Genomic DNA, 57,671 nt, shown 5'->3' on the forward strand with positions numbered 1-57,671 from the left:
CCTGGTGGAACTGTTAAAAAAGGTCAAGTTATTAAAGCTGTTATTGTTAGAACTGTAAGAGGTTTAAGAAGAGCTGATGGTACATACATTAAGTTTTCCGAAAATGCTGCAGTAATCATCAAAGATGATAAAACACCAAGAGGTACTCGTATCTTTGGTCCAATCGCACGTGAAGTAAAGGATGCTGGATTTGCAAAAATTGCCTCTCTAGCTCCCGAAGTGCTATAGAAGGAGAACTTTTATGAATAAATCAAAAATCTTAAGAGGAGATGTTGTAAAAGTTATCGCCGGAAATCACAAAGGAAAAATTGGACCAGTAGTTAAAGTATCAAAAGATAAAAAAAGAGTTTATGTTGAAGGAATTGTTGCAATTAAACATGCTAAGCCTTCACAAACAGATCAAGAGGGTGGAATGAAAGAAATACCTGCATCAGTAGATATTTCAAATGTTTCATTGGTTGATCCAAAAAATAAAAGTGGCTTTACAAAAATTGGATACAAAATTGCAGATGGAAAAAAAGTTAGAATTGCTAAAAAATCTGGCGTAGAAGTTAAATAGGGAAGGGATAAGTTAATATGGCAAAAGCAAATGTTAATAGATTAGAACAAAAATATAAAGAAAAAATCGTCCCAGAATTATTTAAAGAAAAGCAATACAAATCAATCATGCAAGTTCCAAAAATAGCAAAAGTAGTTATCAACATGGGTATTGGAGATGCTGTACAAGACACTAAGAAATTAGATGATGCAGTAATCGAATTACAACAAATTACAGGACAAAAACCTCTTGTAACTAAGGCTAAAAAATCTTTAGCTGTATTCAAATTGCGTGAAGGTATGCCAATTGGAGCAAAAGTTACTTTAAGAGGAAAAAGAATGTATGAATTTTTAGATAAATTAATCTCAGTTGCGTTACCACGTGTGCGTGACTTTAGAGGGGTACCAAAAACTAGTTTTGATAAACAAGGAAACTACACAATGGGTATCAAAGAGCAAATCATCTTTCCCGAAATAGACTATGATAAAGTTAAAAAAGTTCGTGGAATGGATATCACAATAGTTACAACAGCAAACCAAAAGGACGATGCATTCTCATTATTACAAAAAATAGGAATGCCCTTCGTTAAGTAATTGAGGAGAATAGGATAAAATGGCAAAAAAATCATTAAAAGTAAAACAAGCAAAAGTCCAAAAATTCAAAGTTAGAGAATACACACGTTGTGGAAATTGTGGTAGACCACATTCAGTTTTGAAAAAATTTAATCTATGCCGTGTATGCTTCAGAGATTTAGCATACAAAGGTCAAATCCCTGGTATTAAGAAAGCTTCATGATAGTGAAAGGAAAAAGAAATTATGACAACAGATGTAATCGCAGATATGCTTACTAGAATTAGAAATGCAAACCAACGTTTTCACAAAGACGTTCTAATTCCAGGAAGCAAAGTAAAATTAGAAATAGCAAACATTCTTAAAAAAGAAGGTTTCATCGAAGACTTCAAAGTTGCAGATGACTTTAAGAAAGACATTACTATAAGTTTAAAATACAAGGGAAAAATTAGAGTTATTAAAGGATTAAAAAGAATTTCAAAACCAGGATTAAGAGTTTACTCAAATTCTCATGACTTACCTCAAGTATTAAACGGTTTGGGTATTGCAATAGTTTCAACTTCAAACGGAATTATGACAGATAAGGAAGCTCGTCACCAAAACATTGGTGGAGAGGTTCTAGCATTTGTTTGATAAGGAGAGGAATTAATATATGTCACGTATAGGAAACAGAGTATTAAGTATTCCCGCCGGAGTAGAGGTTAAAGTTGAAACAAATAACGTTGTAACTATAAAAGGATCAAAAGGTGAATTAATTCAAACTTTCAGCCCTTTAATTGAAATTAAAGTTGAAGGTAGTGAATTACAAACTCTTAGAAAAAACGAACAAAAACACACAAAACAATTACATGGAACTACAAACTCATTAATTAAAGGAATGTTAACTGGAGTTAGTGAAGGATTTGTAAAAGAACTTGAAATTGTTGGGGTTGGTTATCGTGCAGCATTAGCTGGCAATAAAATCAACTTATCATTAGGGTTTTCACACCCTGTAGAATACGAAGTTCCAAAGGGAATTTTAGTAGAAATCCCAAAACCAACAGAAATTAAAATATCAGGAATTGATAAACAATTAGTTGGAGAAGTAGCAGCAAATATTAGAGCATATAGAAGACCAGAACCTTATAAAGGTAAGGGTGTTAAATACAAAAATGAAAAAATCATTAGAAAAGAAGGTAAAGCAGCTGGTAAGTAGGCTGTTGCTAAGGAGAAGTAAATATGAAATACACTAAAGCAGAAGCTAGAAAAAGAAGACACTATCGAGTAAGAAATAAAGTGTCTGGAACTAGTGCTAAACCAAGATTAAATGTATTTAAATCAAACTCATACTTCTATGCTCAAATAATTGATGATGCAAGTGGTGTTACATTAGTATCATCATCTTCAATAAAAATGGGATTTAAAAACGGACGTAACGTTGATGCAGCTAAAGCTGTGGGAAAAGATATTGCTGAAAAAGCAAAAAGTAAAAAAATAACTAATGTAGTATTTGATAGAGGTGGATATTTATTCCATGGTAAAGTAAAAGCTTTTGCAGAATCTGCAAAAGAAAATGGTATGAAATTCTAGAAGGAGATTAAGAAAAAATGACAGAAGAAACAAAAGTTGTTAAAACTGAATCAACTCCAAAAGTAGATTCAAGCAACCAAGACAAAAGAGAAACTAGACCAAACAATAACAATAACAATAGACCTAACGGACAAAGAAGAGATCCAAAATTCAACAGAAACAGAGAAGACAACCCTTATGAAGAAAGAGTTGTTACTATCAACCGTGTTACAAAAGTTACAAAAGGTGGACGTAGATTCAGATTTGCAGCAGTTGTAGTTATTGGTGATAAAAAAGGTAGAGTTGGGTTAGGAACAGGAAAAGCTAACGAAGTACCAGATGCAATTAAGAAAGCTATTAAAGAAGCAAGAAAATCTTTAATTAGAATTCCATTAGCAGGTTCTACAGTACCTCATGATGTTATGGGACATTATGGTGCTGGAAAAGTTATGATTAAGCCTGCAAGAAAAGGTACAGGAGTTATTGCTGGTGGTCCAGTTCGTGCTGTTGTTGAATTAGCTGGAATTTCAGATATCTATACAAAATCATTGGGATCAAATACACCTATCAATATGATAAGAGCTACATTAGAAGGTTTACAACAAATGCAAACACCAGAACAAATTGCAAGATTACGTGGAACTCAAGTTGAAGTTAAAAAAGAAACTAAAGAAGCTACAATAGCTTAAGAAGGAGTAATTATTTATGAAATTACATGAATTAAAATCTACACCAGGAAGTAAAAAAGACTCAACACGTGTTGGTCGTGGTATGGCTTCTGGTAAAGGTAAAACATCAACTAGAGGACATAAAGGTCAAAATTCACGTTCTGGTGGAGGGGTAAGACCTGGATTTGAAGGTGGACAAACTCCTTTATTCAGAAGATTACCTAAAATAGGTTTTACAAGCTTAAACAGAAAAGAGTTTGTATTAATTAATTTAGATAAATTAGAAACATTAGGGTTAACTGAGGTAAATCACAAAACTTTAATGGAGAAAAAAATTATTAAAAATGAAAAAACATTAGTAAAAGTACTAGGAAATGGTAAAATTACTAAGTCAATAAAAGTTAAAGTAAATAAAGTATCAAAAAGCGCTGAAGAGTTAATCAAAGCTGCTGGTGGTACTATAGAGGTGATTTAGGTGGCTGCTAAAGTTAATAAAACTAAAAAGGCTAAAAAAACTAAATATAAAAACGAATTCGCTAAAGGTGGCTTCTTTGTTAGAAACAAAGACCTTGTTAAACGAATCGTTTTTACTTTAATAGTATTAATAATAATTAGAATGGGAACTTTATTAACAGTTCCTGGAGTTCAAGTTTCAGCAAACTTTAAAGAATCAGTTGGAAATCAAGACTTTTTCCAATTGCTATCAACTTTAGGGGGGGGAAGTATTGGACAATTCTCAATATTGGCTTTAGGTGTTTCACCTTATATTACTGCCTCAATTATTGTTCAATTGCTTTCAACTGATGTTATTCCTGTTTTAACAAGATGAAGTAAATCTGGTGAAAGAGGAAGAAGAAAATTAGATAGGTTAACCAAGTTATTAGCAATTCCGTTTGCATTAATGCAATCTGTAGCTACAATCTTTACGTTAACAAGTCAAGGGTTAATTGATGCTAAATGAGGTACAAATGCACAAGGCACTGGACCTGCATGATTTTATTACATATTAGTGCCAACAGTAATGCTTGGTGGAACATTCTTAATGTTATGAATTTCAGATCAAATAACAATTAAAGGTATTGGTAATGGGGTTTCAATTATTATTTTTACAGGTATTGTTTCACAAATGCCAAATAACTTTACAAACACATTTAAATTCTGAGTTGAAGTAAAAGGAGAATCAACAATTCTATTTGATGGATTATTGAAATTCCTAATATATATTATTTCGTTCTTATTAGTTATTTTTGTTGTTGTTTTAATGAATGAAGCTGAAAGAAAAATTCCAATTCAACAAACAGGTGCGGGATTAGTTGATACAAAAGATCACACGCCATATCTACCATTGAAATTAAATAATGCAGGGGTTATTCCAGTTATTTTTGCCTCAGCTATAATTTCAACACCAATGACAGTTGCTCAAATTATTGCAGCTACAAACCCAAATAATGGTTTTGTGTTGTTTACACAAAATTACTTATCATTTGGTACTTGGTGAGGAATTGCAATTTATGGAATATTAACAATTCTATTTACTTTCCTTTATGCACAAGTACAAATTAATCCTGAAAAAATTACAGAAAACTTTAAAAAATCTGGGACATTTATTCCAGGAATTAAACCTGGAAAAGAAACTGAAAAATTTTTATCAGGGGTAATTAATAGATTAAGTATTATTGGAGCATTATTCCTTGCAGGAATTGCAGTTCTTCCTTATGTAATTTCAAAAATTACAGCTTTACCATCTCACTTAGCTATTGGGGGAACCGGTTTAATAATTGTAATATCAGTTGCAATTCAAACTGTTCAGCAATTAAAAGGTAGATTGATTCAACAATCATTCTTGGATAAAAAACAAGATAAATTTAGTGAAAATGAATCTGCCTATAATTCACATATTTGATAATAAGGAGAAATAGCAATTATGAATATAATTTTACTTGGTGCTCCAGGTAGTGGCAAAGGAACTCTTTCAGAGTTTCTTTGTGAGAAAAAGGCTTTTACACAACTTTCAACTGGTGATTTATTTAGAGATAATATTTTAAATAAAACTGAATTAGGTTTAAAAGCTCAAGAGTTTATAAATAAGGGAAAGTTAGTTCCAGATTCAATAACAAACTCAATGGTTGAAAAATATCTTAAAGTTAAAAAACAGGATTTAATTTTTGATGGTTTTCCAAGAACAGATGATCAAGCTTTAGCTTTGGACAAAATGTTAGAAAAATTAGATGAAAAAATTGATCAAGTCGTTTACTTAGATATTGATGAAAGCACTTTAATGGGTCGTTTAACAGGAAGAATGATTTGTCAAATTTGCAAAAGAAGTTATCATAGAATAACTAGAAAACCTTTAAAAGAAGGAATTTGTGATTTTGATAATGGAGCTTTAATTGTGCGCCCTGATGATCAAGAAGATAAAATAAAAATAAGATTAGAAGCATATCATAATCAAACAGCTCCATTAATAAAATTTTATAAAGAGAAAATAATTAAAATTGATGCTGATAATTGTTCACCTGAAGAGCTTTATATTAGAGTAGAAAAAGTTCTGGGTTTTTAATAAAATGGCTATTACAATTAAAAATGCTGAACAAATTGAAAAAATGAGATATGCTGGAAAAGTTCTTGGAGAAGCCTTACAAGAGCTAAAAAAAATGATTAAGCCAGGCATTAATTGTTTGGAATTAGATAAATTTTTTATAGATTTTATTACACAAAAAGGTTGTACAAGTAATTTTAAAGGTTATGGTGGATTTCCCGCACATATATGTATATCAATTAATGAACAATTAATTCATGGAATACCTAGAAATAGAATATTAAAAGATGGAGATATTGTATCAATTGATGCAGGATGTGTTTTTGAAAAATATCATGCAGATGCAGCAATAACTGCAATTTGTGGTAACTCAAAAGATAAAAAGTATGATAAACTAATAGAGTTGACTGAAAAGTCACTATACTTGGCAATTGAGCAGGTAAGAGCTGGTGTACGCATCGGAACTATTTCTTCTACTGTTCAAAAATTTATTGAAGAAAATGGTTATCATTTGCCAACAGATTATTCAGGACATGGTATTGGATTGGAAATGCATGAAGATCCCTTTGTTCCTAATGTAGGAATAGAAAATACTGGAATGAGATTAGTTCCAGGAATGGCTATTTGTATTGAGCCCATGGTTCAAATAGGAACAGATAAAACTATTGTGGCTGATGATGATTGAACAGTGTCATCAAAAGATGGTAGCATGACTGCCCACTTTGAACATACTATTTTGATCACTGAAGGAGATCCAGAGGTATTAACTTTATTTAAAACCAAGGAGGAAACAGAATAATGGCAAAAGAAGATTATTTAGAAGTGGATGGTACCGTTTTAGAGGTACTACCGAATGCTACTTTTAAGGTGAAATTAGAAAATGAAATAGTTATAGACGCCCACGTGTCTGGTAAAATCCGAATGAATTACATTCGCATCTTACCAGGAGATAAAGTTACTGTTGCAATTTCACCATATGACCCAACACGTGGAAGAATTACATATCGTTTTAAAAATGGTAAATAAGTAATTTCAATCAACAATGTAAATATAAATTAAGTACACAAAATCAGGAGGTTAGAAAAGATGAAAGTAAGATCATCTGTCAAAAAAATTTGCGACAAGTGTCGTGTAATAAGACGTAAAGGCCGTGTAATGATTATTTGTGAACAACCAAAACATAAACAACGACAAGGTTAATTATTTTATTAATATTTATTAATAAAATAAAAAAGGTTAATCTTATTAGAAAGGAAATTAATAATGGCTCGTATAAATGGGGTAGAAATACCTAATGAAAAAAGAGTAGTTATTGCTCTAACTTATATTTATGGTATTGGTTTAACAACTTCACAAAAAATCCTTGAGGCTACAAAAGTAAGCGAAGATACAAGAGTTAAAGACTTATCAGAAGAGAATATTAAATCAATCTCTCAAGAAATTTCTAAAGTAAAAACTGAAGGAGATTTAAGAAGAGAAACAGCATTAAACATTAAACGTTTAATGGAAATTGGATGTTACAGAGGAATGAGACACAGAAAAGGACTTACTGTTCGTGGACAGTCAACTAAGACAAATGCACGTACGAGAAAAGGTCCTCGAAAAACTGTAGCTAATAAGAAAAAATAGTTAGAGAGGTATAAACTATGGCAAATAATAAACAAAACAATAAGAAAAAAGTTAAAAAGAATATTGCTAAAGGTATAGCTCACGTTCACTCAACATTCAACAATACAATCGTAACTGTTTCAGATGAAAAAGGTAATGTTATAGCTTGATCAAGTGCTGGAGTAATGGGATTTAGAGGAAGTAAAAAATCAACACCTTATGCTGCTCAGTTAATCGCTGAAGCTGCTGGTAAAGGGGCAATGGACAATGGAGTTAAATCTATTGCTGTTGAAGTAAAAGGTCCAGGCCCAGGAAGAGATGCTGCTGTTAGAAGTTTACAGGGTATCGGATTAGAAATAACTTCAATTAAAGATACAACACCAATTCCCCACAATGGAGTGCGTCCACGTAAACGCCCGAGAGGTTAATAAAAGAATATGAAACAATTTTCAAGACCAGAATTTAAATTATTAAAAGAAGAGAAAAACAGAAACTATGGGGAATTTAAAGTTGAACCTCTTGAAAGAGGATTTGGAACAACTCTTGGTAATGCAATTAGAAGAACATTAATTTCTTCAACACCAGGAGCTGCTGTTTATGCAATTAAAATTGTAGGTGCAGCCCATGAATTTACATCAATAAATGGAATTGTTGAAAATGTAAGTAGAATTATTTTAAATCTAAAAAAATTAGCTTTAAAAATAGATTCAAAAATATTTGAAGATGAAGAGTTTGTTGAATTAAAAGTTAGTTCTACAAGAGTTGGAAAAATAACTGCAGGAGATATTAGTTTACCTACTGGAGTTGAAGTTATGAATCCAGAATTACACATATGTACAATTGCAGATGGTGGAGTTTTAGATTTAACTTTATTTGCAAAAAACTCAAGAGGTTATAGATCATTTAAAGATAATAAAAAAGAAAAATTAGTTGCAGATGCAATTACAATCGATTCAAATTATTCTCCAATTGTTAAAGTTGCATATCATGTAGATGCAACAAAAATTGGAAAATCAGTAGATTTAGAAAAACTTGTTTTAGAAGTTGAAACTGATGGAACTGTTACTGCAAGTGATGCAGTTGCAACAGCTGCAAAAATATTAGTTGAACACTTACAATTCTTTGTAAATTTAAATGATGAAATTAACGAATTAAATGTAATTGGGGCAACAAATGAAGAAGATGAAAAAGAATTAGATCGTTTAATTGAAGATTTAGACTTTACACAAAGAAGTTTAAATTGTTTAAAAAGAGCAAGCATCAATTCATTACGTGACTTAGTTTCTCGTACTGAAGATGATATTCAAGAAATCAGAAACTTGGGTAGAAAATCATTAAAAGAAATTAAAGATAAAGTTGTTCAATTAGGATTAACTTTTAAACAAGACTAGAAGGAAGGTGTAGTTATATGTCATATATTCAAAAAAGAGGTAAAAACACTGCTTGAAGAGTTGCTTTAATGAGAAACTTAACTACAGAGCTAATAATTTCAGAAAGATTAGAAATTACTGAAACTAGAGCTAAAGAATTAAGACAACACTTTGACAAAATGGTTACACTTGGTAAAAGAGGTGACTTACATGCTCGTAGACAAGCTGCTGCTTGATTAAGACATGTTGATGCTTCTGAAAAGGAAACTGCATTACAAAAACTGTTTTCAACAATTGCAAAAAGGTTTAAAACAAGAGAAGGTGGTTATACAAGAATTCTTAAATTGGATAACCGTCGTGGTGATAATGCACCAATGTGTATCATAGAGTTAGTTTAATTATTTATAATAAAAAAAAGTTCCCAAAAGGATCTTTTTTTATTAATTTGTTTTTCTTTTAATACACTATTATAAAAAGATTTATAATATATGAGGAGGCAAGATTATGAACAATGTTTTATTTATTGGTTTAGGTCATATGGGGTCATCTTTGCTTAAAGGAGTGTTTAAAAATGAGCAAATTAAGGCAAAAATTTATGGTTATGATACATTTAAAAACTTAGAAGACAATGTAATAAAATCTGTAAAAGGTGCTAATTCATTAAATAATTTAGAAGAAATAGTATCAAAAAATATAAACTATATTATTTTTGCTGTTAGGCCAATGGATTTTGATAAATTATGTCAAAATTTAAATGGTTTAGACTTAAAAAATAAAACTATTATTTCAATGGTTAATGCTATAGAAATAGAAGAAATTAAGTTAAAATTTAAAAAGCAGAAAAATTTAAAAATTATAAGAATAATGCCAAATATGAATGCTTCAATACAGAAATCAGTGACAGCTATTGCATATAATAATGCTGCAAAAGAAGAATTAGACTTTGTTATTAAAATGTTTGAAAGTTGTGGTATTGTAGAGTTAATTGAAGAAAAAAACTTTGCTACTTTCACAGCAATTTCTGGTTGTCTGCCAGCTTATGTATTTACTTTTTTTAAGGCAATTACAGATTATGGCATTGAAAAGGGCATTGAAAAGGAAAAAGTCTTTAGAATTGTTGAACAGTCAATAATTGGAAGTATTAACAATGCTGCCAATTCACAGATGGAATTAAAAGAAATGATTGACAGTATTTGCGTTCCTAACGGCTCAACAATTGAAGGTCAAAAAGTTTTACAAGATTATAAGTTTGAAGAAATTATAAAAAAATGTCTTCAACAAGCAGACAAATATTCTAAACCAATTAAATAAAAATCTGTCTGCTTAAATATTACTAAATTATATTTTTTATAATCTAATAATGTTTAAATATTTATATTTGATATAATAATAAATGTATGAGAGGTAATACTATGTCAAGCAACAATTTAAATGCAACTGAAAAATTAAATGAATTCAGGCTTAAACTAAATGAACATAATGATAAGTTAATTCGAGCAAGTCAAAAAATGATTATTGCAAGAAGTAAGTTTTCTAGACGTGAAGTTGATATGGATTTTGTTAAGGCAACTGAAAATGAGTACAAAATAATAAAAAAAGAATTTAAGGAAGTTTCTGATAATAGCTTCTTTTTTGACAATGTAATAAAAGCAAAGCAAGAATTAAAAAAAGCCTCTAAAAACTCAAAAGAATATTGAAAATTATTTGAAGAGTATAAGTTAGCAGTCTTTTTATATAAAGAATCAAAAATAGCTATTAAAGACAGAGGTCATGGAGGATTACTTTCAAAGTTATCTGATACAGCTTTAAAACTTGAAAAAATTAAGTTTAGATATAGAGAAGGACATCCTTTTGCAGTTAATGGAGTTAGTGTTGAAATTAAGCATGGAGATTATGTCGCTATTATTGGGCATAATGGTAGTGGTAAATCTACACTTTCAAAAATTATTATTGGGGTTTTACAACCAACAGTAGGTTCTATTGAAGTATATGGAAATAAAGTTACAAGAAATAATATAAATATGATTCGTAAATTTTTAGGTATTGTCTTTCAAAATCCAGATAATCAATTTATTGGTTCTACTGTAAGAGATGACATTGCATTTGGATTAGAAAATAGAAGAATTGACCCTTCTAAAATGGCAGATATTATTATGAAATCTGCTAAAAAAGTAAGAATGGAAGAATTCTTAGATCACGAACCTTTAATGCTTAGTGGTGGTCAAAAACAAAGAGTTGCAATTGCGTCTGCTTTAGCTTTATCTCCGGATATATTAATTTTTGATGAAGCAACAAGTATGTTAGATCCAAAAGGAAAAAATGAAGTAAAAGAAATTATGGTAGAATTAAAAAACACAAGAGAAAAAACAATTTTTTCTATTACTCATGATATGGATGAAATTTTAAACGCTGATAAAGTTATGGTTATGAATAAAGGCGAATTAGTTAAATTTGGTTCACCAAAGGAAATACTATCTGAAAAAGAATTCTTGAGATCTATTCATTTAGATATTCCTTTTGTAGCTCAAATTGAAGAGGCTTTGCAAAACGAGGGGCTTAAAATCTCTGGAAGTGCAAATTTGGAAGAGTTGGTGAAAAATATATGTCTCAAATAAAAAGAATGTCACCAGAACAAAAAGCAAAGGCTTTAGCGGAGAAAAAAGAAAATAAAGTTGAATATAAAATTCATTTGAAAGAATTAAATGAGAAGCAAAAGCATGATAATAAAAGCAGAAAAAAAAGACACAAAGAAGTAAAAAAATTAATTAAAGAAGATAAAAAGAATCAAATCCAATATCAAAAAGAAATCAAAGCGGATATAAAAAAGGATAAAGAATTAATGCCTCAAAGAATTAAGGAAGTTAAGGAGTGATATCTAAGTCAACCAAAAAAAGACTCTTTAGTTAAGAAGGAATTTAAAAGAAAACTTAAGATGGTAAGTCAACCAAAATGAGATTTTAATGGAGAAATTAAATTTGAGTCAGTAGCTTATACATATAGTAAAAACTCTCCATTCGAATTTAGAGCTTTAAATGGAACTGATTTAATTATTGAAGAGAGAAAAATTACAGCAGTAATTGGTATGACAGGTAGTGGTAAATCTACTTTAATACAATTAACTAATGGATTATTAGTAACTGAAACGGGACGAACAAAAATTGGAGACTTTCAAATTCCTGCATCTACTAAAAAAATTAAACAGGTTAAGGAATTAAGAAGGGAAGTAGGATTGGTATTCCAATTCCCAGAGTATCAATTATTTCAAGATACAATAGAAAAAGATATTTCCTTTGGACCAATTAATCTAGGCGCAAATAAAAAAGAAAGTTTTGAAAAAGTTCCTGAATTATTAAAGATGGTAGATCTACCAGTAGATTATGCTAAAAGAAGTCCATTTGATTTAAGTGGTGGTCAAAAACGTAGGGTTGCTATTGCAGGAATTGTTGCAATGGATGGAAATACACTTGTTCTTGATGAACCAACAGGGGGTTTAGATCCTCAAGGTGAAGAAGACTTTATGAATTTATTTAATAAATTAAATAAAGAAAAAAATAAGAGAATTATTATTGTAACTCATAATATGGATCATGTTTTACAAATTGCAGATCAAGTAATTGTTATGCATAAAGGTAAAGTTATTTCAAAGGGAACTCCATTTGAAATTTTCTCTAATAATAAGTTATTAGAAGAAATTGAAATAGAGCCACCAAAATTATACAAACTTGCTCATAAATTAAAAAAAGCAGGTCTTGATGTTACAAAAACTGAGTTTAGATCAGTTGAAGAACTTGCAAAGGCAATAAAATTAGCTGTTAAAGCTAAAAGAAAATAGGTAAGGAGAAATTCAATAATGAGAATGGTATTTGGTAGGTATATGCCCTATAATTCAATAATTCATAAAATGGATCCAAGATTGAAACTATTTATGATTATTTCATTAATTGTTGTTGTATTTTTGCCTATTGGCTATACAGGTTTTGTATTTACAGCAGCTTTTATTTTTATGATGTATATTATAAGTAAATTAAGCTTCAAGATGTTAGTTAAGTTATTTTTTCCAATAATATTTATATTTTTGGTCTTAATTTTAATTAATATATTTATGTTAAAGCCAAAAGGTTTTGAAGATCTAGCAAATGGGGTACATGATACAGGTGCTTATGCTTATGGTTATATTTATAAATGAAAAGCAATTTGTCTTTCAGAAAAAGCTTTATATTCAGCTTTATATATGACAATTAGAATATTTTTAATGATTACTTTAACTACAATTTTAACAGGTACAACACAGCCTTTAGAATTAACATTAGCAATTGAAGATTTATTATGACCTTTAAAATTAGTTGGGATACCTGTATATATTTTTTCAACAATTATTTCAATCGCTTTAAGAATGATTCCAACTTTAATTGATGAAGCAGGAAGAATTATGAAAGCCCAATCTTCAAGGGGAATTGACTTTAAGAATGGAAAATTAATTGATAAGGCTAAATCAATGACCTCTTTAATTATTCCTTTATTGGTATCAGCTTTTCAAAAAGCTGAGGATTTAGCTTATGCAATGGACTCAAGAGGATATGATCCTCATGCCAAAAGAACAAGATATAGACAAGTAAAATTTAGATTTTTAGATGTTATTATCTTTACTGTTGGAATGGGTGTATTTGCAACTCTTATTTGTTATATAAATATCAGTTCATTTCAAAATATGGTACAAATTCCTAGAATTGATACAATTCTATTTTCTTAATAAGTAACAATGTATTATTATTTATTAACTATTGAGTACGATGGAACTGATTTTTGTGGTTGAGCTAAGCAAAATAGACAATTAACTATTCAAGGTGAAATTGAAAAATCTATAGCAAAAGTAGCTAAAAACTCTATATTTAGAATAGTTGGAGCTTCAAAGACTGATTCAGGAGTTCATGCAAATGATCAAAAGGCATGAGTAGAATTAAACTTTAGGCCAAATATTGATGGTTTTTTAAAGGCCTTAAACAGAAGTTTAACTTTGGGTATTCAAGTAAAAGATATGATTCCCATAAGTAAGGAATTTAGAGTTAGAAACTGTAAAGAAAAAATTTATGAATACAAAATAAACTTAGGAAAAAATAATGTTTTTGAAAATAGATATTATTTTTTACCGAAGAATTCATTAAATATTTTAAAATTAAAAGAGGCCTTGAATATTTTTGTAGGTAATCATGATTTTTTAAATTTCTCAGGTTTAAAGACTAATGAAATAGATTTAATTAAAACAAAAAGAAAAATTAACTCAATTGAATGTCATTTGAATAATGATTTATTTTTAATCACTTTTAAAGCAAAGGGCTTCATTAGATATCAAATTCGAATGATTATAGGGGCTTGCATAGCTTACAGTTTAAACAAAATTAGCTTAGAAAAAATTATAAATGTTTTAGAACTAAAAGAAGAAAAAATGCCATATATTGCAAATCCTGAAGGACTTATTTTAAAAAAGATTATTTATTAACTGCTTTTTAAGGTATTATTTATTTAGGTCGGTTATTGTGAACTTAAATACACCAAAAAATGAGTAATAGTTATTTATTAGTTTATCTTTTTTGAATAAGTTTTCTTAACAAGAAGGAAAAGGTATGTAATAAATTTCTTTTACAGTAAGCCGACTAAAATACGTTTTAAACGTATTTTTTTATTTTCTAATTAGATATATTTTTAAAAATTAACTATCAAAAAAATTATTTTTAAATAATTTACAATAATTGCTGAGCACCAAACGTTTGTTATTTTTGTTTAAAATGCTATTATATTTTAAAGAGCAAATTTTGTAGGGGAGTTTATATGAATAGTTGTAATAAAAAAAATGTAAAAAAACTATACCTGTTATTTGTTTTAACTCATTTAACTATTATTTTTGCATCAACTTTTTTTGAATATTCAAATGATAATTTTTATATTGCGATACAAATTACATGAATAATAAACACTGTGATAATTAGTTTAATATGTTTTTGAATAATTATCGAATCAATGGTTATAATTAATAAGCTTAAAAAAAGTTTTATCGGTTTTAAGACATTTAAATGTTTTAAAAGATTTACTTATCTAAATGAGTTTTTTAATTTAATATTAATTACAGTACCAATTTTTATTTCAACCGAATATCAAGCTGTAGAATATTTTTGAGACTCAAATCAAAGTATAATAAATTTAGAGTTCTTTTTAATAGTTTTATTTACTATAATAGTTTTATTTACTTGTGTAATTATTTCACTAAATATAGTTTATGAAAAAATAATAAATAAAATAAAATTAAAAATGACTGAGCAAGTATTTTTTAATTTTTCAAAAATAGTCAAAAAAGAGTCATTTTTTTCAGAATATTCAAATATTACAAAATCTCTATTACAAAAAATTGAGTTGGAATTTGAACCTATTTTCGAGAAAAGTTATTTTGTAGAAGAAGTTGTTAATTGGAAAAAGAGTTTTCATCTTAAAATTTTAAAAAAAGGAGTTACTCCCCCATTAAACACTTTTCAATAAAAAAATAATTATAAATTAATAGGAGGAAAATTAAATATGAAGGGAATTAGACTTTTACTAAAGAATGCTTTTAAGGCTGCTGGAAAAAATAAGCCACAAATTATAGGCTTATCACTTTTAGTTATGTTGGTATCTTTAGTTATATCTGTTTTAGGAGCAACTTCAACTAGAATAGTTGGAGCTTATAATTATTTAAATACACAATCTAATTTAAGAGATTATGTTTTAGATATTAATTTAGAAGATAAAATATTGGAACCTGATGAGAATGGTAAGGATATAAAGGAATGAGAAACTGATAAAAAACTTGTAAAAGATGATATGCTTTATCAACAATATATTATGAATCAAATTGCACTCAAATATGATTTGGATGTATCTTTTACTGAAGCAAGACTAATATCAGGTTTATATGGTAAAAAAGGTGATATTAGAATTAAAGCAATAGCGAAAATTAATTCTGATTTAAATAAGGGTGTAGATAAACTTGTAATTTCAAAAGGAAGATCTTTTAAGGAAAATGCTAAAGAAGTTGTTATTGGTGAATCTTATGCTAAACAAAATGGAATTAAAATTGGTGATATTGTTAGAATTAACTCTGATAAATATGGAAATGATTTATTAGTTAAAAATACACAAGGTAACTCAACTGAGGTAAAACAACTTAACGAAGATTTAAAAAATATGAAGGATGTTCAAACTTTTTTAAATAGTAATAGTTATAAAAACCAGGTTTGATTCGAAGTTGTTGGAATTGGAACATCAGCAGATTTTACAACTCCAATAATGGATGAAACAACAATAATGCCAAACATTAATAATGAGCTTTTAATGTACATGGATCCATCATGAATGGGATATGAAAGTACTGGATATAATTTTACAAAAGTAACAGAAGAAGAAACAACAAAAAGAGAAATTGTTCAAAAAAATATGGCCTCATATATTGTTTCAAATGCAAAAGTAGTTGTCACTTCTGAAAATGATAGAGAAGCCTACATTTCTGTAAAATCAAGTAATAAAAGTAATAATAAACTTTTAGATAATCTAGAAAAAGAATATAAAACTTGAGCAGATATCAAAATAGATAGTAAATATATATTTGCTTCAAATGATCCATTATATAAATTCTCAACGAGAATAACAACATTTAAATCTATTATGACAGGTTATAATTCAATGGCAACAGGATTAATAGTTGTTATAGTTGCTATTGCTGGATTCACAACAGTATTAACAACTAAAAAACAAGTAGAATTACAAAGTAGACAAATTGGATGTTTAAAATCATTAGGATATAAAAAGCGTGAGATTGTTAATAACTTCATTGCACTTCCCCTGATAGTTTCAATTCTTGGAGCTCTAATGGGATATATTATTTCAATATTCATTGAAACAATAATTGTAAATATATTTTCAAATTACTTTAATATTGCTTTCTTTGGATTTAAATTTAATATTGTTTCATTTTGTTCAAGTATTATTGGTTTATGAATAGGTTTAACATTATTGGCATTTATAATTGGTTATTGAACAATTAGATTGCCAGCTCTTACTTTATTAAAGGGTGGAGATGATAAAGTAATTAATAAATTCTCAATGTATATTAAGTCCTTATTTTCAAAAAGAAGTTTTAATCCAAGATTAAGAGCAGCTCTGTTAACGACTTCTTTAGGTAAATTGGTAGGGGTTAGTGCAACTATGCTTTTAAGTGCAACTCTTATTACAACAACAATTGTGGCACCAAAAGTTATGAAAGATAACATGATAGCTACCTTCAATGGAATGAATTATGAAAATATGGTTGAATATACTCAACCAATCGCAAATAACCCATGATCATTTCAAAGAACATATAACCCAAATTGAGATAGTGAAAAAGAGGGTTGAGGGCAATATGACGATGAGATATTAATAAGAAATAGTGGAAATGGAACAGATATTGGGGGACAAACTGGTCCAGCTGGATTTGCAAAAGGTTGAACTGCCTATCCAACTACTGATGGTTATGATCCTATTGCAAAAGAAAATGGAAAAATAATAAATTGAGAGAAAGTTTATTTAGAACTTTTAGAAGGTAAAATAAGTCCTTATTACTATACTTATGATATAGCTAAAAATGATAAATTTTTCTGAACTGAGTTTTCATATTTAAACTGAAAAAATATGTCAACTAAACTACTTCAAAATTTGGACAAAGCCAATGTATCTGGACTTGGAGCGGGTGAAGCACTAAAACAATTACAAGCACAGTGACCAGATTATACTAATTTAGTAAATAATGAATTTACTAAAATGATTAAGGAAAATCCTGATTTAAATGATCTAAAAAAATATGCAAATTTAATGATTAATTTTTATAGCAAATATACTAAAGGATTGAAGTTGAATTACAATAATATGATTGTAGGTGAAGGTGATAATGCATATATTGATCCAAATAAAGCAAAAAATAATATGAATGATATTATTAAAAATGATTATAAGGGTGGATTTTTAAAAGCAAAGGGTGTAAATGATTATTGATTTAAAGGTCAAGATTTAAGTTCTGATAAATTAACAAGTTATATGCAAATTGATGAAAGTGAAACAGCACAATTTACATTTAAATGAAAAGATGAAGATTTTATAAATCCAATAAATATTGATAAGCAAGATATTAATAATCTAGAAGAAAAAGATAAGCAAATGCTTAAAAATTTAAATACAGCTTTAACATTATGATTTGGTTCTGTTATTGATGGAAGAATGGGTTTAGCAGTATTACAAACAACTTATACTAGATCTCCTTATTTTGTTCAAGAATATATGAAAAATGCAATAGAAAATAATGAAAATTATAATATTACTTTTAATTTAATTCCATATGATAATACTAAAGATGAAATTGGAACTATGCTTAATACTGCTTTTTTAACTAAAACTGGAAAAACAGAAAATGCTAAAATATTTGGAATTAATAATAATTCAAAAATGGTCTCTTTAAAAAATAAAAAGGGTGCAGATTTAAATGAAGTAGTATTTTCTAAAAATTACAGTAATAAAATACCCTTAGTAATTAATGAAAGCTTTAATAAAAAAATTGGCAAAGAAGTAGGTCAAACTATTTCACTTAAAGTTTTAAGGGAAATGTTGACTAAAGAAAATAAAGTTTTAAATTTAGAAAAAGATATTAAATATGGTCATAATATAGTTAAAAATGAAAAACTTAATTTTAAAGAATTAAGAACTCAATCAACTTATGGATATTATACTAATGGGGGTATATATGCAAATAACTCAGCAGCTTTAGCTAGTACTGGTGGTGTTGACTCTTCATCTATAGGGGGAATTAACATAGCAGCCAAATATGCTGATAAAGCAACAAACCCTATTGATATTTATAAATCATATAAGAATGGAGAAGTTAAAATAAACTCAAAATATGATAATGTTGAATTTATAATAGCAGGAGTTCAAAACGGTTATGGTCAACCACAAGGGTGAATCTCAAATGAAAATGCAAATGAAATTATGCAATATGATCAGGTTAAAAAATACAACTTTGAAAATTGATTTGCAAGAGAATATCCACAAAAAAACCCACTATACAATTTTGAAAAATTCTCGAATGGTGATGAAGAAAAAATTCAAGGTGTTACATTAGAAGAATTCATACAAGAAGTTTATGATGGGAAAAGAACATATGAAGACTTTATAGCTAATGTACAAAGAAGTAAAGAAGGATCAAGTTGAAGAAATATGAATCAACTTTATGAAAATTTATATCCTGTATTTAATTATAAGTATAGTTATGATAACAATATTGTTGACTTAACTCAGGGATTCTCGGTATCATCAAAAATTGGTGACTTTAGTTCAGTTGGTTTAAATGGTAGTTTTGAAACAATTTCTGTACCTTGTCCAGAAGAAAATTCTACAAGAGATGATGAAAATCAATGTACAACAGTTGATCCTGAAAAATTTAATCAAGGTTATGGAATTGGGACACTTTCAACAATGTTACCAAAAGAACAAACTAGACAAATATTAGGTCAAGTTACTGACTTAATAAACTTAATTATTATTATGTTTATAACAATAGCAATTATTGTTTCTGCAACAATTATTCTTTTAACAACAAGTTTAATTATTTTTGAAAATAAACAATTTATTGCAACAATGAAAACACTAGGATATTCAAATTCATATGTTGTAAGACAAATTTTAGGAATGTATATACTGCCAATTTTAATTATGTATGTCATTGGTTTTATAGCAGGATGATATATCTTTGTAATAATAGCTGATTTCTTAGCTTTAAATACTGCATGGGTTTTACCAGTAAATTTCTCACTGTGATTGCCATTTACAGTATTTGCAGTTATTGCAACAATTTATATAGTAACTTTTGCAATTGGATGAAAAAATATTCAAAAAATTAATCCATTGGAAGCTTTGAAAGATAATGATTAAAAATTAATCTTATATATTTTTATATATAAGATTTTTTTTATTTTTTAGAGGACATAAATTATAGGTACTTATTTCTTAATAAAAACTATTGTGTAAATAAAAAATATTAAATTAATATTATTCTAGGTTAAAATTATTTTGAGGTGCTTTATGAAAAACCATAACAAGGCAGAACGTATTAATATTTATTTAGCAAATCTTAGTGATCGAATAAATCTTAATATGAAATCTTTTATTGAAATAGGACATAATTATAGTATTCCTGAAATAACTGTTAGAAGGGATATTAAATTTCTTGAAAAAATGGGATATATAAAAACTCATATGGGTTTAATTAATTTCTTTAGAAATAAGGACTATGAAATTACTAGAGCTGAAAAGTTGCAAACAAATAAAGAAAAGAAACAAAAAATTTCTATCAAAGCAAATGAAATAATTAACTCATCTGAAATATTTGTAGGTCCAGGAACAACTTGCGAAACTTTTGTAAGATCTATTACAAAAACTATTGAAGTTTTATATACCAATGGAATGGAAATAGCAAGGATAGCTAACAACTCACCAAATGTTAAAAATGTTGTTATAATTGGTGGTAGGTTAAGACCACAATCCACTGCAATGTGTGGTTCAATTGCTAATCGAACATTGGAGAGCTTAAAATTCTCTCAATCCTTTATAACTGTAACTAATCTTGATAAAAATTTATATCTCTACAATAATCATGAGGATGAAGCAGAATTTGTTAATAATTTGATTAACTTAACAAATGAAACCATTTGTTTGATAGATTCAACTAAAATTAGCAAAGTTGAAAAGGGAAATTTAATATGCAATATTGAAAGAATTAATACTTTAGTCTTAGATGAACCTTTAGAAAGAGACTTACTAAACAAAATTTCCAAAACTACAAAAGTTGTTTAAAATGATAAGAAATGATAATTTTTTATCATTTTTTATTTTCCTGTGTTAATCTTTAAGTGGAAAGGAAAGTATAAATGAACAAAATTATAGTATATATAAATAATAGAATAGATAAAGAGTATGAGAATTTTTTATTAGAAAATATTAAATCAAAAAACTTTGATATTACATTTCAAAAGGAGGTCAATATATTTAATGACTTAAATAAACTAAGCGATAATTTAAGTCAAAAAAAAATAGATAGAGTAATTGTTATTGATGATTTTGGAACTTTACCTTTTATGATTATGGCTCAAAAAAAAGCAGTTATAGTAGCTCAAATATCAGATTATCATTCTGGGAAAATGACAATTCAACATAATAATTCAAACGTCTTATCATTAGGCTTTTCTATAATAGGTAAAGAGAATATGTTAAATATAATTGATGCATATCTAAGTGCTACTTTTGAAGCTGGAAGACATATGGTAAGAATTAATATGTTAGAAAATATGTTGGAGGGACAATAAAATGAGAATTGCAATAGGATGTGATCACATTGTTACAGATATTAAAGATAAAATAATTGAAATGTTAAAAGATAGTAAAATTGAGGTAATTGATTGTGGAACTAATGATTTTAAAAGAACTCATTATCCAATATATGGTCATCAAGTTGCTGTAAATGTAGTAACAAAAAATGCTGACTTTGGAATTGTAATTTGTGGAACTGGAGTTGGAATTACAAATAGTGCTCAAAAAGTTAAAGGGGCAAGAGTAGTTCTTGCTAAAGATGTTTTGACAGCTATTGATGCTAGACAAAAATATGATGCAAATGTTGTTGGTTTTGGAGGTCGAATTATTGGTATTGGTTTAATGTATGAGATTATTGAAAGTTTTATCCAAGCTAAGTATCTAGGTAAAAATGATGCTTTAATTAATCAAATTAATTCAATTGTTGAAAAAGAAAATTACGATAGTAAAATTTTTGATGAAGAAAAACGCAAGTGAGATCAGGGATTTTATAATTAACTACTACTAGTAGGGGGTAGAAATAAATGATAAGTAGTTATGCTCTAGCAATTGACCTTGGGGGCACAACAGCTAAATGTGCCCTAATTTATAATGAGAAAATTATTGACAGAATTATTATAAAAACTAAAAAGAATGAGATTTTAGAAAATATTTATATTAATATTTTACCTCTTTTGGAAAAAAATAAATTGGAGCAAAGTGATCTCATTTTTATAGGCATTACAATTTGTGGATTAATTGATTACCAAAAAGGTATTTCTATTTGAGCAGGAAATTTGCAATGAAACAATTATAAAGTAATTGATAAATTAAGAGAGCTATTTAAAATAGAAAATATATATATTTTAAATGATTCAAAATCTGCTACTTATGGAGAGTATGTAAAAGGTATTAATAAAGAAAAGAGTAGTATGCTATTATATACAATTGGAACCGGACTTGGTGGAGGAGTAATTTTAAATCATGAGTTATATTTTGGCAATAATACAAGATTGGCAAGTGAACCAGGTCATAGTGGAGGATTCCAGAATAAATATCAATGTAATTGTAATTTATTAGGATGTATTGAAGGTTTAAGTAGTGCAACAGGAATTGAAAGAGAGTTAAATAATAATTATGCGTATTTTTCAAAAAGGTTGAATACTCAAAAAGATTGAATTGAAATTAAAGATATTTATAATTTATTTCAAATTAATGATAAAAAAACAATTAATATTTTGAAGTCTAGTTTAACACCTTTAGCTAAACATATTGCAGTTTCTTTACACTTAATGGATTTTGAAATTATTGTTATTGGTGGGGGACCTTCAGCATTAGGAAAAAATTTAATAACTATTATTAAAGATATATTAAAAGACTATTTACTTCCAAGTTTTTATAAAAAGTTAGATTTAAGAATAGCAAAATTAGGAAATGATGCTGGAATTTGAGGAAGATATTATTGATCAAAAGAAAAGTTTAAAAATGATTATCCAATATAAATTATTGTATTTTTAAATTGTTATTAAATATTATGGTTTTTTATAAGAAAGGATAAAGTTTAGTGGAGGAAAAAAATAAGAACAAAGTTGATAGTAATAAAGTGCTTGTTCTAAAAGATGTTACAAAAAAATTTGGGGACATCCTAGCTTTAAAGGGTGTAAGTTTAAATGCCTATAGAGGAAAGTGTATGGGAGTTCTTGGAGAAAATGGAGCTGGAAAATCTACATTAATGAACATAATATCAGGAGTCTATAAAAAAACTAGTGGTTATATGGAATATAACTTTAAGAAATATGAACCCAGAAATATTAAAGAAGCAGAAAATAATGGAGTTATCATAATTCATCAAGAGTTAAGTACTATTAATGAAATGACAGTAATGGATAATATTTTTTTAGGATCAGAAATTAAAAGTAGATTAGGTTTTATTAAATTTAAAGAGCAAGAAAAAATTATTAATAAAATATTTGAAGAACTAAAAATATATATTAGTCCATATCAAAAAATTGCTACATTATCCATTGCTGAACAGCAATTAATTGAAATTACAAAAGCAGTTATTAGAAATGCAAATGTAATTATTATGGATGAACCAACTTCCTCATTATCAAATAGTGAGACAATGAAGCTCTTTGAAATTATCAAAAAAATGAAAAAACAAAATAAGGCAATTATTTATATATCTCATAGATTGCAAGAAATTCCAATAGTATGCGAATATATGACAATAATTCGTGATGGTAAGTTTATTAATGAATATAAAGTTGGAGAGATTAGTGAGAATGAAATCATTGCTAAAATGGTTGGAAGAAATATAAAAGAAAAATTTCCTCAAAAAATATTTGCAAAAAAAACAAAAATCTGTTAAATAAAAAATGTTCAAAGTAAATTAGTTAAAAATATTAGTTTTGATATTTTTAAAAATGAAATCTTAGGCTTTGCTGGATTAGTAGGAGCTAAAAGAGCGGAGTTATTTAAAACAATAATTGGTCAATTTAAAAGCTCAAACTTAGAAATGACTTTTGATAATAAGAGTGTCAATTTTAAAAGCCCATCAGATGCAATCAAAGCAGGATTTTATTATGTCTCAGAGGATAGAAAAGTTGATGGATTGTTCTTAAATTTTAATATTAAATTTAATATGGCAATTTCATCACTAAATAAGTATAAAAATAAATTTACAAGACATATCTCTGGATGAAAACAGAATGAAGACTCCAATTATTTTTTAAAAAAGACTTTGCTAAAAACACCAGATATTTTTAGAAATGTATCCACACTCTCGGGAGGAAATCAACAGAAGGTTTTGATAGCAAAAGCACTTAGTGCAAACCCAAAAATAATAGTTTTTGATGAACCTACAAGAGGTGTTGATATAGGAGCTAGAAAAGAGATTTTATGATTTAATTTTGGAATTTAAGAAGCAGTCAAATGGAGCTGTTATTATAATTTCAAATGATCTACCTGAAATAATCGGCCTATGTGATTCTGTAATTATTATGAAAAATGGAGTTATTACAAAACAATTAAATAATAATTTATCTCAGGAAGAGATTCTAAAATATGCAATTTAGTAAAGGAGTGAAAATGTGATTGATCCTTTTAAAAACAATTTAATAGAAAATGCAAAAGTTACTATTGAACAAAATTATAATAAGGATATAAATTTTTTAGAGAATTATAAATTAAAAATTATTAATAAAAGGTTAGACAATATATTTAATATATCTTATATTGTTAATAATAATGTAATAGCTCAGGAAGAAAAAATAAAAAAATTTTATAAAGAATATAATCAAATAATTGAAGAGCTTGAAATACAGTTACAAGATAAAATAATTGAGCAAGTTGAATTTGAGAAACTATGTAAAGAAAGTTTAGAAAAGTTCAATAGCTATTATCATAATAAAATTGAAAAAATAAATGCTAAGATAAAAAAATATAGGGAGAAAAATGAGAATTTAATTAATCTTAAAAAAAAGAATTATAAATTAAAAAATAAGGTTTTTACTGAATTAATTGATAAAAAAATATTAAAGGTAAATATTAAAAAAAATAAAAAAATAGAAAAATTAATTTTACCTAATAATAAAATTATTGTAGAACTTGAAAATAAGTTAATTAAAAAGAAGAAGAATAAACTACTAATTAGTAAGGAGTATCAAACTATTGTTGATATTAACGAGGACTTAAAAAATGGAAAAATTGGTCAGATTAAATTCAATCAACAAATGGAAATATTAAATCCTCAATTAGATAATAGAATTACTAAAATTGAAAATACTCAAACTTTTAAAATTAGAAAATTTAATAAGTCTGTAAAACTAACCAACACAAATAGTCATTGAAGAAGAGAAAAAATAAAAGAAGGTTTTATTACTTTATTAAATCAGTCAAAATTAGTACTTTTAATATTAATTATTTCTATTGTAGCAGGTTTATCAAATCCTTATTTTTTTACAGAAAGAACTTGAGTGAACTTACTAACAAACAATTTAGATTTACTATTGGTAGCTTTTGGTATGACTTTAATTATATTAACGGGAGGGATTGATCTTTCCGTTGGATCAGTTTTAGCTTTTTCAGGGGCGATTACTATTAAGCTATTAGAGGCAAACTTAACTATTTTTTTAGCCATAATTATTGGTCTACTAGCTGCTTGCTTATTTGGATTTATTGCAGGTTTCTTAATTAGTTTTGTAAAGTTACAACCTTTTATTGTAACTTTAGTATTAATGCTTTCATTACGTGGTGCAACAGCTTTATTATTAGAATCAAAAGCAACTGCATTGCCACAAGATACTTTACAGTGAATTACTCAACCAGTAATTGGCAAAATGCCCTGAAGTTTTTTCATAGGATTAATAATATTTGTAATGCTTTTTATCCTAATGAAATGATATCAATATGGAAGATATGTTTATGCAGTTGGGGGTAACGAAAAGGCTGCATATTTATCAGGTATTAAGACAAATTTTATTAAGACTAGTGTCTATGTTTTTTCAGGAGCCCTAGTTTATTGTGGAACGTTGATTTATATTAGTAAATTAAATTCAATCTCACCTACATCTGGAAATCAACTTGAACTAGATGCTATAGCATGTGTTGCTCTTGGGGGAACATCTCTATTAGGTGGTAAAGGTGGAATATCCAAAACTTTAATCGGATGATTTGTAACTTGTGTTTTAAATACAGCTATGAATATGATTGGTATTGATAGTTATTGACAAATGATTGTTAAGGGAGTGATTATTTTAATAGCAGTAGTATCAGACAAACAATTTAATATTGTATCAAAAATGGAAAGAATATATTTAAACTTTAGATTTAAATTATATGGAGGATAAAAGATATGAAAAAATTACTAGCCATATTAGGTTCAACTGCAATAGCAAGTTCAACTACTTTAGCAGTTGTAGCTTGTGGAGATTCAAAAGGAGTTATTCAATTAATTATTCCAGAAGATCCAAATGCTTTTTGACAAGATTTATTAGATACAGCTAATAAATATGTATCAACAAATGATGAGTACAAAAATAAATATAAAGTAAAATGAACATCTTCACAACAAGATTCAAGTAAAGAGTTAACTAATACAAAAAATGCTGTAGATGCAGGAGCATTAGCAATAATAATGGCACAAAATAATCCTACTCAAAGACAAGCTGCTAAATATGTAATTCAAAACAATATTCCTTTAGTAGCAGTAAATATCCCATTTGCAAATGATTTAAAAGATGGAGAAAAACCAAATTTTCAAGTATATCAAGATGCTGAAGAAGCTTCAAAAAAAATGGGAAATGAGATTTTTGACTTATTGACTAAAAATGGTGTAATAGCAAATGAAAATAATAAACTAAAAGTCTTTGAAATTTGAGGGGATCCATCAACTCCAACTGCACAAGGAAGACATAAGGGATTTGCCGATACAAGTCAATATGATTATTCATGATTTAAGGGAGATAATACTGCTCCTATTAATGGTGAAGGTGTCAACGGAATGTATTTGGAAACAACAGCAAATAAATTGGTTTCAGATAATATAACTGAAATTACAAAAAAGGCAGATATAATTTATGCTCACTCAGATTCTATGGCAAGAGGAGCATTAGCTGCTTTAAATAAAAGTGAGGAAGGTAAAAAATGATTAACTCCAGAATATGATGAAAAAACTGGAGAAATTAAAAAACTAGGAGGGGTAATTGTTGGATATGATTATGATTCAATTTCAGTTAATCAAATCTCAAATTGAAAAGAAAAACCAACAGAAAATATCTTTGCTACAATTCATATGTCATCTTCAGAATTAGCTAAAAAATCTATGACAAAAGCTATTCAAGAGATTGAAAACAATAATTCCAATAAGGAAAAAAATAGTATGGAAAAAATTGATGTCAATGTAATATTCCCAGACTACTTTAAAAAGGCTTAGTTATTTAAAGTAATAAACTTAATAAAATCCTCTATTATTAGAATTGAATTTTAATATTCTCTATACAGAGGATTTTTTTAATAAATTTGAATATAAAATATTTATATAATAATCCTATAAATCAATAGCATGAGAGAATTAAGAATGAATTTAAGATAGAAACTAAATACTATATATTATTAGAGTCTAAAAATAATATCAAGTATCAAATAACAAAATATATTGTAGAGTCAATAAATATTAACAAATATCCAACTATTATTAAAGTTAGTAATCAGAAAAGATTTATATGCAATAAATCTACCAAAATTAAAACCATTTTTAGCAAAATGTGGTTCTTCTGGTTTTATTAGGTTTTGAGAATCTATTGGATGGAGCCCTTTTCTTAGGATTAATAACTATTTTAATTGCATGTATATTTACATGCTTAATATACTCTGAAAGACAAAATGAATATAAGATATTTAAAAACCTTACAAGTAAGTTAAAAAAATTAATGATTTAAAATTAAATTTTTAAACTGTTGAGGACTTTTCAAAAGATAATAAAATTATAGAATTAGAAATTATAAAATTACAAGCACCAAAAAATAAACTTGATAGAAATAGAGTAAAAAAATTATTTAATAATAAGTTTTTAAATATGAAATATATTGAAATAGAAGTCATGTTAAAAGAGAAAATATTAAATTATAATAAAAAACTTGATGTATTAATAAATATTATTTACTAAACTTAGAAAATAATAATGAAGATATTGGCATAAAAAAAGACTCTATTAAAAAAAATATAATAAATGGAATTTCAAGTTTAAAAAACAATTACATAAGTTATTTTTAATTAATTAAACTTAAAAAATTGAAATTACTATATAGGTTACTACAAGTTAAATGCTTGTAGTTTTTTATATCAAACGAAAAACTTCTTTTTGTATCTTTCTTGAGTTCCATTACCAAAGTCATCTCTATCAACATAAATAAAACCGTATCTCTTTGTTATTTCAGCTGTTCCAGAACTTATTAAATCAATAGGAGCTCAAGAACAAAATCTATTACTTCTGCACCATCATTATTAGATTCTTTCATCTCTAAAATATGACTTTTTAAATACTCCATTCTATAATCGTCTTTAACTGTTTGATTTATAAATTTATCTTGATATCTAAATCCATTCTCTGCTATAAGTATTTTTTATTATATCTATCCCAATAATTTATAATTGATGAATATATGCCAACGGGTCAACACTTCATCCTCATTCATTGGCTTTTGATTTAGGATTAGTCATGTAAGACTCTGATTTAAAGTTGTGATTTTATGATTAACTACTTTTGAAAAATAGTAAGAATTGGTTAAATAATCCATTGGATTATTTTTTATTAAATTCAGTTCTTCTGTAGTTCAATTAATTTTAATATTATTTTCAATAAAGTAGTTTATAGCATTTTTTTGATACTCTCCTCTAAATTGAACATCTGTAATTTAATACTCTTGTCTATTTTTTAAATAAAGAGTTTAATATTGTTCGGATCACAATTTAAGGGGTGTTATGACCATCGACTACCATTGTTTCTATTTGCATATTTGAATTTATAACTCTGGCCATTTCTTTAACCTTTGCACATATCACTATTTGGTTATGTAATGCATTAAATCTTTTCTGATCACTTACTTCTCCATTCTTGTCATCTGCTATTCCAAATGAGCCAAATAAAACAACGTGGAATAAATTAATCTGATTTATAACTATTCAATATTTAATTTTATCTTTAAAAGTTTCTAATAGAACTTTAGCAAATCTTTCAAAATATCTAATTACCTTTTTTGAAAAAAAGCTTTATTCTGTAATAGTTAAGTGAATTGGTAAATCATAATGATATATTGAAGATATGGGTTCCATTCCATTTTTTATTATTTCATCCACTAAGTCAATATAAAAACTTAGTCCTTTTGCATTAACGACTTTTTTATTGCCCTTTGGAAAAAGCTTTGACCAACTAAATGAGAATCTAAAGCTTTTAAAACCAATTACTTTTAAAAGTTTTAAGTCATCTTTATAAGTATTAAAAAAGTTAATTCCATATCTCTTTGGATAATATAAATTATTATTTTTTATCTTTTCTTCAATTTCTTTAAGTGTATTTGAGTTTTTCTTAAAAGATTCTCCAATGCTAATCCTATTTGGATTTTTTTATAATAAAAAATTAAACTTGCTTTTAACTTTTTATGTTGTTAAAATTAAAAAAATAGGAGAGATTAAAAATGTTAAAGATAAGAAAGCTTAGTAAAACTTTAATAAAAAATACCTTTGTATTATCTTTACTTTTATATTTTTATTTGTCTACAATCTCTGAATTTGAAGTTTTTTTAAGTAATAAAGCAAATATAATTTTTAATAGTTTTAACGTTTTTTTAAATACAATATTTATGTTTATTTTACTTCTTGTTCTAACAATTGAATTTAGTAAATTTATGTATTATATTGAGATAAATATAGGTAATACTAAAAATCTAAAATGAGTAATTAAAAGAGATAATTTAGTATCCTTATCTAAATTAGCTGTTTTAACTTTTCCCTTTGCAGTTATTTATTTAGTTAAATTTTTTACAAAACAAACAAGTGTATTAGAGTTTGAAATTATAATTTTATTTTATGCATCAGCTGCAGTTCTTTTAATCATTACTTTAATTACTATGTATATTGCTTATAGTTTTATTGTAAAAAGAAAATGAATTAATACTTATGAAAAAGAGTATAACTTTTTAATTGAATCAATTTATTTTAATTCAATGTTCCTTGATATTTTAAATTTTGATCAAGATAATTACTTTACTGAATTAAAAAAAGAAATTGATATATTTTTAGCAACTAAAAATGAAGAAAATAATATCTTATTTAATCATCACTTAGCAGTATTTCTAAATGATACAAAAAAGGCAACAACTCCACCTCTAATTTAATATATTTATTTGAAAAGCTATTTATTAGCAAACTATTTAAATAGTAATTTTTATTATACTCAATTTATATTTTTATGATATAAGAGTAATTTTTTAAATACCAAAATATATTAAATAAGGAGAAAAAATATATGAAAAAATTATTGACAATATTAGCTGCAACAAGTTTGTTTGCAACTTCATCAATATCAGTTGTAGCATGTGGGGGAAATGTTGGTAAAGGTGGCGAAGACGATACTCTTCCAAATGCAAATTTTGAATTAGATAAAAAAAATATTGATATTTATAGTAATGAAGTTGGTTATATAAATATAACTAACTGAAGTATTTTAAATAGTAAATCAAAACCAAGTGTATTTACTTATAGTGAAGATGGTATAGTTCAGGTTACAAAAAGTTTAAAAGGGGATCAGCTTGTAATTACACCATTATCACAAAAAGTTGGTTCGGTAAAAATAACAGTAGCTTCTGAAGTTCATTCAGTTGAAATAACAGTAGAGGTCAAAAAAATAGAGCAAGAATCAAAATTTAAGTTAGAAAAAAACTCTTTGAGTATGAAAACATCCTCATCAAGTTACATTAAAATTACCAATTGAGATGCTCTAGAAGAAAGTGCGAAACCAGATAAATTTGAATTTGAAAATGAAGGATTGGCAAGTGCCTCTTTAGATAGTGCAAATAAAAGAATTAAAATAGAAACAAAATCACAAGTGGCTAATAATTTAAAATTAATAGTCACTTCAAAAGATAATAGTCATTTTGAGGAAGTTCTAATTACTATTGAAGCTTCAAAATTTAATTTAGCTCAAGAAGGTTTAATTTTAAATATAGCTGCAGGAAATATGCATAATGGTTTAATTGATTCAAGTATTGCTGTAGGAAAAGAAGGTTTCACAATAACTGATGAAGCCATTATTAATGGATTTAATACTATGAACAACTCAAATATAGACCAAGAAGAGTTAGAAATTGATAGAGAAGGAGAAGGTACTACAGAGGGTAATAATGGAATTGGAACTTCTGTAATTATAAGAGCAAAAGCAAATAGTGAAGTTGTAGAAGGCGAAACACTTTTATTACTTAATCAAAATATTGATCCAAATGAGTATTTTGCAAATAAAAATTTGGGAGAAATTAGATTATTTGCAGGAGCTTATAATAGACTACCTGAAGTATTAGAGTCAAAAGATGTTATAAGTTTAGGAGCAATTATTTTCGAACAAGTTGGTGCAAAAAACACTCAACTAGAATATGTAAAAGCGAACTTTATACAAAATCTTGGAGAAGCTGGTAAAGCAATTATGCAAAATGCCAAAACTACAGCAACTACTTTCCAAATTACAAATATGCCAACTCTTGGAGGAATATTTAAAGAGGGTATAAATGTAGAATTTACATATAAATTTGTATTAGAAGATAGAATAACATTATTTGAATCTTTACCAGAAAATAAAAAAGTACTTGTGGATGCAGATAAATTGAATGATAAATCTAAATCAGCTCAAAGAGGAGCTAAGGAGCAAATTTATAATCAGTTAAGTGAAAAATTTAAAAATGAGATTAGTTTAAATCACTTTATTGAATTTACAAATATAATTTTTGATACCTATGAAGTTATATCTCCTGGAATAATTTCAACTAGTATTCCAGTAGACTTTAAATTTGATGTATTACCTGGTTCAGATAAATTATATGCTCATGATGGTGCTGCATGAAATGGTTATATTAATGCCAGCGGATTGGCAGGTACTGCAACTGGTGGGGGTAATTTAGAAAAATATGAAGACAATAAAAAGTTTGATGAAAAATATACAGCAGGAATGGGTGGATTTACTATTGGTGGATCTACTAGTGGGAATTTTTATCAAGGGCATAATATTATGGAGTTAAATCAGAAATTAACTACTCCAATTGAATATCAAACAGTTAAGGAAAAAGAAACTAATAGTTTAAACTTTAGTTTGAAAAATATGAAATCTGAATATAAAGTTACAGTCCAATCAAGTGATTCAAGTGTAGCGTCTGTAAACTTAATAGAGAATGGAAATTATCAATATGTTATTGAACTTACAGGGAAGAAAAAAACTGGTGGTTTTTTAGGATCAAAAGAACCTACTATTAGTATTAAAGTTAATGGATTTACAACACATACATTTAAAGTAAAAGTAAACTAAGAAAATGAGAAATCAAAAACCATTTTTTAAAAATTCTTTTAAAAACTTATTAAGAAATAAAATTCAATTAATTACAATTATTGTTCTAGTCTTTTTAACATCTTTTGTATTTACTTTATCTTATTCTTCTACTAGTAGAGTTGAAAGATCTTATGAGAATTTTATTTCTGAAAAAAATAGTAACATCCATGACTTAGTAATTGATTTATCAAATGCTTCATATATTAATGATTTTGAAAAAGATTTGTTTAGTAAAAATATTTCAAATTCTGAGGTTAGAGATAATTTATTAATAACATATTTACAAAATAAATTAGGAGACTCAAATTTGGATTTTGAATTTGATAGAGTTGAGTCGAGAATTACAACTTTATCTTCAAATAAGACATTAAAAGTTTTTGCCCTGAATCCAGAACAAAAAGTTGATAAGCTTGTAGTTAGTAAAGGAATGAGTATTGATACTTGAAAAAAATATACTCAAGCAACTAATATAAATACAAAGAGATGAGTATATATTAATGAACAATTTGCAACTGCAAATAATATAAAAATAAATGACATAATTAGATTACAAGATGATAACTATGGAACAAGCATTTTAGTAAAAGATAGTGAAAAAAGAGAAGTTGATTTCAATCTTTATGAAAAAATAGATATTAACTCTTGAATTCATAACACTGAATATGCTAATGAAAATTGATTTCAGGTTGTTGGTTTTGGTTCAAGTGCTGATTTCTCAACTCCAATAATTAATGAAGCAAAGCCTTTACCAAACACAAAACAAGAAGGTCTTGTATATATTGATCCATCACATTTAGGTCTTAAAAATATTTATTATCAGAGTGTATACTCTGAAAACGAATTTAATCTTTCAAATTATGAAAGTCAAAAAATTTGATATACAGATAGCGAAATAAAAAATGAAGAGATAATATCAGCTTCTTCAAATTTAGATAAAGAAGTTAGTTTTGTTTTAAAATTTAAAAATAATAAAGATATTAAAAACTCAACTATTTTAATTAATGAGTATCTAACTAACTTAGATAAAGCAAAAGAGATTGAATTATATGCTGGATATGAAAATACTATAAATAGAGACATACCAATAGCAATTTCAAGGGGAGATATTAAATACAAATTTAGTAATAGAACACAAATGCTACTTTTAACAATTAAGTCCTATAAGACTTTTAGTTATATTATTATGTTAGTAACTTTATCTATTGGAATTGTTATGCTAGTAATAATGTTAAATAATCAAATAAAAAAATCGTTTGGTCAATCTGGAGTTTTATTATCTTTAGGATATAAAAAATCCTCTTTAATTTGAGCAAATGGACTTTACCCCTTAGTTATTTCTATTACTGGAGGATTACTAGGTTATATTCTTGGAATGAGTATGCAAGAATTAGTAATTGGTTTAACAAATAACTTCTTCTCAATAAAAATGGAAGTATTTAGTCTTTCTTGAGAATCAATAGTTATTACTGTATTTGGAATGTTTATATTCTTGGAAATAGTTACTCTAATTACTTATTTCTATATGTTTGATAAATATACACCTTTGCAAATGATAAATTTTGAAAGTAGAAGCTCTACAAATAAATTTAAACTAGCTATTAAAAAAACTTTAACAAAGGGTAGAAAATTTGATGGTAGATTTAAAGGAGCAATCTTATCGGGTTCAATTTTAAAATTACTTTCAGTATTTTCTGTAATGTTAGTTTCTTCAAGTTTAATTACAATAGGAGCTATCATGCCAAATGTTTTACATGAGAATAAGGATAAAACATATTTAATTAATGGTTTTGATAATCAGATTGAATATCAAAATCCTATCTATAATTCTCCAACAAGTTTTTATAAGACATATAATCCTTATAGCACAATGAAAGAAGATTTAAATGAGTCTAAAAATGTTTTTGATATGTTTTTACAAAATAATGTATCAGAAAAAATATATAACCCATCAATTGATGTTGGATCATTAAATGATATGACATATAAATCAATTGATATTGATTATTTGAAAAATGATAACTTAACAATTGAGTTAGAAGATATGCCACAAGATGTAAAAAATAATTTTTATAAAACAGTTATATTTAATCTTTGATCAGATTTAAAAAATTTCAACTTAGATAAATATTGAAGTAAGCAAGCTATAATAGAAATTTTAGCAAGTGATTCAAAGTCAAAAGACAATATAGAAGATTTAGAAAAAATAAGACAATTTTATTTAAAATATAAAAACGCGATGGGTTTAGATAATAAAAGAAAGGGTTATATTATTTCTAATGGAACAAGGTTGGATAATAGAGGAGGACCTGCAGAAGTAGGCAAACCTATGATTAGTGAAGCTGATTATTACGCTGCTTTTGGAAGAAGTTTTACTTTTACTCAAGTTGATGTTACTTCAATAGGGCAAATAAAAAATGATGAACCTTTTGAAAAATCTCTTTATGATTATATTGATAAAGAGAACTGAACTGAAAAAAGATTAGCAACTATTGTTCCAATTTATAATTGAATAATAGCTTACTTTTTTAATAATTTACAGCAAGCATTTTTGCAAGGAATTTATAATGATTCCCCAGCTTTAATTAAAAAAACTATTGAAGAAGAATATAAAAAAGAAGATGGAAATTTTAATGTTACTTTTGGATTAATTCCTTATGATGACAAAAAAGAAGATTTAGGAATATATTTAAATGGTTATTTAAAAAATCAAAGTCTTAAATTGTATGGAATTAAAGAAGATAATAAAACTCAAATTTTACAAGATAGTAACAAAAAAGATTTAAAACAAGAGTTATTTAAGACTAATGATTCAATCTTAATTAATCAATCGCTTGCCAAAAGATTGAAACTAAAAGTTGGTGATAAAGTAAACATAAGTCATATAATGACAGCTTTAAGTTATGAACAAAATTTATTAGATATAGAGAGTTGAGATTCATCTTCTATGAGTGCTACTTCAAAAGAAGATGATTATACTTCGTCTAAAAATTTATATACTACTTCAATGTTAACTGATGATGGAAGAGGATGAAAGAACTCTTTAATTAGTTCTGAAATTGATAAACGAGTATATAAATCAAATATTGATTTTAGTAGTCCTAGTTTAGTAGGAGCAAATGCTATGTCAAAAAATATTGCTAGTGGAAAAGTATCAACCAAAAATTTTGAAAAAGATTTTGAATATACAATATCAGGAGTTGTTGATCAATATGGTAATAATAAAGCATGAATTAATAATGAGAGTGCAAAAGTAATTTCAAATTATAATAAGACAGAAGAATTGCTTTTTAGATTGTTTATAAAGGAATGAAGTAATCCTAAAAATCCAGATGCACAAATAAGTAAATTAGTAAATTGAATTAAAGAAAATGAAAAGCAAAGCGATAATTTAATGCTACTTCAAGACTTTAAAAAATTTACATCTCAACCAGAAAATAAAATGTATGCAAAACTATTTGAGTCCCAATATCCTTTGTTTAATTATAAAAGCTCTTTTGATAGTAGTTTTACTGATATTTCAAAAGGGGTTTCAACACAACAAAAGTATGGTGATTATTCAATGATTGGTTTAAATGGAGGTAGTGACAATATTACTTCTTATACTGGCCATTCAACTAGTTCTATTGAAAATGCTTTAAAAGTAGATGAAGCTTTAAAAGTTATAAATAGAATTAATAGTACAGTTGATATGATAATTTATTTTGTTGTATTTATCACAATTTTTCTAAGTGCAATTATTATCTTGTTAACAATAAATCTAGTAATTTCAGAGAATGCCAAAATAATAGCAGTAATGAAAATATTAGGATATAAAGAGTGATACATTAGTAAATTGTTTATAGGTATCTACATACCAGTTGCAATTATTAGTTCCTTTATCGGTTTTGGAGTTGCTTGGGCAATAATTTTATTAGTAGTTAAGGCTCTTTCAGTTAGTTTAGTTTTACCATTAAGTTTTCATTTTTGATATATTATTCCAGGAGTTTTAGGAACTTGACTATTATATTCTATAAGTAATGCTTTAAGTTGAACTTCACTTAAAAAAGTTAGTATGTTGTTAGCTGTTCAAGGAGGATAAAAAAATGAGTAATAAATTTAAAAAAATTCTAGTAGGACTATCTTCAATTGTTTTTGTTCCATCTCTAACTGCCAATGTAGTCTCATGTACAAATGATAAATACGATGATATTTTTAGACCTGATCCAATTATGCCAATAACTAAAAATGGTTTTGAAAAAGTAAACTTGGATAGTATAAATATTGAAAAAATATATTATACAGATGAACTACTAAAAGCTCTTCTTGAAAGTTTAAAACTGGGAGGATATAAGGAGGAAAACTTAAATGTACAAGTCTTTAAAAATAATAGTGAAATAAGTTTAGATGAGGATTTGTATAGAAATGCTTCATATAAATTTATTATTACTAACAAAGAAAACAATAATGATAATATTACAGCAGTAATTAAAATATCAAACTCAGTTCATTTACAAGATGTTTTTAAAGTATCAACTATTGGTAATATTTATGATAATCGACCAAGAACAATTATGATGGCCTTAATGTTTAATAATATGGATATGATCAATCAATTATCAAAAGTTGGTGATGAGTTAACTGATGTAAATAAATTTGAATATAAAAAAGATAATAAGGGAGCTATAATCAGAATTAATGATGAAGTTCCTAAACAAAGACCAGAGAGTTATTATGGATCTTTGGACTTAAATTACCAAGTAACTCCATTTGTAGAAGAAGAAATTGGAGGGCAACCATTTCCAATGACTATTTCAGAAATGGTAAAAATATCAAATAATAAATTACCAACAACTAGTTTTGGTAAATTAGAAGGAAAAGATAAATATACAGTACTAATGCATTTTATTATTGAAAATTTATCAAATCCAACTTATTGAGCATTATTTGTCAATGACCTTGACTTAGATAATTTTGAAGCGCAACCTATTGAAAATAGTTCAAATCAGTATATGATTAGATTTTACTCAAAAGATTATCAAAAGATATCATTGCCAGAAACTCCAGAAGAACAAAATGGAGATTATGATAAAAAGGCTCACTACTTAAATGATAAACAGGGAATTGAACTAACTTTTAGTTACTTTGATTAAGCTATTTTTATATATTATTTTAATTAAAAGAATGATGGAAATAAACCATTTGATAGGGATATTGAATGGTTTTTTATACTTTATTCCATTTTTTATTTGTGAGTTTTAATAATTAATGTATAATATATTTGCTTACTCACTAGCCCCGGAAGGTAAGGAGAACAAGCACATGAAACAAACTACACTTATTAAAACAGCAGATATTGCTAAAAAATGATATGTAGTTGACGCAACTGGAGCAACTTTAGGTAGATTATCTACTCAAATTGCTATGGTTCTAAGAGGAAAAAATAAACCTACATTTACACCCCATATTAACAATGGTGATCATGTAATTGTAATTAATGCTGAAAAAATAGTTTTATCAGGTAAAAAAGAAAATGATAAAAACTATTACCATCACTCAATGCACCCAGGGGGATTAAAATCTAGAAACGTTGCAACACAACGTAAATTATTCCCTGAAAGAATTATTGAGCGCGCAGTAAGATTAATGTTACCTAAAAATGTTCAAGGTGGAAATCAATACCGTGCATTACACGTTTATGCAGGTAATGAACATCCACACCAGGCACAAAATCCAGAAATTTTAGTAGTTCAATCAAAAAAAGGAGATAGTAAATAATGGCAGCAAAAAAAGAAGTTGTTATGTATAGAGGAACTGGAAGAAGAAAATCTTCTGTTGCTCAAGTTATACTAACTCCCGGTCAAGGTGAGATTATAGTTAATGGAAAACCAGCTTTAGAGTTTTTCCCATATCCAACATTAGTTCAAGATATGGAACAACCTTTAGATGCTACAGGTACAAAATCAGATTTTTCAATCAAAATTACTGTTAAAGGTGGAGGATTTACTGGTCAAGCTGGTGCAGCTCGTTTAGGGATTGCAAGAGCTTTATTAGAGGCAAGCAAAGATTACAAACCAGAGTTAAGAGGAAATGGTTTATTAACACGTGATGCTCGTGTGAAAGAACGTAAAAAATACGGACTTTATGGAGCACGTAGAGCACCACAATTCTCAAAACGTTAATTTACAATATCATATGTACATATGAAAATACTCATTTATGAGTATTTTTTTTTACTTCTATAAAATCTCTTTTCATTTTTGTATTAGTCAGTCTTTTATAAAAATATAAGTGTAGTTTGTATTAATATATAAGTGTAGGAGCGATAAAAATATGATAAAAAATAAAAAAATAGTATTAGTAGGTTGTGGAGCTGTTGGAACAAGTTTTATTTACTCAGCTGTAAACCAAGGAATTGCACAAGAATATGTATTAATAGATGTTTTTAAAGATGCAGCAGAAGGAAATGAAATGGATATTGCAGATGCGCAGGCGGTTTTACCTATATCATTTAATTCAATAAAAGCAGGAAATTATTCAGATTGTAAAGATGCAGACATTATTGTGATTACTGCTGGTAGACCACAAAAACCTGGTGAAACTAGATTAGAGATGGTTGCAGATAATGCAAAAATTATGAAAGAAATTGCTGAAGAAATTAAGAAGTCTGGATTTAATGGAATTACATTAATAGCTTCAAACCCAGTTGATGTTTTAACATATGTATATAAAACAGTTACTGGATATGATAGTTCAAAAGTTATTTCATCAGGAACAACTTTAGATTCAGCAAGATTGAGAAGACTATTAGCAACTAAATTTGATGTAATGCCAAATAGTGTTGAAGCTTATTTATTAGGAGAACATGGGGATTCAAGTGTTGCTGTTTGAAGTAAAGCTACTGTAATGGGAAAAACAGTTCAAGAGTATATAGATGAAGGTAGCATCACTCAAAAGGATCTTTCAGAGATAAAAGATGAAGCTACACATTTAGCCTATAAAATTATTGAGAAAAAAAGAGCTACATATTATGGGGTAGGAGTTTGCTTGGCTATAATTGTAAAAGCAATTCTTAAAAATGAAAAGAAAATGCTTTTAGTAGGAGTTCATTTAAATGGCGAATATGAAAATGAGGATATCTATACAAGTGTTCCTTGTATCATTGGAAGAAATGGAATTGAAAAAATTATTAAATGAAAACTTACAAATAATGAACAAGACCTATTTAATAAATCTTGTGAGCAATTAAAGGAAGTATTTAATACAGCAAAGCAAGCAATAGCATAGATAAAACCCTTTAAAATAATTTAAAGGGTTTTATTTTTTTGTATCATATAATATAAAAAGAAGGATGTGCATTAATGAAAGAAATAGAATTATTGTCTCAAGATGGTAAAAAAATTTATACTTATATTTGAGATAAAGTTAAAGAAGTAAAAGGAGTGTTGCAAGTTGTCCATGGAAGTTGTGAACACTCAAAAAGATATGATGAATTTGCAAACTTTTTAAATAAAAATAATTGAGTTGTAATTTCAAATGATCATAGAGGTCATGGTAAAACAGCAGATTTAAAAAATCAAGAACTAGGTTATTTCTCAGATCATAACGGTTGGAAAATTCTAGTTGATGATTTATACTTAGTGAATAGTTTTATTAAAAAAAATTACTCAGACAAAAAAATAGTTATGTTAGGTCACTCAATGGGAAGTTTTTTAGCAAGAAATTATGCAATTGATTACGGATTATCAATTGATGGATTAATTCTTAGTGGAACTGCTTGGGAAAGTAAGTTATCTTTAAAGTTTGGCATTAAAGTTGCAAAGTCAAGACAGAAAAAATATGGTCCAAAAAATATTGATAAATTTATATGAAATTTAAGTTACAAAAAATTTAATAAAAAATTTAATAAAGGTGGAAATACGGGCAATGAGTGATTATCTATTGACTCAGCCAATGTTAAAAGTTTTAATGAAGATCCATTATGTGGTCAAATATTTACAACATCTGCTTTTAAAGATCTTTTCATGGGCCTTTTATATATTCAAAATAAAAAGAATATTTTAAAAATTAGAAAAGATCTACCAATAATTTTAGTCTCAGGTTCTGATGATCCAGTAGGAAATTATGGAAAAAAAGTTATTAAAACCTATAAAAAATTTAAAAAAGCAAAATTAAATGTAGAAATGAAAATCTATGAAAACTTAAGACATGAGATACTTTTTGATATTGATAAGGAATTAATTTTTAAAGATACTTTAAACTTTTTAAGTAAAATTTAAAAATTGATATAAATATTTATATCAATTTTTATTTATTAAATTTTATAAGTCCCTTAAAAATTAATGATTCATCAAAAGTATGACCATCTTTTATGATATCCTCTTTGAATTCTATTGAGTTACCACCAGTAAAAATCGCAAAATCTAATTTTAGTTTTTTAATAACTGAAGTTAGCATTAAATAGTGAGCATTAAAAGCACCAACATTTATAGCATCTATTGTATTTGTTCCATAAAGCTTATTTGACTTTTTATAGTTATTATTTTGTAAAAGAACTGCACTAGTGATTAAACAATTTAATGAGTTTTTTAGTCCTGGACAAATTATTGTTCCCTTAAATTCTTTATTTTCAATTATAGCAATAGTTGAAGTTGTACCCATAGAGATTATCGCTCCATTTTTAATTTCATAATTATCCATAGCTCCATAAAAATTTGATATAAAATCTGCTCCAAGTTTATTAATGTTGTCTACTTTAAATAATTCACTTTCGATATCATAGTCATCTCTTAAATTTGATATTGCTACTCCAATATTATTAGCAAAAGCTCTCATAATATCATTTCATTCAGGTACAACAGATACGTAACTAATTTTATCAATTTCTATATTATTGTCTAAGAAATATTTACTTAAAACTTTACTTCTTCTTCATTTAGCATCTTTTGTTTCTGGTCTAATTATTTTTTTCAATTCATCTGTTTCTTTATTTCACAAACGGAAATCTGCAGTGGTATTTCCAATATCAACTAGTAGTATTTTCATTTATATACTCCTTTCCTTTATTTTATTACATAAAATAAAATAAAGACATTTTTTTCACTAAAATAAATATAAAATTATAAATGTATTAAGGAAGGGTTAATATGAGAAGAGCTATTTATCCAGGAAGTTTTGATCCTTTTCATGAAGGTCACTTAAATATTTTAGTGAAAGCTACAAAACTATTTGATGAGGTTATAGTTGTTATTACAAAAAATATTTCAAAGAATGAAAATCCTGATCTGAAGTATAGAATTGAAAAAATTAAATCTATGATTAAAGGATTAAAAAATGTAAAAATTGAAATAAATGAAAATGAATTAACTGCTTACTTTGCAAAACAAAGAGAAATAAAATATATTGTAAGAGGAATTAGAGATTCTCAAACTTTAAATTATGAAATAGAGCTTTATGATGGAAATAAAAGTATTTATGATGAATTAGAAACTGTATTATTTTTATCAGATAATAAAAATAGAAAAGTTTCATCAACATTATTAAAAGAAATAGAAAAGTATAAAAGTGAGGAATTTATATGTGATCAATTAAAGAAATAGAGAATAAAATTAGAGCAATCAAGAAAAAACAAAGAATTGTTTTTCCTGAAGGAACACAAGAAAAAATACAACAAACAGCTAACTTTTTAGTAGAAAATGATTTAGCAATACCTGTATTGTTATTTAATACAAAAAAAGAGGTACCTAGTAATTTAAACGAAAAAATAGAAACTGTTATTATGGACCAATATGATAAAGATAAAATGATTAAATTATTTTTGGAAATAAGAAAAGATAAAGCTGATGAACAAACAGCAAAGAAACTTATGGATCAGAGAACTTACTTTGGTGTAATGATGATGAAATTAGATTTAGCTGATGCAATGATTTGTGGTTTGGAATATACAACAGCAGATACTTTAAGACCTGCTTTGCAAATTATTAAAACAAGTAAAAAATACTCAATAGCTTCATCTGTTTTCTTAATGTCAAAAGAAGAAGAGATTTATTTATTTACTGACTGTGCTTTAAATGTTGACCCAAATGCAAATCAATTAGCAGATATTGCTTCAATGTCAGCTGATTTTGCTCAACAATTAAATGAAAAAAATGTTCAAGTAGTAATGTTGAGTTACTCAACAAATGGTTCTGGTATGGGAGCAAGTGTAGATAAAGTAAAAGAAGCTGTAAATCTATTAAATTCAAAAGAGTCAAAAGGGATAACTTTTGATGGAGAAATGCAATTTGATTCTGCTTTTGATAAAAGTGTAAGGATAAAAAAATACCCAAAAACAAAAATTACAAAAGAACACCCAGATGTTTATGTATTTCCAGATTTAAATTCTGGAAATATTGGATATAAAATCGCTCAAAGATTTGGTAATTTTCAAGCTGCGGGACCATTTATTTTAGGTTTAAATAAACCTGTAAATGATCTTTCAAGAGGTGCAACTTTAGAAGATATTAAACAAACATCAATAGTAACAATATATACATCAATGTTTAATGGAGGAGATAAATAATGATTTTAGTAGTAAATGCTGGAAGTAGTTCAATTAAATTTAAATTATTTAATATATCAGATAAAAAAAATCCTATTTCAACTGTTGAGGGATTAGCAGAGAGAATTTCAGTAGATGGTAAATTGACAATTGAAATTAATGATAAAAAACATGTATTTGAAACTGAAATGAAAGATCATTTAGACGCAGTCAAACTAATTTTAACTAAGTTTACAGAACTAAAAGTAATTGATAAACCCGATGATATTAAAGGAATTGGTTTTAGAGTAGTTCATGGTGGAGATAAAATTGTTAAAACAGTAGAATTAACAAAGGAAATTAAAAAAACAATTGAAGATAATATAAGGCTGGCTCCATTACATAATCCAGGAGCATTAACATCAATTAATGCTTTTCAAGAAAGTTTGCCAAAAGCTAAGCTTGTAGGTTGTTTTGATACATCATATCATCAAACAATGCCAGAAATTAACTATATGTATACAACACCATATAAATGGTATACAGATTATAAAGTTAGAAAGTATGGTTTTCATGGAATTAGTTACGAATATATTGCATATAAAGCTCAAGAAATATTTAACAAAAAGCAAGAAAAATTAAACCTAATTGTTTGTCATTTGGGAAATGGTGGAAGTATTTGTGCTATTAAAAATGGTAAATCTTATAATACAACTATGGGATTAACTCCATTGGCAGGATTAATGATGGGAACAAGAAGTGGAGATATTGATCCTTCAATTATTCAATATATCTCAAAAGAAACTGGCAAAAATATCTATGAAATTACAGAAATTTTAAATAAACAATCTGGTTTACAAGGAGTTAGTGAAGTAAGTAGTGACATGAGAGATGTAATTTCAGCTTCTGAAAAAGGTAATAAAAAAGCTTCCTTAGCAGTTGAACTTTATACTCAAATAGTTGCTGATTTTATAGTTAAATTTGCAAACCAAATAAATGATAATATTGATGGAATTATATTTACTGCAGGAATTGGCGAAAATGCAGGAATAATTAGAGAAAAAATATCTCAAAAATGTAGATTATTAGATTTACATATTGAATCTAAATTAAATAATGAAAAATATTCTGACTATTTATTAATTTCTTCTAATAAATCAAAAATTCCAGTTTTAAAAGTTAAAACCAATGAAGAGTTAATGATTTGTAATCAAACTCTAAAATTTTTATAAAAATATCTAATAAAAATAGTATATCAATTTGGTTTTTTTATTGTATTTAGATATAATTTTTACAATGAGAAGTAAGGTGATATATTATGAAATTTAATAAAGATTTTGAGTTCTCTTTAAAAGTAATGATTTTAATGGTTTTACTTTCTTTTTTGGCATTTGATTTTGTTTTACAAATTTATGCACCTAAAAAAAATCTTGAAGGTATTCCTACATTAGAGAGATTAAATATATATTATTCATTTTTTACAACTCAATCAAATTATGCTGTAGTTTTTTATTTAGCAATGGCTATTTTTATGAAAAAAATATATAATACAAAACCACCATTCTCAGTAGAATTGGCAATGACAGTATATATAAGTTTAACTATGATTGTATTCTGATTTGGATTAGTAGCATCTGTTGATGAAATGGGTGCTTATTATCCTTCAAGTTGGGTTTCAACAAGTGTCTTGCATGTTTTTATTCCAAGTATTATGATTGGTTATTTTATTTTTTCTTGTGGAGATCAATATTATTCTCCTAGAAGATATTCAAAATTTTCTTTACCAATGAATTGTTTTTACCCAGCAGGATATTTAATATTTGCAATGATAAGAGGAGAATTAAGATATAAGTTTTATTCTCCTGAGTTCTATTCAAGAATTTATACTCCCCCAAGTGATATTCTAAATCCAACTTCTCCTGGTTATAATTATTTTTGAAATAATATCTGAAGTCCAGAAAATGGGGTCATTGATAAATCAAGACATTTTACTGATCAAATGTGATATCCATACTGATTTTTAAATATTCATCAGTATGAATTATCTTATACAGTTGATGGGCAAAAATATATTGCTAAGGAAAGTTTTGGTCCAGAGTGATTAGTTATATGTACTTTTTTATTTGCTTGTTTATGCATAACTTTAATAGTTGTAGGATTGCAATTTGTTTATCTAAAATGAAATAATGGTAAGTTTTATAGATGACATGATATTGAGGGTAAACTAATTACAAGAGAAGAACATGCATATCGTATACAAAAAAGAAAATTACAAAAAATTAGATTAAAAAACCAAAATAAGATGGATATAATTCACAAAAAAACAGAATATAAAGTTTTTCTAAAGGGAATTAAATCGCTAGAAAAAAATGAAAGAAAAGTTAAAAAAAGTGAGTATATTAAGTCTAGAATTTTAGAGCATAAATTAGAAATTGCTTCCATTAAAAATGAAAAAATATCTCAAAAAAATAATAAAATTAAAATTAAGGAATGGATATTATCACTTAATTATAATGATAGATCTTATGTAAAGGAAAATTTGAGAGAAGCTGAACGATACAAAAAACTTGTTAAAAATGGAGTTTTGATATTTAAAACTAAATATGTTAACTAATAAAGGTAGGAATTTGCCTTTATTTTTTATATAATAATAGATGGTATATAAAACATCAAAGGGGCAATGGGGTTATGGTGCATCTAAGAGCTAGAAATTTAAAGTCAAAAGCAATTTTAAAGAGATGATTATTTTCTGGAGAAGAAGCTATTTTTGGTGAGGACTTTGCACTTGTTGAATTAGAAGATGGCAGTGAAGTTAAAATAAAGTCTAACTATAATGGTCTTATTGCAAAAACTATTAAAATAGGTAGTCATATCAAAAATGGGAGTATTTTGGCAAATATTGTTATTGGAGATTTAGAAATTGAGAAGTATAAAAAAGAAAGTTTAAAAAAAACAGAAGTTAATGTAATTAATAGGCAAGAGCTTAATATTAAAAGTGAAAACTTAAGCTCAAATAGAACTGAAAGCCTAAATTCAAATAGAACTGAAGAAAAAGAGTATATAGAGGTTAATACTATTAATAATAATGTAATTTCTAATAAAAATATTGAATCAACAATAGTAAGTGATTTTAAGAAAAAAGATGTAGAGAATAGTTCAATAAAGTCACAAGAAAATAAAGAGGTAAATGAAATTATGAGCGAATCAAATATGCAGCCAAAAGATAAATTTGCTCAAATGAGATTAAGTATTAAAGAATCAATTAAAAATGCTCCTCAACATAAATATAATGGTGATTTATCAAAAGAAGAACTGCTAAAAATTACTCCAGAAGAGGTAAGAAAATCTGATAGTACTAATTTATTTTCAACAGATAATGTTAGTGGTCTAAGTAAATTTAGACAACTTGTACAAGCAAGGAAAGAAAAGTTACTTGAAGAAAATAATTTTAAAGAAGTTAAAGACAATGCAGGTGAAATCAATGCAATGTCAAAAACAGACGAAAAAGGTCGTCCTTTAATTATGAGAAATATAATTCAAGCAAGAATTGAAAAACTTAATAGTGCTGGGGGAGATACAAGAGTTTTACAATCTGACATTGTAGCTACCAAAGATAATGCTATATTAGACCACCAGAGAGTTGAAAATAATAGCGAGCAACAAAAACACTTACAAGAGGGTAATAACGAATTTAAACAAGGGTCTGACGTAAAAAACCAAAATGTTGAAAATACATCAACTTTTAAAAGGGAAAATAATATATCAAATGAATCTTATTTTAAAGAAAAAAAATCAACATTAGTAGATTCTAATGATGCAATTGATTATAGTGAGGCCACAATGAGTAAAGATAATTCAAATAAATTTGACGAAGAAATTAGCTCAAAAAGTAACTGAAATTATGCAGATACAAAAATCTCTAATCTTCATGACACAAGAAAAAGATGAAATGTTATAAAAAATCATGATGATAGAGCAGATATTAGACAAAGAAGAGAAGCAATCGAACAAGGTTTAACTGAAGATAATTTAAGTTTTAGTAAAAAAATAAAAGAAATAGGAATACCTCAAGAATTTTTGAGAGAAGTTTTATATCAAGATCCAGAAAGTGGAGCTACAACTTATGTTTTATATAATGAGACTCCAAAAGGTAGAATGGAATTTGAAAATTGATTAAGAACTACAAATCTATATTCAGCTTATAAAGCTGAAAAGCGTCTCAATGAAAAGAATCAAGGAATAGAATTTGATGGTCAAATAAATAATAAAGACTTAGCTCAAAATGAGGAACAAGATTTATATAAAAATAGAGAACGTGATTTATATAAAAAAATACATTTAAAAATTTCTGAAAATGAAAACTTAAAAACTATTGATAATGAACTTGACCAAACTATGCAATTTGAAACTGTTAACACAGCTGAATTTGATAGAGATGAGATTCCTGAAAAAACACCAAAAGTTATTCAAAAGGAAATTAAAACTCAAATAAGTAAAAAGGATGATGAATTAGTGAAAGTCTATGATAAAAAAATTGCTGATGAAACATTGGATTTTTTAAAAGCTGAAATTAAAGAATTACATAGAACTTTAAAAGAGCAAAATCAATTACATGCTGCTACTTCAAAATTAAATCAACAGTCACATTTTAATGTTGGTCCTGATACTTTTGGTCAAATGATGCAATATATGTTAATGCAAAATATGATGCAAAATATGAATCAGAATAAAGTTTCAAATAGAGATATTAGTGCAAGTGATTTAAAATCAGTGATTAAAGAGGAAATTAACTCATTTGCTAATGAACTAAAAGAAAAAAAACGTAAAGAAGAAGAACAAATTCTTTTAGAGCAAGAAATTATTGCAAAAGTTGAAAGACAGTTTAGAGAAAAATATGAGAGAGAAAGATATCAAGAAGAACAATTACATCATGAACAAAAAGAAGTAAAGAGACTACAAAGAAAAGAAGAAAATATTAGAGATATCAACTTTGAAGTTGATAAGCCAGATAACTCTTTAGGATATTTACAATTTGAATCTAATGATGAAAATAAAGTTATTGAAAGAGAAAAAGTTAATAAAAATAGAAACTCTGCTGTAAAATCAATGATTTTAAGCCAAAACTTTATTCCACCATTAACAATATCAACAGAGATTGATATGAGCTCTATCTTAAAACTAAAACATATGTTAAAACAAACTCAAAATCATATTAAATTTACAACAATTTCATTTATAGCTAAATCTATCTCGATTGCTCTTGAGGAATATCCAAAATTGAACTCAAGTTATGATCCAGAAACAAACGAAGTTATTATTAAAAAATATCATAATATTGGTCTTGCAACTGAAACTAGTGAGGGCTTAATTATTCCAGTTTTAAAATTTGTTGATAGATTATCAATAAAGGAAGTTGCAATTGATATTAAAGAGATGACCTCAAGACTTCGTGCTGGAGAGCTTTTAAATTACGAATCAGAGGGAAGTACAATTACAATTTCTAATTATGGTAATATAGGTGCAATTCAAGCAACGCCAACAATTTTCTATCCAAATGCTGCAGTTATTGGAGTAGGAAAAGTTATTAAAAAACCTGTAGTAGTTGATAATGAAAAATTAGCAATTAAAGCAATTATGCATATGAGCTTAACAATTGATCAAAGAATAATCGATGCAGCAGAAGCTGGTAAATTCTTAGCAAAAGTTAAAGCAATTCTTGAAAAACCTGAAATTTTAACAGTTTCTTAAAATACAACAAAATTGTTGTATTTTTTTTACTCTTTTTAGTATAATAAGTAAGTGCAATATTTTATGGCGTATATGGCGAAGTGGTTAACGCTCCGGATTGTGGTTCCGGCACTCGAGGGTTCAATTCCCTTTATACGCCCCATTAAAGAATTTAAAGTCTCTTTTTATTAAAAAGAGACTTTTTTATTTAAAATATCGATAACTTAATTGAGGTGATTTTTATTTTAGATATAAATATTAAAGATGAAATTAAATTTACAAGTGAGTTTAAAGATAAAGAGTTTATAAAGGTAAGTGAGGTTAAAAATAACACTTTAAATTTGGATACTATATTTTTTAATGAAAAATATACATTTAATAAAAAAGAATACTATAGATTATTTATACGTCCAAGTTTATCAAACAAAAACGGTTATGATTATTTTCAAACATTTTTTTCTCATAACATTGTTCTTCAAACAATTATTAATCTTAAGTCAGCAGCAATTAAATTTTATATTAAGACTCCAACAGGAGCTGAGATTATAAAAGTGGGTAAGGAGGATTTAGTTATTATTCCAAGTTATAGCATAACAGCTTGAAGAGATGGAACTTTTCGTGTAAGTAATTTTGATTTTATGCAATTGAATATACCAGCAGAACTAGTTGATGGTCAACAACAATTATTTATAACATATAGTGCCAGTTATAATATTGATGGTTATAAATTACAACCTCATTCAAATTATGGAACAATTGAAATTGATCGAAGAGATTTAACTCAGCATAAATATGAGACTAATAATAGTGCTATTACAATTTCTAATCTCGCTTATGGTTATTTAAATTATGATTTTAATTATAAATATAAAAAAAATTACTTTGATTTAATAAAAAATGATTTAAGTATTAAAGTAGAATCAAATTCCTTTAATACTATTGACCCAAAAATGAAAATTAGAAGTAATTATTCTTTATGAAATGATCTTGAATTACCAGTTCTAGGTAGTAAAATGAATACTTTTATTAATATGTTTTTAGAAGGAGTTAATAGAACAAGTAAACTATCTTCAATACCTAAATTAAAGAGCTCAGAGGATTTTTCAAAATACTATAATGTAAAGAAGCTTAAAGATAAATTTATATATCAAGATAATGAATATGAGATAAATAATGATAATGTTACTGCATACAAATTTATAAAAAATGTCGTTGAAGAAGATGAAAATGGAACAGCTGGTATTTTATGAAATCCATTATATAATAGTTCAATTATTTATAATAGAGTTATTGACCTTAATTCAAGAGAATTATCAATTGACTATATTTCTGAGAATTTAAATAAAAAGTCATATGAAATAAATTACAGTGATGAAGTCATAAATAGGAGATTTGACTTTTCAATAAATTGAAAAGTGGACGAGATAAATTCAATAGGATGAAAAGAAAAAGAAAGCGTTATTAACTACATAAATGAAATTCAAAAAACTTTATAAATATTTATTCCTATTGATATTTTTATTGTCAATTATTTCCACCTTTAGCTTTGTAATTTTTTATTATATAAAATCTAGTAGTTCTGTTATTGAAGCAGATACTAGTGTGGAAGAAGATAAAAAGCCTCCCATAATTGAAAAAAATGATTTTGTTAAAACCAATTTAAAAATAAACTTTACTTTAGAGCAAAAAATGTATATTATTAATTTTTCAAAAGATAAATATTTTATTTTAAATGAATTTAAATATTATTTTTCATTAGAGTTTAATAAATTAGGCCCTAAAAATAATAATATTGATATTAAGTTTTCAGTCAACAATTTAGAATATCCAAAGGAGATTTATGTTCTTTATGAATGTGCAAATCATAGATATAGTTGAAATTTTAAACTTATTTAAGTTATAATTATTAGAGGTGATTTAGATGAATTATTTTGAAGAAATTAAAAAAGCGCTTTTAAATAAGGGTGCAAAGGGTACAATTACTAATAAAACAGAGTTCAAATCTATGGGATTAGACTCACTGGATTTAATGGATATGATTGTTACTTTAGAGGAAAAATTAAATATTACTGTTTCAGATGAAGACTTATTAGATATTAAAAAAGTAAGTGATCTTTTAGAAATTATTGAGAAATTAAAAAAATAATTTATGGAAAAAAAGCTTAATGAGTATTTGGAACTTTTTAAAAGTAAAAAAATAAAACTTACTGATGTAAGGATGTCTATGTTGAATATTATAATTTCTAAAAAACATTTTACAATTAATGAAGTAATTGACATGGTAAAAAGTGATTTAGGTTCTGTAAATGTGATGTCAATATATAATAATATAGATCTATTTTTGGAATTACATTTATTATTTGCAAATACAATTAATGGTAAGCAAATAATTTATGAAGCAATCTCACCGCAACTTATGCATATTTTTTGTGATAATTGTGGAGGGTTAGAAGATTTAGAAAGTCCTTCTTTAGCAAATGAATTATTTTTAAGATTCTCTGAAATATTAAAAGATAGGGATATGACTTTAGAACATTTTAAGTTAGAACTACATGGAATTTGTAAAAAATGTAAATAACTTAATGTTGAATTTATACATAATATTTTTTAATGATATAATTAAAAGGTATTTTAAATAGGGGTATAGTTCAGTTGGTAGAACATCGGACTTCAAATCCGAGTGTCGTGGGTTCAAGTCCTGCTACCCCTGCCAAATAAAAAACTAATTTGTACCTAAATAATTTTTTAGGTATTTTTTTATTAAATAGGGGTATAGTTCAGTTGGTAGAACATCGGACTCCAAATCCGAGTGTCGTGGGTTCAAGTCCTGCTACCCCTGCCAAATAAAAGAAAAAAATAACGTTTTGCATTTTATTAAATGCAAAACGTTATTTTTTTCTTTTAGGAAGTAATGATTTTTTAATTGCTATAAGTGCTATTGTATCAATCCCTGCATGTCAAGGAAACACAGTAGGTACTTTAGCCTCCTTAAATTCAAAATGCTTTTCTTTTAAATAATTTTTTATTTGTTCAATTATTTTATTATTTATTTCTTCTAGTGAAACAAGAAGTAATTCATATTCATTTTTCATTTCTTTTTTTAAAGCAGTAGTCATTTTATCTAATACTGCTTTGTAAGTTCTTCCCATTCCAATTTTTTTTGGTTTTTCCAATCATTGAATTGAAACTTTTGTTTTCATAAACTTTAAAATTGCTATTAGTAAAGAATTTGCACGACCACCTTCAGCAAATTTTTTTAAATCACTTGGTATAATTGCAGTTCAAGAGTCTTTAGCTCATTTATCTGTTTCTTCTTGAAATTTTGAAGGTTCATTAATTCCAGATAAAATCATTTCTTCAAATTTTAAGGCTAATAATTGCGCACAGTTAGCTGCAATAAAATGTTTAATAATTGTAACTTTTCCTTTATAGTCATCTTCATTTGCTAGCATCACAGCAGTTTGATGCATACCAGATAAGTTTGAAGGAATTGTTAAATGGATTATATGATCAAATTCTTTTAACATTTCATCATATTTTTCCATTAATTCTCCTGGTGATGCTTGGCTTGTTGTTGTGCGGTTATTACCTGCTAAGACTTTCATTAAGTCATTTTCTTTAATAACTTCGGGTGTATCAAAATAATCATCTTTGTTGTTAACAATTAAATGTAACGGTATTACCCTTATAAGTTTTGTATTATGCTCTTCTGGAATGAAACCAGTAGAACTATCTACTAATATTCCTATTTTCATATATATTCTCCTTATTTATTTCCATATTCCTAATGCGAATGTTTCTCTACCTGTATGACAAGTAATAGTATTTGGCATTTCATCTAAAAAGCCAAGTTTAAATCCTAAATTTATTGCTGCTTCTTTTACCATATTTAATGTTTCTTCATCAATTCTTGAATAAGAAATATCTATGGTATCTTTAGTACTAAATTGTTTTAAAGATGCTAATGCTTCTTCAATTGCCTTTTTAAAAGTTCTAGTTTTCCCATGCTTATCAATTTCTCCATCATATTTTAATATTGGTGTAATTTTTAAGAACTTGGCAAGCCCAGCAGCAGCCTTACTAATTCTGCCCCCTCTAACTAATTGATTTAATGACTTAGGAATAATAAATACTCTAAAATCCTTATTTGCTTTTTCTATTAAATCAGATATATCTTGCGCATTTTTTCCTTCTTTAATTAATTGTAAAACTCAATGTACTTGTTTTTTTAAAATTATACTTACGCCATTTGTATCAATTACAAATACTTTTCCCTTATAATCCTCTTCATTTGATAACATTTTGCAGGTATTATATTGTCCTGAAAGACCCTTTGAAAGTAATAAACATACAACTTGGTCATATTCCTTTAATAATTCATCTCATTTTTCCATCATTATACCTGGGATAGATTGCGAAGTTTTTAATAACTGTGAATCATTTAAACTATAAAAGTCATCTGGTTTGAAAGATTCGTCATCAGCAATTTGTTCTCCATCTTCTTTAGTAATCATTAATGGCACTAGATAAAGATCTTTAATACTATTTATATCATTAATTCCACACGACGAGTCAGTAATTACAGCTATTTTCATAGTTTCTCTCCTCATATTTGAAACGGCATAAAAGCAAACGTTTCTCTACCAGTATGGCAAATAATTGTATTTGCTAGATTATCTAATAATCCAATTTCATAGCCGGCTTCTGTTACTATTTTTTTAACAAGATTGATAGTCTCTTCATCGGTTCTTGAATAAGAAATATCTATTTTCTTATTCTCAGGATAAAGTACTTTTAATAATTTTAGTGCTTCTTCAACAGCTTTTTTAAAAGTTCTAGTTTTACCTTGTTTATCAATTTCTCCATTGTATTTTAGAATTGGAGTTATTTTCAATATTTTGGCAAGCCCAGCAGCAGCCTTACTAATTCTGCCACCTCTAACTAATTGAACAAGAGACTTAGGAATGATATAACCATGTATATCATTATAATATTTTTCAATAATATCTTTAATTTCTTCTCCAGTTTTACCTTCTTGAATTAATGTTTGAACTAATTCTAATTGACGTTTAATAACTATACTTACACCATTATTGTCAATTACATGTATTTTATTTATATATTTTTCTTCTTGAGAAAACATTCTGAATGTATTAAATTGTCCTGAAAGACCTTTTGAAAGGAATAAGCAAACAACTTGGTCATATTCCTTTAATAATTCATCTCATTTTTTCATAACATCACCTGGAATTGACTGAGAAGTTTTCAAAAGTTGTGAATCATTTAATTTATAAAAATCATCTGTACTCAATTTCTCATCATCAGCTATTTGTTTTCCATCTTCTTTTGTGATCATTAGTGGAACTAAATACAGGTCTTTATAATCTTTAGTATTTTTTATTCCACAAGAAGAATCAATTAAAATTGCAATTTTCATAATTCCTCCTCTATATAAAAGACTTAATATATTATATAATTGTTTTGATATTATTCCAATAGAAAAGCCAGGTAATTAATATGAAATTATTTATAAAGTATATTAAAAACTTTAATACAATAAGTGTTATTTTGAGCAATAAAAAAATAACTAGAACTGAAAAAGATTTAGATACAGCAATTTTATTTCATGATAAAGAAATTGTTGGTTTTAATATATTTAATTTTAAATCTAATAAAGTATTTTCTTTAGAAGATAAGAGTTTGAAAAGAAAAGTAAGACCAATTTTGAAAAAATATTTGGGAGATTTTAAACTTGAGAGACAGTTTATTATTGCAAAAATAACTGAATGTGAAAAAATTCCTGAAACTCATTTATCAAAATGTAAAGTTAATATTGGGAAAAAAGAAGTTCAAATTATCTGTGGAGCTAAAAATGCAAGAAAAAATATTTATACAACATTGGCTACAATTGACTCTTGAATGCCTGATGGAACTCAAATTAAACCCGGAAAGCTTAAAGGTTTTGATTCATTTGGGATGTTGTGTTCAGCAAGGGAATTAGGAATTAATAATGAAAAATATAATAATGAAGGAATTATGGAATGAGAAGTTGATGATTCATATATTGGTAAATCAATTTGGGAGGTTTTAAATGAAAAATAAGTTTAATATTGATTTAAGAATATTTGAAGATTACTATTCAGCTGATTATTTTAAAAAAACTAGAGAGATTCTTAATAAATTTAAACCAAATCAGTTAGTTACAATGCAATGGTTTCAAAGAAAGCAAAACACAGTGATTTGTGGTATTGAAATAATAAAAGAAATTTTAAGGTTATCTAATATTAAAAATCTTGTTGTTGAAGCTGTTGAAGAAGGAGAAATTGTAAATGCTCTTGAACCTGTTTTAAAAATAACAGGGAAATATAGTGATTTTGCACATTTTGAAGGTCTTTTTGATGGAATTCTTTCAAGAGCTTCTACTGTTGCAACAAATGCAAGAAATATCTCAATTGCTGCAAATGGTAAAAAGGTTTTAAATATGAATGATAGAATGGATTATTATACAAATCAACAAATTGATGGTTATGCTTCTTCAATTGGAGGAATTAAAAATTTGGTAACATATGCATCTTTTGAGTATTTGGAAGAAGAAACAGTTCTAAATGGAACAATGCCTCATGCATTAATTGCATCGTTTAATGGGGATTTGATTGCTGCTACTAAGGCTTATAAAGAGGTTTTTCCTAATAATGACTTAGTTGTGCTTGTTGACTATAATAATGATTGTATAAATGATTCTATAATGGTTTGTAATCACTTTAAAAATGAAATTAAAGCACTAAGGTTGGATACTTCTCCAAATTTAGTAGATAAGTCCTTAGCAAATATAGAAGAAGTGGATAATGAGCTTCATGGAGTCAATCCTAAATTAGTAAAAATGCTAAGAGAAAAATTAGATTTAAACGGCCACCAAAATGTAAAAATTATTGTTTCCTCAGGATTTGATGAAAATAAGATTAGTTATTTTGAAAAAAATAAGGTTCCTGTAGATATTTATGGTGTAGGAGACGCTATTACTAAAAATAAAATTGGTTTTACAGGAGATATTGTATTAATTGATGGTAAAAAACAATCTAAATTTGGTAGAGAAAATGCCTTTTCAAACAAGATAAAAAGTATAAAATATAGGTAATATTGTATAGAAAGCGGTTTCTTATGAATTTTTTTAGAAAGAAAAAAACTAAAACTAATGTGCTTAAAAGTTCTAATGAAAAACAAGAAGACAGAGCTCCAAATCATTGAACTTATAATGATGACCCATTATTGAATATGGAACCTTTATTTTCAGATGACCCTGAGGCTCGCAAACTTTCTAAAAATTTCTCTGCCTCTTCGAGTATGGAACAATTAAATAACTCAGATTCAGCTGTAAGAGATAAACTAATAGAGTTAAGAAAAATTGTTGGAGCAAAACAAGTAACTGCTCAAAAAAAAGATGGGGTATTAGATTCAATTATTGATCAAGCAAGAAAAAATTCACAAGATATTCAAACTCAAGTACTCGAAAATGATCCTGTAATTGCTAAATTACTTAAAATTGAGAATTTAAAAAAATCAGGAGGAGTAGATGAAGAGCTTTACACAGATGTTGAAAAAATTAAAAAAAGCACTGTTAGTTATGCAGATAGAGCAAAAGAATTTTATTCAAAACATACAACAACAAATAAGGGAGTAGAAAGTGAATTAGACAGAGTAAGGAGATTATCTCAAGAGACTCAAATTAGAAGAGAAGAACAAAAAAGAGAAACTGCAAAATTTGAAACTGGAGAATTCGTTAAAGAATTGAAAGTAGATAAAGAACCACGCACTATTAAAAGTATTTTTAAAATAGAACCAAGAAGATCTTATACATATGAGATTACAAAGGAACAGGAATTAAAAAATAAGTTATTAGAAATTAAAAAGGTAAAATTTAAAAATATTGAAGAAGAAATTGAACTTACTATTCAAGAAATTAATTCAAAACAATTTAAAGATCAAAATAAAAAAGCTGAGTTTTTTCAAGAAAAACTAAAGGAATTTGATCAGTTGTTGAAAAATAGTACTAAAGAAAATAGAAAACCTGAACTTGAACTTATTAAACCAAGAAGAGTTCAAAATAAAAAGAAATAGGGTGAATTTTAAATGGACAACAAAAATAACGATATTATTTTAGATAAGAAAACGTATGAAACTGAAGAAACAAAAAAGAGACTTGATGAAATTAAAAATAGTAATATATTAATGAATTCACAATCAACAGCTAATGATTTTTATGTTCCAAAAAGAAAAACTAAAAGTTCTCATTTAGAGAAAGTTCCTATTATAAAGCCAAGAAAGAAAAAAAGTCTTCCTTTTAGTCCTGAACAACAAAAAGAAATTGAAGAAACAATTACAAATTTACAATCAGAATATAGAGAATTTGATAAATCAAATAAAATTTTTGAAAAGAGACTTTTAAAAGAAGAACAAAAATTATCAAGACTAATTCTTAAAACGAATAGGAAGATTGGTAGTTTAATTTTCAAACAAGATACAAACCAATTAGAAAGAACTGTAGAATTGCAAGAAGAATACTTAAAGGCTTTTGATAAGGTTCATGATAATATAGATACAATTGTTTTGAGAGAGCAAAATATATCTCTTCAAGATAGAAGAAAGCATATTTATAGTAAAGCCTACAATGCAGAAACTGAAAGAGCAAGAAAGCTTATTGAATTAAGAAATAAAAATAGAGCTACTTGAACAAATCAAATTAAAAAGGAAGTTAAGGAAAATTCAAAAAGAAAAAGTGAAAATTGAATGGAGAGACTTGGAATACTTGATGATGAATAGTTTTTTATTATCAAGTATTTTTATATGTCAATTTATTTTTGAAAAGCCACGTTAGTGTTATATAATTTTAATAATTATTAGGAGATTTAGATATGAACTTAACATTAATTTATGCATCAGCAGCAGTTGAGCAAACACAAACAGTTATGATAATTATTTTATTAGCTTTAGCAATAATTTTAACTTTGTATACAATAATTACTTTAAGAAAAGTAGGTATTGCAGCAAAAAAAGTTGATTACTTTTTTGAAGATTTAACTTATAAATCAGAAATGCTAAATGCAACAGTTGACACTGTTGCGAGAG

Annotated in this window: 61 protein-coding genes, 3 tRNA genes and 1 pseudogene (2 of these 65 running past the window's edge); 59 read left to right on the forward strand and 6 right to left on the reverse strand. The window is 26.6% G+C overall.

Going from position 1 to position 57,671, the window contains the following annotated elements:
• The 34 genes from rplN to AAHM84_RS05215 all read left to right on the forward strand — a co-directional run.
• Positions 1 to 228 carry the 3' portion of a 50S ribosomal protein L14 gene (gene rplN / locus AAHM84_RS05050; protein ID WP_053946581.1) on the forward strand. It extends 141 nt beyond the left edge of the window, so only the last 228 of its 369 coding nucleotides appear in the window; its start codon lies beyond the left edge, outside the window; its stop codon occupies positions 226 to 228.
• A 13-nt stretch (positions 229 to 241) separates the two neighbouring features.
• Complete coding sequence (gene rplX, locus AAHM84_RS05055; RefSeq protein WP_342258810.1) at positions 242 to 559, forward strand: 50S ribosomal protein L24; 318 nt, start codon at positions 242 to 244, stop codon at positions 557 to 559.
• A 17-nt stretch (positions 560 to 576) separates the two neighbouring features.
• Positions 577 to 1,131 (forward strand): 50S ribosomal protein L5, encoded by a 555-nt coding sequence (rplE, locus tag AAHM84_RS05060; RefSeq protein ID WP_342258811.1) that lies wholly within the window; start codon positions 577 to 579, stop codon positions 1,129 to 1,131.
• Between the two features lie 19 nt (positions 1,132 to 1,150).
• The gene (locus tag AAHM84_RS05065; protein WP_053946578.1) at positions 1,151 to 1,336 is read left to right on the forward strand and encodes a type Z 30S ribosomal protein S14; all 186 of its coding nucleotides are present in this window, start codon (positions 1,151 to 1,153) and stop codon (positions 1,334 to 1,336) included.
• 18 nt (positions 1,337 to 1,354) lie between these two features.
• A complete protein-coding gene (rpsH, locus tag AAHM84_RS05070) occupies positions 1,355 to 1,744 on the forward strand; it encodes a 30S ribosomal protein S8 (RefSeq protein WP_342258812.1) in 390 nt (129 codons plus the stop codon).
• Between the two features lie 16 nt (positions 1,745 to 1,760).
• On the forward strand, positions 1,761 to 2,303 hold the full coding sequence (gene rplF / locus AAHM84_RS05075; RefSeq protein ID WP_342258813.1) for a 50S ribosomal protein L6: 543 nt from the start codon (positions 1,761 to 1,763) through the stop codon (positions 2,301 to 2,303).
• A 23-nt stretch (positions 2,304 to 2,326) separates the two neighbouring features.
• Positions 2,327 to 2,677: a 50S ribosomal protein L18 gene (gene rplR, locus AAHM84_RS05080; RefSeq protein ID WP_339030127.1), complete on the forward strand. Its 351-nt coding sequence runs from the start codon at positions 2,327 to 2,329 to the stop codon at positions 2,675 to 2,677.
• A 17-nt stretch (positions 2,678 to 2,694) separates the two neighbouring features.
• Complete coding sequence (rpsE, locus tag AAHM84_RS05085) at positions 2,695 to 3,345, forward strand: 30S ribosomal protein S5 (protein WP_342258814.1); 651 nt, start codon at positions 2,695 to 2,697, stop codon at positions 3,343 to 3,345.
• A gap of 16 nt (positions 3,346 to 3,361) precedes the next feature.
• Entirely contained in the window at positions 3,362 to 3,799 is a 438-nt protein-coding gene (gene rplO / locus AAHM84_RS05090; protein WP_053946574.1) for a 50S ribosomal protein L15, read from the forward strand.
• On the forward strand, positions 3,800 to 5,230 hold the full coding sequence (gene secY / locus AAHM84_RS05095) for a preprotein translocase subunit SecY (RefSeq protein WP_342258815.1): 1,431 nt from the start codon (positions 3,800 to 3,802) through the stop codon (positions 5,228 to 5,230).
• An 18-nt stretch (positions 5,231 to 5,248) separates the two neighbouring features.
• Positions 5,249 to 5,884 carry an adenylate kinase gene (locus AAHM84_RS05100; RefSeq protein WP_342258816.1) on the forward strand — a complete coding sequence of 212 codons (636 nt, stop codon included), beginning with the start codon at positions 5,249 to 5,251 and terminating at the stop codon, positions 5,882 to 5,884.
• Between the two features lie 4 nt (positions 5,885 to 5,888).
• Complete coding sequence (map, locus tag AAHM84_RS05105) at positions 5,889 to 6,662, forward strand: type I methionyl aminopeptidase (protein WP_342258817.1); 774 nt, start codon at positions 5,889 to 5,891, stop codon at positions 6,660 to 6,662.
• On the forward strand, positions 6,662 to 6,889 hold the full coding sequence (infA, locus tag AAHM84_RS05110) for a translation initiation factor IF-1 (RefSeq protein ID WP_053946570.1): 228 nt from the start codon (positions 6,662 to 6,664) through the stop codon (positions 6,887 to 6,889). The genes map and infA overlap by 1 nt, the downstream gene beginning before the upstream one ends.
• Positions 6,890 to 6,949: 60 nt before the next feature.
• Positions 6,950 to 7,063, forward strand: coding sequence for a 50S ribosomal protein L36 (gene rpmJ / locus AAHM84_RS05115; RefSeq protein ID WP_020834730.1), 114 nt, complete (start codon positions 6,950 to 6,952; stop codon positions 7,061 to 7,063).
• A gap of 63 nt (positions 7,064 to 7,126) precedes the next feature.
• The gene (gene rpsM, locus AAHM84_RS05120; RefSeq protein WP_339030139.1) at positions 7,127 to 7,492 is read left to right on the forward strand and encodes a 30S ribosomal protein S13; all 366 of its coding nucleotides are present in this window, start codon (positions 7,127 to 7,129) and stop codon (positions 7,490 to 7,492) included.
• Between the two features lie 17 nt (positions 7,493 to 7,509).
• Positions 7,510 to 7,899 carry a 30S ribosomal protein S11 gene (gene rpsK / locus AAHM84_RS05125; protein ID WP_339030141.1) on the forward strand — a complete coding sequence of 130 codons (390 nt, stop codon included), beginning with the start codon at positions 7,510 to 7,512 and terminating at the stop codon, positions 7,897 to 7,899.
• Positions 7,900 to 7,908: 9 nt separating this feature from the next.
• The gene (locus tag AAHM84_RS05130; RefSeq protein WP_339033991.1) at positions 7,909 to 8,862 is read left to right on the forward strand and encodes a DNA-directed RNA polymerase subunit alpha; all 954 of its coding nucleotides are present in this window, start codon (positions 7,909 to 7,911) and stop codon (positions 8,860 to 8,862) included.
• Between the two features lie 17 nt (positions 8,863 to 8,879).
• Positions 8,880 to 9,239, forward strand: a complete 360-nt coding sequence (gene rplQ, locus AAHM84_RS05135; RefSeq protein WP_053946566.1) for a 50S ribosomal protein L17 — start codon at positions 8,880 to 8,882, stop codon at positions 9,237 to 9,239.
• A gap of 106 nt (positions 9,240 to 9,345) precedes the next feature.
• Positions 9,346 to 10,152, forward strand: a complete 807-nt coding sequence (locus AAHM84_RS05140) for a pyrroline-5-carboxylate reductase family protein (RefSeq protein ID WP_342258818.1) — start codon at positions 9,346 to 9,348, stop codon at positions 10,150 to 10,152.
• Between the two features lie 101 nt (positions 10,153 to 10,253).
• Positions 10,254 to 11,456, forward strand: a complete 1,203-nt coding sequence (locus AAHM84_RS05145; protein WP_342258819.1) for an energy-coupling factor transporter ATPase — start codon at positions 10,254 to 10,256, stop codon at positions 11,454 to 11,456.
• 317 nt (positions 11,457 to 11,773) lie between these two features.
• Positions 11,774 to 12,673, forward strand: a complete 900-nt coding sequence (locus AAHM84_RS05150; RefSeq protein WP_425289580.1) for an energy-coupling factor transporter ATPase — start codon at positions 11,774 to 11,776, stop codon at positions 12,671 to 12,673.
• An 18-nt stretch (positions 12,674 to 12,691) separates the two neighbouring features.
• On the forward strand, positions 12,692 to 13,591 hold the full coding sequence (locus tag AAHM84_RS05155) for an energy-coupling factor transporter transmembrane component T (protein ID WP_342258821.1): 900 nt from the start codon (positions 12,692 to 12,694) through the stop codon (positions 13,589 to 13,591).
• Positions 13,592 to 13,600: 9 nt separating this feature from the next.
• A complete protein-coding gene (gene truA / locus AAHM84_RS05160; protein ID WP_342258822.1) occupies positions 13,601 to 14,338 on the forward strand; it encodes a tRNA pseudouridine(38-40) synthase TruA in 738 nt (245 codons plus the stop codon).
• 329 nt (positions 14,339 to 14,667) lie between these two features.
• The gene (locus tag AAHM84_RS05165) at positions 14,668 to 15,369 is read left to right on the forward strand and encodes a hypothetical protein (protein WP_342258823.1); all 702 of its coding nucleotides are present in this window, start codon (positions 14,668 to 14,670) and stop codon (positions 15,367 to 15,369) included.
• Positions 15,370 to 15,405: 36 nt separating this feature from the next.
• Positions 15,406 to 19,824, forward strand: coding sequence for an ABC transporter permease (locus tag AAHM84_RS05170; RefSeq protein WP_342258824.1), 4,419 nt, complete (start codon positions 15,406 to 15,408; stop codon positions 19,822 to 19,824).
• A gap of 150 nt (positions 19,825 to 19,974) precedes the next feature.
• Positions 19,975 to 20,745, forward strand: a complete 771-nt coding sequence (locus AAHM84_RS05175) for a DeoR/GlpR family DNA-binding transcription regulator (protein ID WP_342258825.1) — start codon at positions 19,975 to 19,977, stop codon at positions 20,743 to 20,745.
• Between the two features lie 74 nt (positions 20,746 to 20,819).
• Positions 20,820 to 21,254 (forward strand): RpiB/LacA/LacB family sugar-phosphate isomerase, encoded by a 435-nt coding sequence (locus tag AAHM84_RS05180; protein ID WP_342258826.1) that lies wholly within the window; start codon positions 20,820 to 20,822, stop codon positions 21,252 to 21,254.
• A gap of 1 nt (position 21,255) precedes the next feature.
• Positions 21,256 to 21,756, forward strand: a complete 501-nt coding sequence (locus AAHM84_RS05185; RefSeq protein WP_342258827.1) for an RpiB/LacA/LacB family sugar-phosphate isomerase — start codon at positions 21,256 to 21,258, stop codon at positions 21,754 to 21,756.
• A 26-nt stretch (positions 21,757 to 21,782) separates the two neighbouring features.
• Positions 21,783 to 22,739 carry an ROK family protein gene (locus AAHM84_RS05190; RefSeq protein WP_342258828.1) on the forward strand — a complete coding sequence of 319 codons (957 nt, stop codon included), beginning with the start codon at positions 21,783 to 21,785 and terminating at the stop codon, positions 22,737 to 22,739.
• A gap of 62 nt (positions 22,740 to 22,801) precedes the next feature.
• A complete protein-coding gene (locus tag AAHM84_RS05195) occupies positions 22,802 to 23,608 on the forward strand; it encodes an ATP-binding cassette domain-containing protein (protein ID WP_342258829.1) in 807 nt (268 codons plus the stop codon).
• 33 nt (positions 23,609 to 23,641) lie between these two features.
• Entirely contained in the window at positions 23,642 to 24,160 is a 519-nt protein-coding gene (locus AAHM84_RS05200) for an ATP-binding cassette domain-containing protein (RefSeq protein WP_342259367.1), read from the forward strand.
• Positions 24,150 to 24,314, forward strand: a complete 165-nt coding sequence (locus AAHM84_RS05205; RefSeq protein ID WP_342258830.1) for a hypothetical protein — start codon at positions 24,150 to 24,152, stop codon at positions 24,312 to 24,314. Before AAHM84_RS05200 ends, AAHM84_RS05205 begins: the two co-directional genes overlap by 11 nt.
• 15 nt (positions 24,315 to 24,329) lie before the next feature.
• Positions 24,330 to 26,087 carry an ABC transporter permease gene (locus AAHM84_RS05210; protein ID WP_342258831.1) on the forward strand — a complete coding sequence of 586 codons (1,758 nt, stop codon included), beginning with the start codon at positions 24,330 to 24,332 and terminating at the stop codon, positions 26,085 to 26,087.
• Between the two features lie 5 nt (positions 26,088 to 26,092).
• Positions 26,093 to 27,172 carry a sugar ABC transporter substrate-binding protein gene (locus AAHM84_RS05215; RefSeq protein ID WP_342258832.1) on the forward strand — a complete coding sequence of 360 codons (1,080 nt, stop codon included), beginning with the start codon at positions 26,093 to 26,095 and terminating at the stop codon, positions 27,170 to 27,172.
• Positions 27,173 to 28,190: 1,018 nt separating this feature from the next.
• On the opposite strand, the gene AAHM84_RS05485 is transcribed toward AAHM84_RS05215, so the two are convergent.
• Positions 28,191 to 28,358, reverse strand: a complete 168-nt coding sequence (locus tag AAHM84_RS05485; protein WP_425289581.1) for a family 1 glycosylhydrolase — start codon at positions 28,356 to 28,358, stop codon at positions 28,191 to 28,193.
• Positions 28,359 to 28,707: 349 nt separating this feature from the next.
• A pseudogene (locus AAHM84_RS05490) lies at positions 28,708 to 29,346 on the reverse strand (family 1 glycosylhydrolase).
• An 86-nt stretch (positions 29,347 to 29,432) separates the two neighbouring features.
• Here AAHM84_RS05490 and AAHM84_RS05220 point away from each other — a divergent pair.
• The 8 genes from AAHM84_RS05220 to AAHM84_RS05255 all read left to right on the forward strand — a co-directional run bounded on the left by AAHM84_RS05220 (position 29,433) and on the right by AAHM84_RS05255 (position 40,581).
• Positions 29,433 to 30,131 carry a hypothetical protein gene (locus AAHM84_RS05220; protein ID WP_342258833.1) on the forward strand — a complete coding sequence of 233 codons (699 nt, stop codon included), beginning with the start codon at positions 29,433 to 29,435 and terminating at the stop codon, positions 30,129 to 30,131.
• A 131-nt stretch (positions 30,132 to 30,262) separates the two neighbouring features.
• Positions 30,263 to 32,305 (forward strand): lipoprotein, encoded by a 2,043-nt coding sequence (locus AAHM84_RS05225; protein ID WP_342258834.1) that lies wholly within the window; start codon positions 30,263 to 30,265, stop codon positions 32,303 to 32,305.
• 4 nt (positions 32,306 to 32,309) lie between these two features.
• A complete protein-coding gene (locus AAHM84_RS05230; protein WP_342258835.1) occupies positions 32,310 to 36,404 on the forward strand; it encodes an ABC transporter permease in 4,095 nt (1,364 codons plus the stop codon).
• A 4-nt stretch (positions 36,405 to 36,408) separates the two neighbouring features.
• Positions 36,409 to 37,455, forward strand: coding sequence for a hypothetical protein (locus AAHM84_RS05235; protein WP_342258836.1), 1,047 nt, complete (start codon positions 36,409 to 36,411; stop codon positions 37,453 to 37,455).
• A 169-nt stretch (positions 37,456 to 37,624) separates the two neighbouring features.
• The gene (rplM, locus tag AAHM84_RS05240) at positions 37,625 to 38,080 is read left to right on the forward strand and encodes a 50S ribosomal protein L13 (RefSeq protein WP_053946547.1); all 456 of its coding nucleotides are present in this window, start codon (positions 37,625 to 37,627) and stop codon (positions 38,078 to 38,080) included.
• The gene (gene rpsI / locus AAHM84_RS05245) at positions 38,080 to 38,484 is read left to right on the forward strand and encodes a 30S ribosomal protein S9 (RefSeq protein ID WP_422397903.1); all 405 of its coding nucleotides are present in this window, start codon (positions 38,080 to 38,082) and stop codon (positions 38,482 to 38,484) included. The genes rplM and rpsI overlap by 1 nt, the downstream gene beginning before the upstream one ends.
• Before the next feature lie 151 nt (positions 38,485 to 38,635).
• Entirely contained in the window at positions 38,636 to 39,589 is a 954-nt protein-coding gene (locus AAHM84_RS05250; RefSeq protein WP_342258837.1) for an L-lactate dehydrogenase, read from the forward strand.
• 74 nt (positions 39,590 to 39,663) lie between these two features.
• The gene (locus tag AAHM84_RS05255) at positions 39,664 to 40,581 is read left to right on the forward strand and encodes an alpha/beta fold hydrolase (protein ID WP_342258838.1); all 918 of its coding nucleotides are present in this window, start codon (positions 39,664 to 39,666) and stop codon (positions 40,579 to 40,581) included.
• A 28-nt stretch (positions 40,582 to 40,609) separates the two neighbouring features.
• On the opposite strand, the gene AAHM84_RS05260 is transcribed toward AAHM84_RS05255, so the two are convergent.
• Entirely contained in the window at positions 40,610 to 41,347 is a 738-nt protein-coding gene (locus tag AAHM84_RS05260) for a type III pantothenate kinase (protein WP_342258839.1), read from the reverse strand.
• A 101-nt stretch (positions 41,348 to 41,448) separates the two neighbouring features.
• On the opposite strand from AAHM84_RS05260, the gene coaD reads away from it, so the two are divergent.
• The 12 genes from coaD (at position 41,449) to AAHM84_RS05320 (ending at position 51,390) form a co-directional block, all read left to right on the forward strand.
• Positions 41,449 to 41,901 carry a pantetheine-phosphate adenylyltransferase gene (gene coaD, locus AAHM84_RS05265; protein WP_342258840.1) on the forward strand — a complete coding sequence of 151 codons (453 nt, stop codon included), beginning with the start codon at positions 41,449 to 41,451 and terminating at the stop codon, positions 41,899 to 41,901.
• Complete coding sequence (gene pta / locus AAHM84_RS05270) at positions 41,880 to 42,863, forward strand: phosphate acetyltransferase (protein WP_342258841.1); 984 nt, start codon at positions 41,880 to 41,882, stop codon at positions 42,861 to 42,863. Before coaD ends, pta begins: the two co-directional genes overlap by 22 nt.
• Positions 42,863 to 44,053 carry an acetate kinase gene (locus tag AAHM84_RS05275; protein ID WP_342258842.1) on the forward strand — a complete coding sequence of 397 codons (1,191 nt, stop codon included), beginning with the start codon at positions 42,863 to 42,865 and terminating at the stop codon, positions 44,051 to 44,053. The genes pta and AAHM84_RS05275 overlap by 1 nt, the downstream gene beginning before the upstream one ends.
• A gap of 86 nt (positions 44,054 to 44,139) precedes the next feature.
• Positions 44,140 to 45,435 (forward strand): hypothetical protein, encoded by a 1,296-nt coding sequence (locus tag AAHM84_RS05280; RefSeq protein ID WP_342258843.1) that lies wholly within the window; start codon positions 44,140 to 44,142, stop codon positions 45,433 to 45,435.
• A 74-nt stretch (positions 45,436 to 45,509) separates the two neighbouring features.
• Positions 45,510 to 48,569, forward strand: coding sequence for a 2-oxo acid dehydrogenase subunit E2 (locus AAHM84_RS05285; protein WP_342258844.1), 3,060 nt, complete (start codon positions 45,510 to 45,512; stop codon positions 48,567 to 48,569).
• A 66-nt stretch (positions 48,570 to 48,635) separates the two neighbouring features.
• A tRNA-His gene (locus AAHM84_RS05290) sits at positions 48,636 to 48,711 on the forward strand.
• 70 nt (positions 48,712 to 48,781) lie between these two features.
• Positions 48,782 to 50,044 carry a hypothetical protein gene (locus AAHM84_RS05295; protein WP_342258845.1) on the forward strand — a complete coding sequence of 421 codons (1,263 nt, stop codon included), beginning with the start codon at positions 48,782 to 48,784 and terminating at the stop codon, positions 50,042 to 50,044.
• 106 nt (positions 50,045 to 50,150) lie between these two features.
• Positions 50,151 to 50,444: a hypothetical protein gene (locus AAHM84_RS05300; protein WP_342258846.1), complete on the forward strand. Its 294-nt coding sequence runs from the start codon at positions 50,151 to 50,153 to the stop codon at positions 50,442 to 50,444.
• 25 nt (positions 50,445 to 50,469) lie between these two features.
• Positions 50,470 to 50,694, forward strand: coding sequence for an acyl carrier protein (locus tag AAHM84_RS05305; protein ID WP_339030208.1), 225 nt, complete (start codon positions 50,470 to 50,472; stop codon positions 50,692 to 50,694).
• A 3-nt stretch (positions 50,695 to 50,697) separates the two neighbouring features.
• The gene (locus AAHM84_RS05310; RefSeq protein WP_342258847.1) at positions 50,698 to 51,126 is read left to right on the forward strand and encodes a Fur family transcriptional regulator; all 429 of its coding nucleotides are present in this window, start codon (positions 50,698 to 50,700) and stop codon (positions 51,124 to 51,126) included.
• 59 nt (positions 51,127 to 51,185) lie between these two features.
• Positions 51,186 to 51,261, forward strand: a tRNA-Trp gene (locus tag AAHM84_RS05315).
• A 53-nt stretch (positions 51,262 to 51,314) separates the two neighbouring features.
• A tRNA-Trp gene (locus AAHM84_RS05320) sits at positions 51,315 to 51,390 on the forward strand.
• 46 nt (positions 51,391 to 51,436) lie between these two features.
• On the opposite strand, the gene AAHM84_RS05325 is transcribed toward AAHM84_RS05320, so the two are convergent.
• From AAHM84_RS05325 to AAHM84_RS05335, 3 genes are read right to left on the reverse strand one after another with little or no spacing between them, the layout of a single operon-like run.
• The gene (locus AAHM84_RS05325; protein ID WP_342258848.1) at positions 51,437 to 52,303 is read right to left on the reverse strand and encodes a DegV family protein; all 867 of its coding nucleotides are present in this window, start codon (positions 52,301 to 52,303) and stop codon (positions 51,437 to 51,439) included.
• A gap of 15 nt (positions 52,304 to 52,318) precedes the next feature.
• A complete protein-coding gene (locus AAHM84_RS05330) occupies positions 52,319 to 53,143 on the reverse strand; it encodes a DegV family protein (protein ID WP_342258849.1) in 825 nt (274 codons plus the stop codon).
• Entirely contained in the window at positions 53,134 to 53,985 is an 852-nt protein-coding gene (locus tag AAHM84_RS05335) for a DegV family protein (protein WP_342258850.1), read from the reverse strand. Before AAHM84_RS05335 ends, AAHM84_RS05330 begins: the two co-directional genes overlap by 10 nt.
• Positions 53,986 to 54,065: 80 nt before the next feature.
• Between AAHM84_RS05335 and ytpR the strand changes: the two genes are divergently transcribed.
• The 5 genes from ytpR to AAHM84_RS05360 form a co-directional block, all read left to right on the forward strand.
• Entirely contained in the window at positions 54,066 to 54,650 is a 585-nt protein-coding gene (gene ytpR, locus AAHM84_RS05340) for a YtpR family tRNA-binding protein (RefSeq protein WP_342258851.1), read from the forward strand.
• Positions 54,640 to 55,683 (forward strand): nicotinate phosphoribosyltransferase, encoded by a 1,044-nt coding sequence (locus tag AAHM84_RS05345; protein WP_342258852.1) that lies wholly within the window; start codon positions 54,640 to 54,642, stop codon positions 55,681 to 55,683. Before ytpR ends, AAHM84_RS05345 begins: the two co-directional genes overlap by 11 nt.
• Before the next feature lie 23 nt (positions 55,684 to 55,706).
• The gene (locus tag AAHM84_RS05350) at positions 55,707 to 56,663 is read left to right on the forward strand and encodes a hypothetical protein (RefSeq protein WP_342258853.1); all 957 of its coding nucleotides are present in this window, start codon (positions 55,707 to 55,709) and stop codon (positions 56,661 to 56,663) included.
• 12 nt (positions 56,664 to 56,675) lie between these two features.
• Positions 56,676 to 57,365: a hypothetical protein gene (locus tag AAHM84_RS05355; protein WP_342258854.1), complete on the forward strand. Its 690-nt coding sequence runs from the start codon at positions 56,676 to 56,678 to the stop codon at positions 57,363 to 57,365.
• A 92-nt stretch (positions 57,366 to 57,457) separates the two neighbouring features.
• On the forward strand, positions 57,458 to 57,671 hold the 5' portion of the coding sequence (locus AAHM84_RS05360) for a hypothetical protein (RefSeq protein ID WP_339030223.1). The gene runs 137 nt beyond the window's last position; the window shows 214 of its 351 coding nt (coding positions 1-214); its start codon is at positions 57,458 to 57,460; its stop codon lies off the right edge, out of view.

This window comes from Spiroplasma endosymbiont of Dioctria linearis, assembly GCF_964030865.1.
Lineage (GTDB): Bacteria > Bacillota_I > Bacilli_A > Mycoplasmatales > Mycoplasmataceae > Spiroplasma_A.